The 57,671-nt window shown below is 31.7% G+C and carries 71 protein-coding genes, 1 tRNA gene and 1 other annotated feature (1 of these 73 running past the window's edge); of the genes, 2 read left to right on the plus strand and 70 right to left on the minus strand.

The window, feature by feature from the left end; all coding sequences use genetic code 11:
• From AACH12_RS12390 to rpsJ, 40 genes are all read right to left on the minus strand, one after another.
• Positions 1-1,509, minus strand: the 5' portion of a protein-coding gene (locus AACH12_RS12390; protein ID WP_338535690.1) for a glycosyl hydrolase family 18 protein. It extends 132 nt beyond the left edge of the window; the window shows 1,509 of its 1,641 coding nt (coding positions 1-1,509); the start codon lies at positions 1,507-1,509; the stop codon falls past the left edge of the window.
• Between the two features lie 31 nt (positions 1,510-1,540).
• Positions 1,541-1,876, minus strand: coding sequence for a MazG-like family protein (locus AACH12_RS12395; RefSeq protein WP_338535691.1), 336 nt, complete (start codon positions 1,874-1,876; stop codon positions 1,541-1,543).
• Positions 1,877-2,033: 157 nt separating this feature from the next.
• Positions 2,034-2,426 (minus strand): 30S ribosomal protein S9, encoded by a 393-nt coding sequence (gene rpsI, locus AACH12_RS12400; RefSeq protein WP_338535692.1) that lies wholly within the window; start codon positions 2,424-2,426, stop codon positions 2,034-2,036.
• A gap of 21 nt (positions 2,427-2,447) precedes the next feature.
• Positions 2,448-2,876, minus strand: a complete 429-nt coding sequence (rplM, locus tag AACH12_RS12405; RefSeq protein ID WP_338535693.1) for a 50S ribosomal protein L13 — start codon at positions 2,874-2,876, stop codon at positions 2,448-2,450.
• A 123-nt stretch (positions 2,877-2,999) separates the two neighbouring features.
• On the minus strand, positions 3,000-3,734 hold the full coding sequence (truA, locus tag AACH12_RS12410; RefSeq protein WP_338535694.1) for a tRNA pseudouridine(38-40) synthase TruA: 735 nt from the start codon (positions 3,732-3,734) through the stop codon (positions 3,000-3,002).
• A 1-nt stretch (position 3,735) separates the two neighbouring features.
• Positions 3,736-4,536, minus strand: a complete 801-nt coding sequence (locus AACH12_RS12415) for an energy-coupling factor transporter transmembrane component T family protein (RefSeq protein ID WP_338535695.1) — start codon at positions 4,534-4,536, stop codon at positions 3,736-3,738.
• Positions 4,529-5,392 carry an energy-coupling factor transporter ATPase gene (locus AACH12_RS12420; protein ID WP_338535696.1) on the minus strand — a complete coding sequence of 288 codons (864 nt, stop codon included), beginning with the start codon at positions 5,390-5,392 and terminating at the stop codon, positions 4,529-4,531. Before AACH12_RS12420 ends, AACH12_RS12415 begins: the two co-directional genes overlap by 8 nt.
• Positions 5,377-6,216 carry an energy-coupling factor transporter ATPase gene (locus tag AACH12_RS12425; RefSeq protein ID WP_338535697.1) on the minus strand — a complete coding sequence of 280 codons (840 nt, stop codon included), beginning with the start codon at positions 6,214-6,216 and terminating at the stop codon, positions 5,377-5,379. The genes AACH12_RS12420 and AACH12_RS12425 overlap by 16 nt, the downstream gene beginning before the upstream one ends.
• 211 nt (positions 6,217-6,427) lie before the next feature.
• Positions 6,428-6,769, minus strand: a complete 342-nt coding sequence (rplQ, locus tag AACH12_RS12430; protein ID WP_338535698.1) for a 50S ribosomal protein L17 — start codon at positions 6,767-6,769, stop codon at positions 6,428-6,430.
• 20 nt (positions 6,770-6,789) lie between these two features.
• Positions 6,790-7,740, minus strand: coding sequence for a DNA-directed RNA polymerase subunit alpha (locus AACH12_RS12435; RefSeq protein ID WP_338535699.1), 951 nt, complete (start codon positions 7,738-7,740; stop codon positions 6,790-6,792).
• Between the two features lie 56 nt (positions 7,741-7,796).
• The gene (gene rpsD / locus AACH12_RS12440) at positions 7,797-8,417 is read right to left on the minus strand and encodes a 30S ribosomal protein S4 (protein ID WP_338535700.1); all 621 of its coding nucleotides are present in this window, start codon (positions 8,415-8,417) and stop codon (positions 7,797-7,799) included.
• An 18-nt stretch (positions 8,418-8,435) separates the two neighbouring features.
• The gene (gene rpsK, locus AACH12_RS12445) at positions 8,436-8,834 is read right to left on the minus strand and encodes a 30S ribosomal protein S11 (RefSeq protein WP_338535701.1); all 399 of its coding nucleotides are present in this window, start codon (positions 8,832-8,834) and stop codon (positions 8,436-8,438) included.
• A 23-nt stretch (positions 8,835-8,857) separates the two neighbouring features.
• Entirely contained in the window at positions 8,858-9,226 is a 369-nt protein-coding gene (gene rpsM, locus AACH12_RS12450) for a 30S ribosomal protein S13 (RefSeq protein ID WP_338535702.1), read from the minus strand.
• 89 nt (positions 9,227-9,315) lie between these two features.
• Complete coding sequence (rpmJ, locus tag AACH12_RS12455) at positions 9,316-9,429, minus strand: 50S ribosomal protein L36 (protein ID WP_338535703.1); 114 nt, start codon at positions 9,427-9,429, stop codon at positions 9,316-9,318.
• Between the two features lie 14 nt (positions 9,430-9,443).
• Positions 9,444-9,662, minus strand: a complete 219-nt coding sequence (infA, locus tag AACH12_RS12460; RefSeq protein WP_338535704.1) for a translation initiation factor IF-1 — start codon at positions 9,660-9,662, stop codon at positions 9,444-9,446.
• A 15-nt stretch (positions 9,663-9,677) separates the two neighbouring features.
• Complete coding sequence (locus tag AACH12_RS12465; protein ID WP_338535705.1) at positions 9,678-9,962, minus strand: KOW domain-containing RNA-binding protein; 285 nt, start codon at positions 9,960-9,962, stop codon at positions 9,678-9,680.
• A gap of 14 nt (positions 9,963-9,976) precedes the next feature.
• Entirely contained in the window at positions 9,977-10,726 is a 750-nt protein-coding gene (gene map / locus AACH12_RS12470) for a type I methionyl aminopeptidase (protein ID WP_338535706.1), read from the minus strand.
• Positions 10,727-11,371, minus strand: coding sequence for an adenylate kinase (locus AACH12_RS12475; protein ID WP_338535707.1), 645 nt, complete (start codon positions 11,369-11,371; stop codon positions 10,727-10,729).
• Between the two features lie 20 nt (positions 11,372-11,391).
• Complete coding sequence (gene secY / locus AACH12_RS12480) at positions 11,392-12,657, minus strand: preprotein translocase subunit SecY (RefSeq protein ID WP_338535708.1); 1,266 nt, start codon at positions 12,655-12,657, stop codon at positions 11,392-11,394.
• 1 nt (position 12,658) lies between these two features.
• Complete coding sequence (gene rplO / locus AACH12_RS12485; RefSeq protein WP_338535709.1) at positions 12,659-13,099, minus strand: 50S ribosomal protein L15; 441 nt, start codon at positions 13,097-13,099, stop codon at positions 12,659-12,661.
• A gap of 18 nt (positions 13,100-13,117) precedes the next feature.
• Entirely contained in the window at positions 13,118-13,294 is a 177-nt protein-coding gene (rpmD, locus tag AACH12_RS12490) for a 50S ribosomal protein L30 (RefSeq protein ID WP_422388899.1), read from the minus strand.
• Positions 13,295-13,306: 12 nt separating this feature from the next.
• Positions 13,307-13,804 carry a 30S ribosomal protein S5 gene (rpsE, locus tag AACH12_RS12495; RefSeq protein WP_422388922.1) on the minus strand — a complete coding sequence of 166 codons (498 nt, stop codon included), beginning with the start codon at positions 13,802-13,804 and terminating at the stop codon, positions 13,307-13,309.
• A gap of 26 nt (positions 13,805-13,830) precedes the next feature.
• Positions 13,831-14,199, minus strand: a complete 369-nt coding sequence (gene rplR, locus AACH12_RS12500; protein ID WP_338535711.1) for a 50S ribosomal protein L18 — start codon at positions 14,197-14,199, stop codon at positions 13,831-13,833.
• 21 nt (positions 14,200-14,220) lie between these two features.
• Positions 14,221-14,760 carry a 50S ribosomal protein L6 gene (gene rplF / locus AACH12_RS12505; protein WP_338535712.1) on the minus strand — a complete coding sequence of 180 codons (540 nt, stop codon included), beginning with the start codon at positions 14,758-14,760 and terminating at the stop codon, positions 14,221-14,223.
• Positions 14,761-14,790: 30 nt separating this feature from the next.
• Entirely contained in the window at positions 14,791-15,189 is a 399-nt protein-coding gene (gene rpsH, locus AACH12_RS12510; RefSeq protein ID WP_338535713.1) for a 30S ribosomal protein S8, read from the minus strand.
• A 25-nt stretch (positions 15,190-15,214) separates the two neighbouring features.
• Positions 15,215-15,400: a type Z 30S ribosomal protein S14 gene (locus AACH12_RS12515; protein ID WP_338535714.1), complete on the minus strand. Its 186-nt coding sequence runs from the start codon at positions 15,398-15,400 to the stop codon at positions 15,215-15,217.
• Between the two features lie 11 nt (positions 15,401-15,411).
• Positions 15,412-15,951, minus strand: a complete 540-nt coding sequence (rplE, locus tag AACH12_RS12520) for a 50S ribosomal protein L5 (protein WP_338535715.1) — start codon at positions 15,949-15,951, stop codon at positions 15,412-15,414.
• Positions 15,952-15,978: 27 nt separating this feature from the next.
• Positions 15,979-16,290, minus strand: a complete 312-nt coding sequence (gene rplX, locus AACH12_RS12525; RefSeq protein WP_338535716.1) for a 50S ribosomal protein L24 — start codon at positions 16,288-16,290, stop codon at positions 15,979-15,981.
• Between the two features lie 18 nt (positions 16,291-16,308).
• Positions 16,309-16,677 carry a 50S ribosomal protein L14 gene (gene rplN, locus AACH12_RS12530; RefSeq protein WP_338535717.1) on the minus strand — a complete coding sequence of 123 codons (369 nt, stop codon included), beginning with the start codon at positions 16,675-16,677 and terminating at the stop codon, positions 16,309-16,311.
• 26 nt (positions 16,678-16,703) lie between these two features.
• Positions 16,704-16,958, minus strand: a complete 255-nt coding sequence (gene rpsQ, locus AACH12_RS12535; protein WP_338535718.1) for a 30S ribosomal protein S17 — start codon at positions 16,956-16,958, stop codon at positions 16,704-16,706.
• Positions 16,959-16,976: 18 nt separating this feature from the next.
• Positions 16,977-17,171, minus strand: a complete 195-nt coding sequence (gene rpmC / locus AACH12_RS12540; RefSeq protein ID WP_338535719.1) for a 50S ribosomal protein L29 — start codon at positions 17,169-17,171, stop codon at positions 16,977-16,979.
• A complete protein-coding gene (rplP, locus tag AACH12_RS12545) occupies positions 17,161-17,604 on the minus strand; it encodes a 50S ribosomal protein L16 (RefSeq protein ID WP_338535720.1) in 444 nt (147 codons plus the stop codon). The genes rpmC and rplP overlap by 11 nt, the downstream gene beginning before the upstream one ends.
• A gap of 36 nt (positions 17,605-17,640) precedes the next feature.
• Positions 17,641-18,435: a 30S ribosomal protein S3 gene (gene rpsC / locus AACH12_RS12550; protein ID WP_338535721.1), complete on the minus strand. Its 795-nt coding sequence runs from the start codon at positions 18,433-18,435 to the stop codon at positions 17,641-17,643.
• Positions 18,436-18,448: 13 nt separating this feature from the next.
• The gene (gene rplV / locus AACH12_RS12555; RefSeq protein WP_338535722.1) at positions 18,449-18,784 is read right to left on the minus strand and encodes a 50S ribosomal protein L22; all 336 of its coding nucleotides are present in this window, start codon (positions 18,782-18,784) and stop codon (positions 18,449-18,451) included.
• A 27-nt stretch (positions 18,785-18,811) separates the two neighbouring features.
• Positions 18,812-19,081, minus strand: a complete 270-nt coding sequence (rpsS, locus tag AACH12_RS12560) for a 30S ribosomal protein S19 (RefSeq protein ID WP_338535723.1) — start codon at positions 19,079-19,081, stop codon at positions 18,812-18,814.
• Positions 19,082-19,121: 40 nt separating this feature from the next.
• Positions 19,122-19,952, minus strand: a complete 831-nt coding sequence (gene rplB, locus AACH12_RS12565) for a 50S ribosomal protein L2 (RefSeq protein WP_338535724.1) — start codon at positions 19,950-19,952, stop codon at positions 19,122-19,124.
• 25 nt (positions 19,953-19,977) lie between these two features.
• Positions 19,978-20,268, minus strand: coding sequence for a 50S ribosomal protein L23 (rplW, locus tag AACH12_RS12570; protein ID WP_338535725.1), 291 nt, complete (start codon positions 20,266-20,268; stop codon positions 19,978-19,980).
• Positions 20,268-20,891, minus strand: a complete 624-nt coding sequence (gene rplD / locus AACH12_RS12575; protein WP_338535726.1) for a 50S ribosomal protein L4 — start codon at positions 20,889-20,891, stop codon at positions 20,268-20,270. The genes rplW and rplD overlap by 1 nt, the downstream gene beginning before the upstream one ends.
• A gap of 25 nt (positions 20,892-20,916) precedes the next feature.
• The gene (rplC, locus tag AACH12_RS12580; RefSeq protein ID WP_338535727.1) at positions 20,917-21,546 is read right to left on the minus strand and encodes a 50S ribosomal protein L3; all 630 of its coding nucleotides are present in this window, start codon (positions 21,544-21,546) and stop codon (positions 20,917-20,919) included.
• Between the two features lie 95 nt (positions 21,547-21,641).
• A complete protein-coding gene (gene rpsJ / locus AACH12_RS12585) occupies positions 21,642-21,953 on the minus strand; it encodes a 30S ribosomal protein S10 (protein ID WP_338535728.1) in 312 nt (103 codons plus the stop codon).
• 410 nt (positions 21,954-22,363) lie between these two features.
• Between rpsJ and AACH12_RS12590 the strand changes: the two genes are divergently transcribed.
• Positions 22,364-24,073, plus strand: coding sequence for an IS1634 family transposase (locus AACH12_RS12590; protein WP_338537331.1), 1,710 nt, complete (start codon positions 22,364-22,366; stop codon positions 24,071-24,073).
• A 655-nt stretch (positions 24,074-24,728) separates the two neighbouring features.
• On the opposite strand, the gene tuf (AACH12_RS12595) is transcribed toward AACH12_RS12590, so the two are convergent.
• From tuf (AACH12_RS12595) to gltX, 23 genes are all read right to left on the minus strand, one after another.
• The gene (tuf, locus tag AACH12_RS12595; RefSeq protein WP_338535729.1) at positions 24,729-25,919 is read right to left on the minus strand and encodes an elongation factor Tu; all 1,191 of its coding nucleotides are present in this window, start codon (positions 25,917-25,919) and stop codon (positions 24,729-24,731) included.
• A 71-nt stretch (positions 25,920-25,990) separates the two neighbouring features.
• Entirely contained in the window at positions 25,991-28,060 is a 2,070-nt protein-coding gene (gene fusA, locus AACH12_RS12600; protein WP_338535730.1) for an elongation factor G, read from the minus strand.
• Between the two features lie 48 nt (positions 28,061-28,108).
• Positions 28,109-28,579 carry a 30S ribosomal protein S7 gene (gene rpsG / locus AACH12_RS12605; RefSeq protein WP_338535731.1) on the minus strand — a complete coding sequence of 157 codons (471 nt, stop codon included), beginning with the start codon at positions 28,577-28,579 and terminating at the stop codon, positions 28,109-28,111.
• A gap of 119 nt (positions 28,580-28,698) precedes the next feature.
• Positions 28,699-29,121, minus strand: coding sequence for a 30S ribosomal protein S12 (gene rpsL / locus AACH12_RS12610; RefSeq protein WP_338535732.1), 423 nt, complete (start codon positions 29,119-29,121; stop codon positions 28,699-28,701).
• Between the two features lie 21 nt (positions 29,122-29,142).
• A complete protein-coding gene (locus AACH12_RS12615; protein ID WP_338535733.1) occupies positions 29,143-29,382 on the minus strand; it encodes a ribosomal L7Ae/L30e/S12e/Gadd45 family protein in 240 nt (79 codons plus the stop codon).
• Between the two features lie 133 nt (positions 29,383-29,515).
• A complete protein-coding gene (rpoC, locus tag AACH12_RS12620) occupies positions 29,516-33,019 on the minus strand; it encodes a DNA-directed RNA polymerase subunit beta' (protein ID WP_338535734.1) in 3,504 nt (1,167 codons plus the stop codon).
• Positions 33,020-33,064: 45 nt separating this feature from the next.
• Entirely contained in the window at positions 33,065-36,700 is a 3,636-nt protein-coding gene (rpoB, locus tag AACH12_RS12625; RefSeq protein ID WP_338535735.1) for a DNA-directed RNA polymerase subunit beta, read from the minus strand.
• A 1,025-nt stretch (positions 36,701-37,725) separates the two neighbouring features.
• Complete coding sequence (rplL, locus tag AACH12_RS12630) at positions 37,726-38,088, minus strand: 50S ribosomal protein L7/L12 (protein WP_338535736.1); 363 nt, start codon at positions 38,086-38,088, stop codon at positions 37,726-37,728.
• A gap of 49 nt (positions 38,089-38,137) precedes the next feature.
• Positions 38,138-38,650 carry a 50S ribosomal protein L10 gene (gene rplJ / locus AACH12_RS12635; RefSeq protein WP_338535737.1) on the minus strand — a complete coding sequence of 171 codons (513 nt, stop codon included), beginning with the start codon at positions 38,648-38,650 and terminating at the stop codon, positions 38,138-38,140.
• Between the two features lie 42 nt (positions 38,651-38,692).
• Positions 38,693-38,819: a sequence feature (ribosomal protein L10 leader region), on the minus strand.
• 42 nt (positions 38,820-38,861) lie between these two features.
• The gene (rplA, locus tag AACH12_RS12640) at positions 38,862-39,554 is read right to left on the minus strand and encodes a 50S ribosomal protein L1 (protein WP_338535738.1); all 693 of its coding nucleotides are present in this window, start codon (positions 39,552-39,554) and stop codon (positions 38,862-38,864) included.
• Between the two features lie 45 nt (positions 39,555-39,599).
• Entirely contained in the window at positions 39,600-40,025 is a 426-nt protein-coding gene (gene rplK / locus AACH12_RS12645) for a 50S ribosomal protein L11 (protein ID WP_338535739.1), read from the minus strand.
• A gap of 83 nt (positions 40,026-40,108) precedes the next feature.
• Entirely contained in the window at positions 40,109-40,627 is a 519-nt protein-coding gene (gene nusG, locus AACH12_RS12650; RefSeq protein ID WP_338535740.1) for a transcription termination/antitermination protein NusG, read from the minus strand.
• A 48-nt stretch (positions 40,628-40,675) separates the two neighbouring features.
• Positions 40,676-40,879, minus strand: a complete 204-nt coding sequence (secE, locus tag AACH12_RS12655; protein WP_338535741.1) for a preprotein translocase subunit SecE — start codon at positions 40,877-40,879, stop codon at positions 40,676-40,678.
• A 32-nt stretch (positions 40,880-40,911) separates the two neighbouring features.
• Positions 40,912-41,061 (minus strand): 50S ribosomal protein L33, encoded by a 150-nt coding sequence (rpmG, locus tag AACH12_RS12660; RefSeq protein ID WP_338535742.1) that lies wholly within the window; start codon positions 41,059-41,061, stop codon positions 40,912-40,914.
• 710 nt (positions 41,062-41,771) lie between these two features.
• Positions 41,772-42,962, minus strand: a complete 1,191-nt coding sequence (tuf, locus tag AACH12_RS12665; protein WP_338535743.1) for an elongation factor Tu — start codon at positions 42,960-42,962, stop codon at positions 41,772-41,774.
• A 42-nt stretch (positions 42,963-43,004) separates the two neighbouring features.
• Positions 43,005-43,081: transfer RNA gene (locus tag AACH12_RS12670), tRNA-Thr, on the minus strand.
• A gap of 3 nt (positions 43,082-43,084) precedes the next feature.
• The gene (sigH, locus tag AACH12_RS12675; RefSeq protein WP_338535744.1) at positions 43,085-43,735 is read right to left on the minus strand and encodes an RNA polymerase sporulation sigma factor SigH; all 651 of its coding nucleotides are present in this window, start codon (positions 43,733-43,735) and stop codon (positions 43,085-43,087) included.
• Between the two features lie 136 nt (positions 43,736-43,871).
• A complete protein-coding gene (gene rlmB / locus AACH12_RS12680) occupies positions 43,872-44,657 on the minus strand; it encodes a 23S rRNA (guanosine(2251)-2'-O)-methyltransferase RlmB (RefSeq protein WP_338535745.1) in 786 nt (261 codons plus the stop codon).
• A 51-nt stretch (positions 44,658-44,708) separates the two neighbouring features.
• Positions 44,709-46,025: an FAD-dependent thymidylate synthase gene (locus tag AACH12_RS12685; RefSeq protein ID WP_338535746.1), complete on the minus strand. Its 1,317-nt coding sequence runs from the start codon at positions 46,023-46,025 to the stop codon at positions 44,709-44,711.
• A gap of 36 nt (positions 46,026-46,061) precedes the next feature.
• A complete protein-coding gene (locus tag AACH12_RS12690) occupies positions 46,062-46,388 on the minus strand; it encodes a hypothetical protein (RefSeq protein ID WP_338535747.1) in 327 nt (108 codons plus the stop codon).
• Positions 46,385-46,822 (minus strand): Mini-ribonuclease 3, encoded by a 438-nt coding sequence (locus AACH12_RS12695; protein WP_338535748.1) that lies wholly within the window; start codon positions 46,820-46,822, stop codon positions 46,385-46,387. The genes AACH12_RS12690 and AACH12_RS12695 overlap by 4 nt, the downstream gene beginning before the upstream one ends.
• 19 nt (positions 46,823-46,841) lie before the next feature.
• Complete coding sequence (gene cysS / locus AACH12_RS12700; protein ID WP_338535749.1) at positions 46,842-48,236, minus strand: cysteine--tRNA ligase; 1,395 nt, start codon at positions 48,234-48,236, stop codon at positions 46,842-46,844.
• A 27-nt stretch (positions 48,237-48,263) separates the two neighbouring features.
• Complete coding sequence (gene gltX / locus AACH12_RS12705; RefSeq protein ID WP_338535750.1) at positions 48,264-49,748, minus strand: glutamate--tRNA ligase; 1,485 nt, start codon at positions 49,746-49,748, stop codon at positions 48,264-48,266.
• Between the two features lie 268 nt (positions 49,749-50,016).
• On the opposite strand from gltX, the gene AACH12_RS12710 reads away from it, so the two are divergent.
• Positions 50,017-50,742, plus strand: a complete 726-nt coding sequence (locus tag AACH12_RS12710) for a hypothetical protein (RefSeq protein WP_338535751.1) — start codon at positions 50,017-50,019, stop codon at positions 50,740-50,742.
• A gap of 165 nt (positions 50,743-50,907) precedes the next feature.
• Here the strand turns inward: AACH12_RS12710 and AACH12_RS12715 are convergent, their stop codons facing one another.
• The 7 genes from AACH12_RS12715 to AACH12_RS12745 form a co-directional block, all read right to left on the minus strand.
• Entirely contained in the window at positions 50,908-52,023 is a 1,116-nt protein-coding gene (locus AACH12_RS12715; RefSeq protein ID WP_338535752.1) for a Rossmann-fold NAD(P)-binding domain-containing protein, read from the minus strand.
• A 166-nt stretch (positions 52,024-52,189) separates the two neighbouring features.
• Positions 52,190-52,459, minus strand: a complete 270-nt coding sequence (locus tag AACH12_RS12720; RefSeq protein ID WP_338535753.1) for a cysteine-rich small domain-containing protein — start codon at positions 52,457-52,459, stop codon at positions 52,190-52,192.
• A 49-nt stretch (positions 52,460-52,508) separates the two neighbouring features.
• Positions 52,509-53,954: a proline--tRNA ligase gene (gene proS, locus AACH12_RS12725; RefSeq protein ID WP_338535754.1), complete on the minus strand. Its 1,446-nt coding sequence runs from the start codon at positions 53,952-53,954 to the stop codon at positions 52,509-52,511.
• Between the two features lie 493 nt (positions 53,955-54,447).
• On the minus strand, positions 54,448-54,945 hold the full coding sequence (ispF, locus tag AACH12_RS12730) for a 2-C-methyl-D-erythritol 2,4-cyclodiphosphate synthase (RefSeq protein WP_338535755.1): 498 nt from the start codon (positions 54,943-54,945) through the stop codon (positions 54,448-54,450).
• A 1-nt stretch (position 54,946) separates the two neighbouring features.
• Positions 54,947-55,633, minus strand: a complete 687-nt coding sequence (gene ispD, locus AACH12_RS12735) for a 2-C-methyl-D-erythritol 4-phosphate cytidylyltransferase (RefSeq protein WP_338535756.1) — start codon at positions 55,631-55,633, stop codon at positions 54,947-54,949.
• An 81-nt stretch (positions 55,634-55,714) separates the two neighbouring features.
• Positions 55,715-56,809: a PIN/TRAM domain-containing protein gene (locus tag AACH12_RS12740; protein ID WP_338535757.1), complete on the minus strand. Its 1,095-nt coding sequence runs from the start codon at positions 56,807-56,809 to the stop codon at positions 55,715-55,717.
• A 314-nt stretch (positions 56,810-57,123) separates the two neighbouring features.
• Positions 57,124-57,603, minus strand: a complete 480-nt coding sequence (locus AACH12_RS12745; RefSeq protein WP_338535758.1) for a CarD family transcriptional regulator — start codon at positions 57,601-57,603, stop codon at positions 57,124-57,126.
• Between the last annotated feature and the right edge of the window lie 68 nt (positions 57,604-57,671).

A 57,671-nucleotide genomic window follows, 5' to 3' on the forward strand; every position in this document is an offset into this window, starting at 1 on the left:
TTCAATCCACACTTTAATCAATTTACCATTTTCAATATATGAATAGTAATACTGTTTTGAATATTCGTCCCATATTAAATTAGGTTTTTTTTCCTCTATAATTGCTTTAATTCTTTTTAATGTAATTGCAACGGACTTAACATCCATTTTATTCGGAATTGTAAGTGACGGAGTTTCACGCCATTCTCTTGTGTAAAAAGGGATGCCTAAAATAAGTTTTGATGGCGGTACTTTTTCAAGCAGTTTTTCTATATTAGATTCTACCCATCCATATGAAGCAACTGACCCGCTTACAGGACTTGATGCCCAGTGCTCATCATATGTCATAACAACCATATAATCAACCACTCTACCTAATTCTTCTCTATTGTAACACTTTGACCAAAAATCTGAACCGTCTGGAACTGTTACATCTATTGAAACTTTTATCCCATTTTCTTTAAATTTCATAGTTAATTCATTTATAAAAACACTAAATACATAAGAATCTTCTTTGTACATATTTTCAAAATCAATATTTATTCCTTTAAATCCATTATCTTTATAGATCCTTAATAAATTGTTAATAAATCTTTCTCTTGCAACTGCATTATTAACAAACTCTCTTGTCATTTCTTTATTAAACTGATTTGAAACTAAAGGCCAAATTTCATACTTCCTTTCTCTAGCCCATTTTTTATATGTTTCACTCAGCTTACTATTTATTTCTCCACTACTATTTTTCAAACTAAACCATGTGGGTGAAATAACATTTAATCCAACCATTTGGCCAATATTATTAGTATTTGGATTGCTTTTATTTACATACTCCCATGTCATATTTATTGTTTTAGAGTTTATCTTTTCTTGTACTTTTTCTCCATAACTTTTACTCACATTATCGATGCTTGTAATATCTATATAACCAATATATTTATCTTCCGTTAAAACAAGAGTTCCTTCTCTTGTAGTATTTCCAATAATTAATTTTTCTTCTTTTATTATTTTCAACTTTTCTTCTAAATTATCATAATTACTCATATTTTCTTTGTGCTTTAATATACCACTATAAATAGGTAAAGAATGATTCAGTAAAACAATGTTTTTACTTTTTATCCCTATATCAATAGAGAACCTAAACTTTGATGCTAATTTAGACTCTTTAATATAATATTTATTATTATAAACATATACTATTTTATCGTTTACAAGATTATCATTTACCCTATATTTATTGTCATTTACGTAGGACCTAACTATAGTTTTATCATTTGAAATTGAAACGATATTCCTCTTAGTATCAATATCAACAAATATTCCAATCTTTTTTAATAGTAGAACATCAATCAAATCCTCATTTTGCATAAGTTCAAACTCATTTTGGTCAATTTCGTTAGTAGTTATCTTTGATTCCTCAACTATAATAAATTTATTTTGTGGATTTACCTCTTTTGTATTATGAGTTTTAATATACACTGTGCCAACAATTAGAAGAGATAATAATACAGAAATCGCGATTATTTTTTTCATACTTCCTCCGGTAAAATTAAGCTTTTTACTACTAAACTATGCTATTATCAACTTTAATATAACCTTTTCTTATCAACTTATTTACGTGTGCATTTACTTTTTCATTTATATCAATTTTATATTCATCTTCTAAAACAAACATCATTGATACCGCAACCTGAGCTACATCTAGTAGTTCACCACATATCATTTCAATAATTTCTTCAGAGTTTTTTTCAATTTTTTCACCGTTTAGACCTCTAAATTTTCCTATTACCTGAGCTAATTCGCCTGCTTCTTCCATTAATTTGAGACATGTTGATTCGAGTCCTGGTTCTAAGTTGTTTAATCTAGGTAAGCTTATTTCTTTAAATATAGTTTTATTCATTATTACCTCCAGAGTTTTATTCTTAATTTATTTCTTATTTTAATTATATACTAGTCTTTATATAAAAAAGTTAAAAAATTAAAACAATATCTTTAATATTTAAATTCATTTTTACAATAAAAAAAAGACACTGCTATATGCAATGTCTTTATATTTACTATCTTTTTGAAAATTGAGGTGCTTTTCTTGCTTTTTTAAGACCATATTTCTTTCTTTCTACCATTCTTGAGTCTCTTGTTAAAAAACCAGCAGCTTTTAAAGTAGCTCTGTATTCATCAGAATCAACTTTTAATAAAGCTCTTGAAATACCATGTCTAATAGCTCCTGATTGACCTGTGTATCCTCCACCTTCTACATTTACAAATACGTCAAATTTTCCTTCTGTTCCTGTAATATTTAAAGGTCTTCTAACTTCATTTCTTAAAGTTTCAAAGTTGAAATATACATCTAAAGTTCTTCCATTAATTGAAAAGTTTCCAGTTCCCGGTACTAATCTTACTCTAGCTACAGAATTTTTTCTTCTACCAGTTCCTTGATATTGAACAACCATTCTTATTCCTCCTCTGTAGTATTATAATTCTAAAGCTACAGGTTTTTGAGCTTGATGTTCATGCTCAGGTCCTCTGTAAACTTTTAATTTTTTTGCCATAGTATTTCCTAAAGAATTTTTAGGAAGCATTCCTTTTACTGCTGCAAATACAACTTTTTCAGGTTTAGTTTGCATCATTTCTCTAAGAGTTCTTTCTCTTAAATGTCCAAGATATCCTGTATGCCATCTGTACATTTTTTGATCTAATTTTTTACCTGTAACTTTAATTTTTTCTGCATTTATAATTATTACAAAATCACCTGTATCAACATGTGGTGTATAAGTAGGTTTATGTTTTCCTCTAAGAATTTTAGCAACCTCAGAAGCCATTCTACCTAATGTTTTTCCATCTGCATCAACAACAAACCAGTTTCTTTCCACTTCGAGTGGTTTAGCAACGAAAGATTTCATTGTTTTCCTCCTATTAATCAAATTTCACCTTTTATATAAAAACTTGGGGCTAGCAAGTCTTCATTATATTCTAATAAACAATATATATATTATTACAAATCAAACGTTAAGTCAAGTCTTTTTTTAGTAAATAACTTCTTTTAAATATAATCCATTTGCTGGAGCTGTTTTATGAGAAAATTGTCTTTTTTTATTTAATAGTATTTCATTAAATTCTTCTTTACTTAACTTTCCTAGTCCAATATTTATAAAATGCTGAACGATTATCCTTACCATGTTGTATAAAAATCCATTTCCATAAAATTCAATTTCAAAATAATCATCAAAATTATTAATATCTATACTATATATTTCTCTAACTGTACTATTCACATTGGATTTTGATGCCATAAAACTAATGAAATCGTGCTTTCCCATAAGTATTTCTTTAGCATCAATAATTCTTTGTATATCAATTTCTTTAGTAAAGCAATAATAATACCTAGATATAAATGGATTCGATTCTTTTTTCCAAATTTTATAAACATATCTTTTGCCTTTTGCTAAGTAGCGAGCATGAAATAAATCATCAACTTTCTCAATATAGTTTATATGAATTGATTTCGGAAGCCTTTGATTTAATACAAGTTTTATATTTTCAGCAGGTACACTAGTAGTAGTTTTAAATGAAAACACTTGTGCATATGCATGAACTCCTTTATCTGTACGACCGGATCCATGAATAAGTATTTTCTCCTTTAATAGAGTGGTAAGTGTCTTTTCTAACACTCCTTGTATAGTTTTTCCTTCGTTTTGTCTTTGCCATCCCAAATATTCAAATCCATCATAAGCTACTATACATTTATAATTTTTAATCATATTATAATATTCTCCCTACAATAAATATTATAGCTAAATAAATGGAAATAGATATACCACCTACTAGATCATTAGAGGAGTATTTCAAAATTTTAAGCCTAGTTCTATTTTCTCCACCTCTATAGCACCTTGCTTCCATTGCCATAGCTAGTTCGTCCGCTCTTCTAAAGGCACCAATAAACAAGGGAACTAGTAAAGGAATTAAACTCTTCGCTCTTTTTATGAGACTTCCACTTTCAAAATCTGCCCCTCTTGCCATTTGCGCTTTCATAATTTTATCTGTTTCTTCAAGTAAAGTTGGAATGAACCTAAGTGCAATTGTCATCATCATAGCAAGTTCATGTGCAGGTAATCCAATTTTTTTAAATGGATTTAGTAATATCTCTATACCATCTGTAAGCTCAATAGGAGAAGTTGTAAGTGTTAATAAAGTCGTACCCACTATAAGTAACATCAACCTTGAACTCATAAAGACAGCCTGAATTACTCCCTCATACGTTATTTTAAATATCCAAAATTTATAAATTATCCTTCCAGGTGTAAGAAATATATTTATAAAAAAAGCAAATAGTATTATTAAGACAATTGGTTTTAATCCCTTTAAAATATATGAAAAAGGAATTTTTGAAACAATAATTGTTAGTCCTAAAAATAGTATTACGAGTGGATAGATTTTTATATTTTTAACCATAAATAGAGAAAAAATAAAGATAAATGAAGCAATTATTTTAAATCTAGGATCCATTTTATGAACATATGATTTGATTGGAAAATATTGTCCAATTGTAATATCTCTAAGCATTTTTTTTACTCCTTAAAACTTTAAGTATTTCTTCCTTCGCACTCTCAAGTGTATAAATATCTTCATTAATATCTACGCCTCTTTTCCTAAGTTCTGTAATTAACCTAGAAACTTGAGGAACATCTAGACCAATTTCTGAAAGATAATCAGCATTTTTGAACACTTCATTCGGTCTTCCTTCTAATACTAACTTTCCTCTATTCATAACGTAAAGTTTGCTTACTAATCTAGCTACATCTTCCATACTATGTGATACCAAAATCACAGTAATTCCCTCGATTCTATGTAGCTCTTTTATTTGATCTAATATCTCATCGCGTCCCTTTGGATCAAGTCCTGCTGTTGGTTCGTCTAAAATTAATACTTCAGGTTTCATTGCAAGTACACCTGCAATAGCGACTCTTCTTTTTTGTCCACCACTTAATTCAAAAGGAGATTTTTCTGCTATTTCTTCATAATCAAGTCCTACAAGTCTCATAGAACTTCTTACTCTTTCATCTATTTCTTCTTTTTTTAGTCCTAGATTTGTTGGTCCAAATGCAATATCTTTAGCAACTGTTTCTTCAAACAATTGGTATTCTGGATATTGGAATACAAGTCCAACTTTTTTTCTTATATCATTCAATTTCATTTTTTTCTTAGTAATTTCAATATCATTTATATATATATTTCCCTTACTTGGCTTTAAAAGACCATTCAAATGCTGAATAAGAGTAGATTTTCCTGATCCAGTATGACCTATTAATCCAACAAAATCTCCACTTTCAATTTTCAAAGAAATTTCATCTAAAGCATATGTTTCATAAGGACTACCTTTATCATATATATAAGTCAAATTTTCTACGTTAATTGACATAATTCTTCCACCATTTCGTTAACAGTTAAAATATCATCAGAAATATTAAAACCATTCTTATTTAGCTCATATGCAAGCATTGTAACTTGCGGAACATCTAAACCCATCTTTCTTAGCTCTTCAACTTTTGAAAAAACTTCTTTGGGAGTGCCTTGAACTTTTATCTTACCACTTTCCATAACAATTACCCTATCAGCATCCACTGCTTCATCCATAAAGTGTGTTATGTGTACTATTGTAATACCTTCATTTTTATTTAGTTCTTTTACTGTTCTTATTACATCTTTTCTTCCTGAAGGATCAAGCATTGCTGTTGGTTCATCGAGTATTATACATTTTGGTTTCATTGCTAATATTCCAGCGATTGCAACTCGTTGTTTTTGCCCTCCTGAAAGTAGATGCGGAGGTTTATCTTTGTATTCGTACATTCCAACTTTTTTTAGGGATTCATCAACGCGCTTACGAATTTCAGATGATTCAATTCCAAGATTTTCTGGACCAAATGCAACATCCTCCTCTACAATTGTAGCAACAATTTGATTATCTGGATTTTGAAAAACCATACCTGCAGTTCTTCTTATTTCCCAAATGTTTTTATCGTCAAGTGTACTAAGATTATTTATTAAAATTTTTCCATCACTAGGTAAAATTATTCCATTAAATAGTTTTGCCAAAGTCGATTTACCTGAACCATTATGACCAATTATTACTACAAATTCACCGTCATCAATATGAATATCCACACCATCTACTGCAAATTTAAATTCCGTGCTAACAACATTTTCTTCGCTATAGGAGTACTTAATATTTTCTGTTTTTATCATAATTACCTCACAAATTTCCTAGGAAATATCCTTTATACCTACTCATTATATCCCTTATTAAGTACACATACAACAGTCATTCTATGTATTGTCAATCTATCATATTCAATATTTATTATTCAAATACATAATAAAAATGAAACAAAATTCCATTGCAAGATCAACTTACAAGTAACTTTGTTTCATTTTAAAATTTAATAATTTTATAAATTTATACTAATTCTAGTAGTGCCATAGGTGCAGCATCACCTTTACGAGGTCCAAGTTTATAGATTCTAGTATAACCACCGTTTCTATCTTGATACTTCGGAGCAATGTCAGTAAATAAAGATGCTACTACTGCTTCTTCAGTTACATATGCTAAAACTAAACGTCTTGAATGTAGATCTCCTCTTTTTGCAAGAGTAATCATTCTTTCAGCAGCTTTTTTAGTTTCTTTTGCTCTAGTTTCAGTTGTTTGAATTCGACCGTTCTTTAATAAGCTTGTAACCAGGTTTCTCATCATTAATTTTCTATGATCAGAAACACGACCTAATCTACGATAACCAGCCATGTTGAAATCCCTCCTTTCGCTTATTCTTCTTCAGCTCTTAAGCCGAGGCTTAGATCTTCGAGTTTTTTCTTAACTTCCTCAAGAGATTTTTTTCCAAGATTTCTTACTTTCATCATTTCATCTTCATCTTTTTTAGCAAGTTCTTCAACTGTGTTGATACCTGCACGTTTTAAGCAATTATATGAACGAACTGAAAGATCAAGTTCTTCAATTGTCATCTCAAGTACTTTTTCTTTTTTATCTTCTTCCTTTTCAACCATGATTTCAATACTATCAGCATTATCTGTCATATCAATGAAAAGATTTAAATGTTCCGACATGATTTTTGCACCTATTGATGCAGCTTCATCAGGTTTTATTGATCCATCAGTCCATATTTCAAGTTCCAATTTATCAAAATCTGAAGACTGTCCAACTCTAGTATTGCTAACTGCATAGTTAACTTTCTTAACAGGAGTAAAAATAGAATCAATAGGAATTATTCCAATTGGAAGTCCTTCTTCTTTATTCATATCTGAAGATACATAACCTCTACCTTTAGAAAGTGCAATCTCCATAATTAGAGAAGCATTTTCATCTAATGTTGCAATATGAAGGTCTGTATCAAGTATTTCTACATCCGAATCAGCAATAATATCACCAGCAGTAACTTCTCCTGCTTCAGTAGCTTCAATTCGTAAAATTTTTGTCTCATCATCAGAATAGATTTTTGCACACAAATTCTTTAGATTAATAATAATATCTATTATATCTTCTTTTACACCAGGTACAGTTGAAAATTCGTGTAACACGTTTTCAACTTTAATCCACTTTACAGCAGTTCCTGGAAGAGAATTTAATAGTATTCTTCTTAAGCTATTTCCAAGTGTATGTCCATAACCTCTTTCTAATGGTTCAACAACAAATTTTCCATATGTGTTATTTTCATTTAATTCAACACATTCTATATTAGGCTTTTCTATTTCTATCACTTAAGACCCTCCTTTTCATAATTAGTGTTAACTTACGAGGGTAAAACACAAGTTGTTTACTTAGAGTAAAGCTCGATAATTAAATGCTCCTCGATTGGTAAATCAATATCTTCTCTTAGTGGTAATGCTTCAACTTTTCCAATAAGTTTTTCAAAGTCTGAGCTTACCCACTTTGGAGTAGTTTGAGCTTTTTCAGCTATTTCTTTAAATTTAGGAGAAGACTTACTCTTATCTCTTACCTCAACTACATCCCCAACTTTTAAAGTCATTGATGGAATATCAGCTTTTTTACCATTTAAATTAAAATGTCCATGGTTAACAAGTTGTCTTGCTTCTTTTCTAGAAGTAGCAAATCCTAATCTATAAACAATATTATCAAATCTTAATTCTAAAAGTCTAAGGAAATTTTCACCTACTATACCATTTTGGTTAGAAGCTTTTTCAAAAATTTCTCTAAATTGTCCTTCAATAAGACCATAATATCTTTTAACTTTTTGTTTTTCTCTTAATTGTGTACCGTATCCTGAAAGTTTAACACGTCTACTACCATGTTGTCCAGGGGCACTTTGTCTTCTATCTAATGCGCATTTATCTGAGTAACATCTATCGCCTTTAAGATAAAGTTTTTGTCCTTCTCTTCTACAAAGTCTACAAGAAGGTCCTGTATATCTTGCCATATTCTTCTACACCTCCTATTATACTCTTCTTCTTTTTGGTGGTCTACAACCATTATGAGGAATTGGAGTAACATCTGTTATAGAGCTAATTTCTAATCCAGCAGCTTGTAATGATCTAATTGCAGATTCTCTACCAGCGCCTGGTCCTTTTACAAATACTTGTACTGACTTTAAACCGTGCTCCATACCGTTCTTAGCAGCTTGTTCTCCTGCCATTTGTGCAGCAAATGGAGTTGATTTTCTTGAACCTTTAAATCCAAGGCTTCCAGCACTTGACCAAGCAATTGAATTACCAGCCATATCAGTCAATGTTACAATTGTATTATTAAACGTAGACATGATATGAGCTTGTCCACGCTCTATGTTTTTACGTTCACGTTTCTTCTTACGTGTTTTACGTACTTTTTTTGCTACCATTGGTCACCCTCCTTTACAACTTATTACTTTTTCTTACGACCCATAGTTCTCTTAGGACCTTTTCTTGTTCTAGCATTAGTTTTAGTTTTTTGTCCACGAACTGGTAAACCTTTTCTGTGTCTAATTCCTCTATAGCAACCAATTTCTTGAAGTCTTTTAATATTAAGTGAAATTTCTCTTCTTAAATCTCCTTCAACAATATGATCAGCTTCGATAATACTTCTAAGTTTACTTGCTTCTTCTTCAGTCAGGTCTTTAATTCTTGTATCTTCATTTATTCCAGCTTTGTCTAAAATAGCTTTAGACATTGGTTTACCAATACCATAGATATAAGTAAGTCCAATAACAGCTCTTTTTTCTCTAGGCAAATCAATACCAGCGATTCTTGCCATTAACTACACCTCCTAATGAGCATTAAATATTTATCTAAATAAATGGGTAAATAATGCTTTGCATTATCAGCCGCACCCAAATTAACAAACTAACCCTGTCTTTGTTTGTGTTTAGGGTTTTCACAGATTATCATAACTCTGCCTTTTCTTTTTATAACTTTACATTTTTCACACATCGGTTTAACTGATGGTCTAACTTTCATTGTTATACCTCCTATCACTTACCACGCCAAGTAATTCTTCCTCGAGTTAAGTCGTATGGAGAAAGCTCAAGAGTAACCTTGTCGCCAGGTAATATTCTTATAAAATTCATTCTTAATTTCCCTGAAATATGAGCAAGAACTATATGATCGTTTTCCAATTTAACTTTGAACGTTGCATTTGGTAGGGCTTCCACTACTGTACCTTGAACTTCTATAGAATCGTTCTTAGCCATGTAAAAACCTCCCTCCTATATATTAGTTACACCTATTTTTTCGATTTCTTTTCGAATCATTAAGTTAGTAACTTTCTTACCTTCTTTTAACTTTTTTACTATGTCTATGCTAATAAAATCTAATTTACTAACATGCTTAACCTTTTTCTTTTTTGGCGATTCAATTTTTCTTAAATCCCCATCTACTAATAATAAATAATCAACACCTATTTTGTCAATAGTAATAAAAACTTTTTCTTTGTCTCTACCAGCTATTGCTCTTACGAATTGCCCAATTTCAATATCTTTGGCCATTTTCACACTTTCACCTCTTTTTATAAACTTGTTAATAGAACAGGTTCATCATCAGTAATTGCTAAAGTATGTTCATAATGAGCTGATAAGCTACCATCCGCAGTAACAACTGTCCAATCATTATCTAAAATTTCAACACTATATGTTCCTATATTAACCATAGGTTCAATGGCAAGTACCATTCCTTTTGCAAGTCTTGGACCTCTACCAGGTCTACCGAAGTTTGGAATTTGTGGATCTTCATGAAGTCCAGTTCCTACTCCATGTCCAACAAAATCTCTTACTACTGAATAACCTTTTGATTCAACGTATTGCTGAATTCTATGAGATACATCTGAGAGTCTATTTCCTACAGTGCAAAGTTTTAAACCTTCATAAAAACTTTGTTTTGTTGCTTCTATTAAAGCTAAAGCTTCATTTGAAACATTTCCAACAGGAAAAGTCTTAGCAGAGTCACCATAATATCCATTAATAAGCGAGCCAATATCTACACTTATAATATCTCCATCTTTTAGTATTCTACTCTTTGAAGGTATTCCATGCACTACTTCATCATTAATTGATGCGCAAATAGTTCCTGGAAAACCTCCATAACCTTTAAAAGCAGGCAAGGCATTATATTTTCTAATTGTTGCTTCAGCAATACTATCAAGCTCAAAGGTACTTATACCTGGCTTTACTTTATCTCTGACTACTTCATGAGTATATGCAACAATTTTACCAGCTTCTCTTAAAAGTTTTATTTCATTTTCAGATTTTAGAATAATCATTTACTCACCAATCTCTTTTTTAATATCATCAAATACTTTTGAAATTTCTTGCTCTCCATCAATATTTAAAATAATATTTTTCTTAGTATAATAATCAACTAAAGGCATTGTCTCGTCTTCATATACTCTAATTCTATTTTTTACGGTTTCTTCAACGTCATCAGGTCTTTGTTTAAGCGTATCACCACATACATCACATATTCCTTCAACCTTTGAAGGGTTGAATTTAATGTGGTAAGTAGCACCGCATTTCTTACAAATTCTTCTGCCTACTGCTCTTTCAACCAAAATACTAGAATCTACAACTACATTTATTACATTTGTCAATGCTATATTGTTTTTAGTTAATACGTCATCTAAAGCCTTTGCTTGTACAATAGTTCTAGGAAAACCATCTAAAAGAAAACCATTCTTTGTATCTTCCCAAGAAAGTCTGTCTTCAACTAACGCGACAACAAGACTATCAGGAACTAATTCGCCTTTATTCATATAATCCATAGCTTTTTTTCCAAGCTCAGTGCCCTCTTTAATATTTTTTCTAAAAATATCCCCTGTTGAAATATGCGGAATAGAATACTCATTAACAAGATTCGCTGCTTGAGTACCCTTTCCAGCACCAGGAGGGCCTAATAAAATTAATCTCATTTTTATCATCTCCGGCACAATTATTTTAAAAATCCTTGATAATGTCTCATAACCATTTGTGCTTCTATTTGCTTAACTGTTTCAAGAGAAACACCAACTGCAATCAGAAGTGACGTTCCACCAAATCTTATTTGCATATCACTAAAAATTAGTAACACATTTGGTAAAACAGCAATAATAGCTAAGAAAACAGCACCTGCTAAAGTAATTCTTGATAGTGTTCTTTGTAAATACTCTGATGTTGGTTTACCAGGTCTAATTCCTGGAACAAATCCACCATTTTGCTTCATATTAGTAGCAACTTCAACTGGGTTGAAAGTTACAGAAGTATAGAAGTAAGTAAAGAACAATATCAAAATAGCATAAAGTGTATTATAAAGGAAAGATCTACTACTCATATAAGTCTTTAACCAAATTGATATTCCTGCATTTGGCCAAAATTGAGCTATTGTAAGTGGAAACATTAGTATTGAAATAGCAAATATTACTGGAATAACTCCCGCTTGATTTACTTTTAGTGGAATATGACTACTCTGTCCACCATACATTTTTCTACCTACTACTCTTTTAGCATATTGTACAGGAACTTTTCTTGTACCTTGTTGGATAAATATTACTCCAGCAATAACTAAAATTGCAATTACGGCAAAGAATAAAATATTAATTACTCCTATTTCGCCAGCTTTTAATCTTGTTATTGTATTAATCGTACCACCAGGAACTCTTGAAATAATTCCGGCGAAGATAAATAGTGATATTCCATTACCAATACCATTTTCAGTAATTTTCTCACCTAGATACATTAAAAATGCAGTTCCTGCAGTTAATGTTACTACTGATACAAATACTGAAACTCCGTTGTAAGTAATGAATGCATTTCTAAACAATCCTACGCTCATTCCGAATGCTTGAATTAATGCAAGCACTACAGTTCCATATCTCGTATACTGTGTTAATTTCTTTTTACCCTCAGGTCCTTCTTTAGAAAGTGCTTCTAAAGCAGGAAAAGCTATCGTAAGAAGATTTACTATAATTGAAGAAGTAATATAAGGTGTAATACCAAGCGCAAAAATCGTAAAATTCTTAAACGCACCACCTGACATCATATTAAACATTCCTAGCAAACCATCATTACTACTTGAAAATAATTGTCCAAGTTTAACTTTATCTATTCCTGGAACTGGTATTGCAGCACCAAGTCTAAAGATTACTATCATTAACATTGTATATAATATCTTTTTTCTTAAATCTGGTATCTTCCAAGCATTTCTCAGTGTAGAAAACAAACTATATCACCTCTGCCTTTCCTCCAGCAGCTTCAATTTTCTCTAAAGCCGATTTTGTAAATTTATTAGCTTTTACAGTTAACTTTGTTGTTAGATCTCCATTTCCTAAAATTTTAACTCCGTCTTTAACATTTTTTATAAGACCTTGTTCAATTAGGAATACTGGATTAATTTCAGTACCATCTTCGAAGCTATTTAACATATCTACATTAACAATAGCCCATTCTTTTTTATTTCTACTAGTGAATCCACGTTTAGGAATTCTTCTAAATAAAGGCATTTGTCCACCTTCAAAACCAGGTCTAACTCCACCGCCTGAACGAGAATTTTGTCCATTCATACCACGGCCAGCTGTTGTTCCTGTTCCTGAACCAGTACCTCTACCAAGTCTTTTTCTATCCTTTACCGCACCCTTAGCAGGTTTTAATTCATGTAGCTTCATTTTGACACCTCCTTCGTTTTACGCTTCAACAATTTTAACTAAGTGACTAACTTGTTGAACCATACCTCTCATTTGAGGGTTATCTTGCTTTACTAATGTTTGTCCAACTTTTTTTAATCCCAAAGCTTCAATAGTTTTTCTATGCTTTGGTTTAGCCCCAATAGGACTCTTAACTAATTTCACGTTTATAGTCAAAGTCAGCACCCCCTAACCTAATATTTCTTCTACAGTTTTGCCTCTTAATTTGGCAACACTCTCAGCAGTTTTCATACTTGTTAAACCACTAAGTGTTGCATTAACCACATTTCTAGGGTTATTAGAGCCAAGAGACTTAGCTCTTACATCTTTTATTCCTGCAAGTTCAAGAACTGCACGAACTGGTCCACCCGCAATAACTCCAGTACCTTTTTGAGCAGGCATTATTAAAACAGAACCAGCTCCAAAATGTCCTTTAATTGCATGAGGTACAGTTGTGTTTACTCTTGAAACATATATTAATCTTTTCTTTGCATCTTCGATTGCTTTTCTAATAGCTTCTGGAACTTCTTGTGCTTTTCCAGTTCCAACACCTACGTGACCATTTTCGTCACCAACAACAACTAAAGCACTGAATCTAAAAGTTCTACCACCTTTTACAACCTTAGTTACACGGTTAATATTGATAACATTTTCTTTCAATTCAAGCTTACTTGCATCTATTAACAGACGGTTCATCTACTTACCTCCCTTAACTAGAATTTTAGTCCAGCTTCTCTTGCTGCATCACCTAGTTCTTTTACTCTACCGTGATATTCATATCCCGCTCTATCAAAAACAACTGTGTCAATTCCTTTTTCAATTGCTTTTTTAGCAACTAATTCACCAACAGCTTTCGCTGCAGCTTTATTGCCAGTGTTTTTAAAGTTCTCTTTAATCTCTTTATCAAGTGTAGATGCCGAAACTAATGTTACGCCATTTACATCATCTATGATTTGTGCATACATATTAGTTAAACTTCTATATACATTTAATCTAGGACGTTTAGGAGAACCAGAAACTTTTTTACGTACTCTTAGCTGACGTACTTTACGCGTGCTATTTTTACTTTTTTTACTAATCATACTGTAGTCACTCCCTTCCTATTATTTACCTGTTTTTCCTTCTTTTCTTCTTACATACTCATCAACATATCTAATTCCTTTACCTTTATAAGGCTCTGGTTTTCTCCATTGTCTGATTTTAGCAGCATAGTTACCAACATTTTGCTTATTGATACCTTTTACTGTTATTTCAGTATTAGTAGGAACTTCTACAGTTATTCCTTCTGGATCTTCCATTTGAACTGGATGTGAGAATCCTAAAGTAAGATCTAACACTTTACCTTTTTTAGCAGCTCTATAACCAACACCAATGATTTTAAGTTTCTTTTCGTATCCTTTTGTAACACCTATAACCATATTATCAATTAAAGTTCTACTTAAACCATGTAATGATCTATTTCTTTTGTTATCGTTGGGTCTTTCAACAGTAAGTGTTTCACCATCAATAACAATTTTCATATTCATATCAATTTTTTCGCTTAATTCTCCAAGCGGTCCTTTTACTGCAACAAGATTTTCATCGCTTACAGTAACTGTAACGCCCGAAGGTATAGTAATTGGTGCTCTACCAATTCTAGACATTATTACACCTCCTATTACCGTAAATAATTTTTACCAAATGTAGCAAAGAACCTCTCCACCAACACCAAGTTTTCTAGCTTCTTTATCTGTAATAATACCATTTGAAGTAGAAACTATAGCAATTCCAAGTCCACCTAGAACTTTAGGAATTTCATTTTTGTTAACGTAAACTCTTAATCCAGGTTTAGAAATTCTCTTTAACCCTGTAATTACTTTTTCTTTGTTAGAGCCATACTTTAAATCAATTTTAATTAAACCTTGCTTATCATCTTCTACGACATTAAAGCTTTTAATAAAACCTTCATCAAATAAAATTTCTGCGATTTTTTTCTTCATATTTGAAGCTGGAACTTCTACGCTTTTATGTTTAACCATATTAGCATTCCTTATACGCGTAAGCATATCTGCTATTGGATCTGTAATCATCATGATTTATTACCTCCCTTCTTTCTTTCTACCAACTTGCTTTTCTTACACCAGGTATTTGACCTTTGTAAGCTAATTCTCTAAAACAAATACGACAAATACCAAATTTTCTAAGATAAGCATGTGGTCTACCGCATATTTTACATCTATTATATTCTCTTGAAGAAAACTTTTGTTTTCTAGCCTGTTTAACTTTTAGAGATTTCTTTGCCAATGCTACCCCTCCTATTTTGCGAACGGCATTCCCATTAATTTTAACAACTCTTTTGATTCTTCATCAGTCTTAGCAGTTGTAACAAATGTAATATCCATTCCTCTAACTTTATCAACTTTATCATATTCTATTTCAGGGAATATAAGTTGTTCTTTAATACCAACAGTGTAATTTCCTCTTCCGTCAAACGCATTAGGATTTACTCCTCTAAAGTCTCTTACTCTTGGAAGCGCAATATTTACGAACCTATCTAAGAATTCATACATTTTTTCGCCTCTAAGCGTAACTTTAGCACCAACAGCCATTCCTTCTCTAACTTTAAAGTTCGCTACGGATTTTTTTGCATTTGTAACAATCGGCTGTTGTCCAGCAATTGTTGCAAGTTCTCCTACAGCAACTTGAATTATTTTAGGATTGTCTTTAGCTTCGCCAAGACCCATGTTAATTACAATTTTATCAAACTTTGGAGTTTCCATTACACTTTTATATTTAAACTTCTCGTTTAATGCTTTAACTACTTCGCTATTATACTTTTCTTTTAATCTAGCCATATCGAAGTCAACCTCCTTTCTTATGGATTAATCTAAGATTTCTCCAGATTTAACTGAAACTCTAACTTTTTTTCCATCTTCTAATATTGTGTGTTTAACTCTAGTTCCAACTTTTTCTTTTGGATCCCAAAGCATTACATTTGAAACATGAACTGCAGCTTCTTGATGGATTATTCCACCTTGTTGAACTGTAGCAGATGGTTTCTGATGCTTAGTTACCATGTTCACACCCTCAACTATAACACGCTCTTTAGCAGGGAATACTTGAAGAACTTTACCCTTTTTGCCTTTATCTTTACCAGCAATTACAATTACGGTATCATTTTTCTTAATATGCATTAATTACACCTCCTACTTTTATAACACTTCTGGAGCGAGAGAAACAATTTTCATAAAATTTCTATCTCTAAGCTCTCTAGCAACAGGTCCAAATATACGTGTTCCTACAGGAGATAAATCTTCCTTTATTACTACAGCAGCGTTTTCATCAAATTTTACATAGCTACCGTCATTTCTTCTTGCACCTGTTTTAGTTCTTACTATTACAGCTCTTACAACTTCACCTTTTTTAACAACACCGCCTGGCGTTGCATTTTTAACGGCACAAACTATAATATCTCCAATATTTCCATAACGTCTCTTTGAGCCGCCTAAAACACGAATACATAAAAGTTCTTTTGCACCCGAATTGTCAGCTACTTTCAGACGTGACTCTTGTTGAATCATTCTAAAACCTCCTTCAAAAGAAGCCCTTATTTAGCCTTCTCAATTATTTCTACAAGTCTCCATCTTTTATCCTTACTTAAAGGCTTAGTTTCCATAATTTTTACTTTATCGCCTATTCCACACTCATTCTTTTCATCATGAGCCTTAAATTTAATTGATTTTTTAACTCTTTTCCCGTATAACGGATGACGAACTCTAGTTTCAAATTTTACAACTATAGTTTTATCCATCTTGTCCGATACAACAGTACCTAATCTTACTTTTCTACTGTTTCTTTCCACGGCTTAGACCTCCTTTAACTACGACTTTATATCTCTTTCTTTCAATACTGTTTTAACTCTAGCAATATCTCTTTTAATTCCCTTAATTTTAAGTGGATTATCTAATTGACCAGTAGCTAATTGGAATCTTAAATTGAAAAGTTCGCTTTTAAGATCACCTAATTTTGTTGAAAGCTCATCCGAAGTCATATCTCTAAATTTATTAGCCTTCATTTACTTCACCACCCTTTTCAACTACTTCCTCACGCATAATGAACTTGCATTTTATTGGAAGTTTGTTAGCAGCAAGTCGCATAGATTCTCTAGCTAACTCTTCGCTAACTCCTGACAATTCAAACATTACTCTACCAGGTTTAACAACAGCAACCCAATATTCAGGTGAACCTTTACCAGCTCCCATACGAGTTTCTGCCGGTTTTTGTGTAACTGGCTTGTGTGGGAAAATTTTGATCCAAACTTTACCACCTCTTTTAATATGTCTGTTAATTGCGATTCTAGCAGCCTCTATTTGATTTGCCGTAATCCAAGCAGGTTCTTGAGCAACAAGTGCAAAATCACCATAAGTGATTGTATTTCCTTTATGCGCTTGACCTTTCATTCTACCTCTATGTTGTTTACGACGCTTAACTCTCTTAGGCATTAACATATTGTACGCCTCCTTCCGAAACTATTTAAATTCTTTTTACTTACTAACGTTTTTAGTATTTGATCTATTATTTGGTTTGTTATTTCTATTATTTGCGTTTCTATTGTTGTTTCTAGAATTTCTACTATTTTTATTATTTCTTGAATTTCTATCTCTTTGAGGTTTAGCTTGAAGTCTTTGAAGTATAACTCCATCTTTAGTAGGAAGTACTTCCCCATGGTTAATCCAAACTTTAATTCCTAATTTACCATAAGTAGTATTAGCTTCAGCAAATCCGTAATCAATGTCAGCTCTTAAAGTAGATAGTGGAACATTTCCTTCACTATATCCTTCAACTCTTGCCATTTCAGCTCCGCCAAGTCTACCAGAAGTTGAAACTTTAATTCCTTGTACTCCTGCTCTCATTGATCTAGTTATTACTTGTTTCATAGCTCTTCTAAAAGAAACTCTTCTTTCAAGTGAAAAAGCAACATTTTCAGCAACTAATTGAGCATCAGTTTCTGTATTTTTAACTTCTGAAATATCTAATTGAATACTTCTTCCAGTCATTTTTTGCAATTTTTCTCTTAAAATTTTAATACTTTCTCCACCTCTACCTACAATCATTCCAGGTTTAGCAGTAAAAATATTTATTCTAACTCTATTATTTGCAGCTCTATCAATATATATTCTAGAAATTCCAGAAGTATATAATTCTTTTTTAATAAATTTTCTTATATCGTAATCTTCTTTTAAAAGATCAGCGAAATTTTTCTTGTTTGCGTACCACTTAGAATCCCAGTCTTTAATTACTCCGACTCTTAAACCATGTGGGCTAACTTTTTGACCCATTAATAACCCTCCTTTATTTTCTCTCTGAAACAGCAACCCCGATATGGCTTGTTCTTCTAAGCATTGGATTAGCTCTACCCATTGAACCAGCAGTAAATCTCTTCATAGTTGGTCCTTGATTAGCATAAACTTCAGAAATATATAAATCTTCAACATTCATGTTGTGATTATTTTCAGCATTTGCAACAGCAGAATCTAACACTTTAAGCATAAGTCTTGCACCTTTTCTTGGTGTAAACTGAAGAATAGCTCTTGCTTCTTTAGCGCTTTTTCCTCTAACCAAGTTGGCAATAGCTTTAACTTTTCTAGGCGAAATTCTCACGTGCTTAGCTACAGCTTTAGCTTGCATTTGTTTACCTCCTTACGTAATTAACCTTTATTTCTTTTTATCTGCGGCGTGACCTCTGAACGTTCTAGTTGGAGAAAATTCTCCTAACTTATGTCCAATCATATCCTCAGTCACATAAACAGGTATATGTTTTCTTCCGTCATGAACAGCAATAGTATGTCCAACCATTTGTGGAAAAATTGTTGATGCTCTAGACCAAGTTTTAATTATTTTCTTCTGTTCGCTTTCGTTCATAGCTTCAATTTTCTTTAATAGTCCTTTGTGTACAAAAGGTCCCTTTTTAAGTGATCTTGACATTAGGTTGTCCTCCCTTCATTACTCAAATATTGATGTTTAATTATTTCTTTCTTCTAGAAACAATATATTTATTTGAATGTTTGTTTTTCTTTCTAGTTTTATATCCAAGTGTTGGTTTACCCCAAGGAGTAACAGGACTAGGACGTCCAATAGGAGCTTTACCTTCACCACCACCATGTGGGTGATCGTTAGGGTTCATTACAGATCCTCTGACAGTAGGTCTAATTCCCATATGTCTTTTCTTTCCTGCTTTACCAATCTTGATGTTTTCGTGATCTGTGTTTCCAACTTGACCAATTGTAGCTCTACATTCTTTTCTCACATATCTCATTTCGCCCGATGGAAGTCTTAATAAAACATAATCTCCCTCTTTAGCCATTAATTGAGCTGAGTTTCCTGCAGATCTAACTAATTGTCCACCTTTACCAGGTTTAAGTTCAATGTTATGAATTAGAGTACCTGTAGGCATAGCATGCATAGGCATTGCATTACCAACTTTAATATCAGAATTTACTCCTGAAATTATTGTATCTCCAACATTTAAATGATTTGGTGCTAAAATATAATTTTTTTCACCATCAGCATATGTTATAAGTGCTATATTCGCAGATCTATTTGGATCGTACTCGATAGCTTTTACAGTTGCTGGAACATCATCTTTTGATCTTTTGAAATCAATAATTCTATATTTAATTTTGTAGCCGCCACCTTTATGACGAACTGTTATTCTACCTTGATTATTTCTACCAGAATTTTTTTTCAAAGAAACACATAATGCTTTCTCAGGTGCCTTCTTAGTAATGTTATCGAAAGTAGAAACTGTCATATGTCTAACACCAGGTGAAGTGGGTTTAAATCCTCTTATTCCCATATTCATACCCTCCTTTTAGTTTCAATTACATACCTTCGAAGAATTCAATTTCTTTACTACCAGCTGCCAATTTAACAATTGCTTTTTTCCAGCTAACAGTTCTTCCAACGAATCTTCCTTGTCTTTTAAGCTTTCCACTTACATTCATTGTATTAACTTTTTCTACTTTAACGTCAAATATTTTTTCTACTGCTGCTCTAATTTCAGTTTTAGTAGCTGTTTTTAATACTCTAAAAGTATATTTCTTTTCATTCATTAATTCCATTGTATTTTCAGTTACAATAGGTTTAATTAAGATATCATAAGGTGTTTTCATTATGCGTATACCTCCTCAATCTTCTTAGCTGCTTCTTCTGTTAATATTAAAGTGTTATATTTTAATATTTCATAAACATTTAAAGAACCAACGAAAGAAGCTTTTGCTCCCTTAATGTTTGTAGTTGATTTATAAACGTTTTTATTGTTTTCTAAAGTTACTACTAAAGCTTTTTTATCCGCTTTTACATTCTGTAAAATCTTAATCATTTCTTTAGTTTTTGGAGCATCAATTTTTAATGAATCTAAAATAATAATTTCTCCAGCATTAACTTTAGAACTTAATGCAGATCTTAATGCTAATTGCTTTACCTTTTTAGGTAATTTATAGCTATAATCTCTTGGTTTTGGAGCAAATGCAACACCACCACCAACAAAATGAGGCGCTCTAGTTGTTCCTTGTCTAGCTCTACCAGTTCCTTTTTGTCTAAAAGGTTTTTTACCGCCACCTCTTACTTCAGCTCTTGTTTTAGCTGATTGAGTTCCTTGTCTTTGGTTAGCTAAATAATTTTTAACTGATTCATATAATACATGTTCATTCACTTCTATTCCATAAACGTTATCGTTTAATTCAATTTCTCTGATTTTTTCACCAGAAACATTTAGAATATCTAACTTAGGCACTGTGTAACCTCCTTTCTAAAACAATTTACTTACTTGCTTTTATTGCTTTTTGAATTCTAAGTAATCCGCCTTTTGGTCCTGGAATTGCACCTTTGATAAGTAATAAATTCTTATCAGCGTCTACTTTAACAACTTCTAAATTTTGGATAGTAACTTTCTCGTTACCCATTTTACCAGCCATATGTGTTCCCTTAATTACTCTACCAGGATATGAAGCTGCTCCAATTGATCCTTTAAGTCTGTGATGCTTCGAACCATGTGTCTCTGGTCCTCTACTTTGATTCCATCTTCTAATAGGTCCTTGAGTTCCTTTACCCTTAGAAGTTCCTGAAGCATCAACTTTCATCCCTGCTTCAAAAATATCAGCTTTGATTTCTTGTCCTAAAGTATATCCAGACACATCATCAACTCTAATTTCTGCTAAATGTCTCATAAGCTCCACACCAGCTTTTTCAAAATGACCTTTAGTAGGTTTGTTAACTTTATTTTTTTTCTTTCCAAATCCAACTTGAATAGCTGTGTAACCATCATTCTCAAGAGTTTTGATTTGTATTACTTTTAAAGGACCAGCCTCTACAACAGTAACCGGAACAACTGTACCATCTTCGTTAAAGATTTGTGTCATTCCTATTTTTCTTCCTAAAATTGTGTTCATTTTGCACCTCCCAATAATCTTACAGCGGATTACGCCGAGCATAATCATACTAAAACATTAGGTTTCTATATAAACCTTAAGCTTAGTAAACGATACTATAATTTGATTTCAATATCCACACCTGCTGGTAAGTCTAATTTCATTAGAGCATCAACAGTTTTTGGCGTTGGACTTAAAATATCAATAAGTCTCTTGTGAGTTCTCATTTCGAATTGCTCTCTAGAGTCCTTATATTTGTGTACGGCCCTAATAACTGTAATAATTTCTTTTTTAGTTGGTAGTGGTACCGGACCTGATACCTCTGCTCCTGTTCTTTTAGCAGTTTCAACAATTTTAATTGCTGATCCATCTAAAATTTTGTGATCATACGATTTTAACCTTATTCTGATTTTTTGACTACTTGCCATTTTTTCTCCTCCTTACTTTTGTACGCATTACATGAACATACATCTCTTGTACACTTCGCCGGGTGTGTCGGCATTATTTTTACAAAATATCGCACAAGTAACGATCGCCTAATTCTAGATTAGACTTTTCTCAGTAGAAATTTTCCTAAAAACGCTGACAAAACGCTTCTTTGTAACCTCCTACATCATCGCAGTTCACACACACTCAACTAGTATACATCAAACGCTTGATAATTGCAAGCATTTTTTTATATAAATAAAAAAAGATTAGACGGAAGTTTGACAGTTGCATAAACAAAATTCTACCTCAAAGCCAATTATAGGCTTATTTTTTTGTCAAATTTTCCGTTTTACTATTGCGTAGTTTGTCGTATTGTGGTATAATGTAAGGAACAGGAGGTATTATGCTTATGAGACTTTCAACTTCTAAATCAAAAAATGCTACTTCACTTTACGTTATTAAAGATATTACTATTAAAAATAAACGAACAACTAAAATTGTAGAAAAACTTGGTACTGAAGCACAATTACGTGAAAAATTAAATGGACAAGATCCTTATGAATGGGCAAAAAAATATATAAGTGAACTTAATAAAAAAGAAAAAGAAAATAAAGTTGAGATTATTGCTAAATTTTCTGAAACTAAACAAATACCAATGGATTCTAAGGTTCATTTCAATGGTGGATATCTTTTTTTACAAGATATTTATTATGATTTAGGCCTTCATAAAATTTCAAAGCAAATTTCTGATAAATATAAATTTTCTTTTGATTTAAACAGTATTCTTTCTAGACTCATTTATACTAGAATGCTTAATCCGTCTTCTAAGCTTTCTTCTTTTAAAGCCTCTAATGACTTTATTGAACAGCCTAATTTTGAATTACAGCATATTTATAGAGCTTTAGAAATAATTTCTAAAGAATCTGATTTTATTGAATCAACTGTTTATAAAAATAGTTTAAAATTATCTAAAAGAAATACAAAAGTGCTTTATTACGATTGTACAAATTATTTCTTTGAAACTGAAAAAGCCGATGGGTTAAAACAATATGGACTTTCCAAAGAACATCGCCCTAATCCAATTGTACAAATGGGATTATTTATGGATGGGGATGGCATACCACTTGCATTTTCTATATTTGATGGAAATAAAAATGAACAGCCAAGTTTAAAACCACTAGAAAAGCGCATATTATCTGATTTTGATTTATCTAAATTTGTTGTATGTACAGATGCAGGATTAGCATCTAATACCAATAGAATATTTAATAATAAAAACGATAGAGCTTTTATTGTTACACAATCATTAAAAAAGCTTAAAAAACATCTTAAAGATTGGGCTCTTGCCCCAAATGGATGGCATTTATCAAATGAGACAAAAAATATTAATTTAGAAAATATAGATCATTCTTCAAACAATAAAGCTATTTATTACAAAGAACGTTGGATAAATGAAAATGAATTACCACAAAAATTAATAGTAACATATTCACCAAAATATAGAGCTTATCAAGAGTACATTCGAAGCACTCAAATACAACGTGCAGAAAAACTTGTTAAAAAACCTTCTAGTATCAATAAAAAGAAACAGAATGATCCAAAGAGATTTATAGATTCTATTCACTGCACTAATGAAGGTGAAATCGCTGAAAAACAGGTACTTACAATAAATAGAGACACTATTTCTGATGAAGAAAAATATGATGGATTCTACGGAGTATGTACAAATCTTGATGATAATGCTGAAACAATTATTAAAGTAAATAAAAGAAGATGGGAAATAGAAGAATCATTTAGAATTCTAAAAACTGAGTTTAAAGCAAGACCAGTATATTTAAGTAGAGATGATAGAATAAAAGCTCATTTTACAACATGTTTTCTTTCTTTACTGATATATAGGCTTTTAGAAAAGAAGCTTGATGAAAAATACACTACAAAAGAATTAATAGAAACGTTAAAAAATCATAACTTTATGGAGTTAAAAGGCGAAGGATATATTCCGACATACACACGAACTGATATAACAGATGAATTACATGATAAATTTGGATTTAGAACGGATACCCAAATAATTAGTAATGCTAAAATGAAAAAAATATTAAAACAAACGAAAAAGTAAAAAAAGGTACGCACTTTTTACTACATTAAGAAACCGTGATAAACTACTGTTTGCAATAGATATCACGGTTTTTCTGCTCTACAACTGTCAAAGACGAGAGTATACATCAAACGCTTGATAATTGCAAGCATTTTTTTATATAAATAAAAAAAGATTAGACTCCCCCAAGCTTTGCTTACTTCGTCCGCTACTTAAAACATATATCTCTTTTCTTGGTTTGCACTGCTACCGACGAACTCCATTTCTTCGAAATTCCCATTCGTCTTATTTGGAACACTATCCCAATAATAAAAAAAGAGAAAGATCAGACTCCCCTAAGCTTTGCTTACTTCGTCCACATTTAACGGTATATCGATTCTCTTGGTTTGCACTGCTACCGACGAACTCCATTTCTTCGAAATTCCCATTCGTCTTATTTGGAACACTATCCCAATAATAAAAAAAGAGAAAGATCAGACTCCCCTAAGCTTTGCTTACTTCGTCCACATTTAACGGTATATCGATTCTCTTGGTTTGCACTGCTACCGACGAACTCCATTTCTTCGAAATTCCCATTCGTCTTATTTGGGATCAAGATCCCAATAATAAAAAAAGAGAGAAGAAACTTTTGTAAGCAAGCTCACAAGTCTCTTCTCTCTTTTTTTATTGCAGTGCTTTACTCAATAATTTTTATTACTGATCCAGCTCCTACTGTTCTTCCACCTTCACGTATTGAGAATTTTAAGCCTTCTTCAATTGCGATTGGTGATATTAATTCAATTGTCATTTCTATATTATCTCCAGGCATACACATTTCTACTCCCTCTGGAAGTTGTGCTGCTCCTGTTACGTCTGTTGTTCTAAAGAAAAATTGTGGTCTATATCCATTAAAGAATGGTGTATGTCTTCCGCCTTCTTCTTTCTTTAATACATATACTTGTGCTTCAAATTTTGTATGTGGATTTACTGAACCTGGTTTTGAAAGTACTTGACCTCTTTCAATTTCAGCTCTTTGAATTCCTCTTAGTAATAATCCTACGTTATCTCCTGCTCTGCCTTCTGCTAGAAGTTTTCTGAACATTTCTACGCCTGTTACTACTACTTTTCTTTTTTCTTCTGCAAGTCCTACTAACTCTACTTCTTCTGATACTTTTACAATTCCTCTTTCTATTCTTCCTGTAGCTACTGTTCCTCTTCCTGTTATTGAGAACACGTCTTCTACTGGCATTAAGAAAGGTTTATCTGTATCTCTTTCTGGCTCTGGAACATACTCATCAATTATTTCAAATAATTCAATGATTTTTTCTGCCCATTCTGGTTCGCCTTGTAATGCTTTTAGAGCTGATCCTCTTACGATTGGAGTATCATCTCCTGGAAAATCATATGCATCTAATAATTCTCTGATTTCCATTTCTACTAACTCTAATAATTCTTCATCATCTACCATATCACACTTGTTTAAGAATACTACGATATATGGTACTCCAACTTGTCTTGATAATAAGATATGCTCTCTAGTTTGAGGCATTGGTCCATCTGCTGCTGATACTACTAAAATCGATCCGTCCATTTGTGCTGCTCCTGTAATCATGTTCTTTACATAGTCAGCATGGCCTGGGCAATCCACGTGTGCGTAGTGTCTCTTTGGTGTTTCATACTCAACGTGAGCTGTTGATATTGTAATACCTCTTTCTCTCTCTTCTGGCGCTTTATCGATATTATCAAAATCTACTTTTTCACCTAATTGATACTTCTCAAATAATACTTTTGTTATTGCTGCTGTTAATGTTGTTTTACCATGGTCTACGTGTCCTATTGTTCCAATATTTACATGTGGCTTATTTCTCTCAAACGTTTGCTTTGCCATTTTTAAATTTCCTCCTTAATAAATAAATTATATTCTTATTTTAAAGTTTAATCTACGTTAAACTAATTTAATTATTGTTTTTCTCCAATAATATCTTCAGCGATATTATTTGGAACTTGTTCATAATGACTGAACTGCATTGTATAGTTACCTCTACCTTGTGATTTACTTCTTAAATCAGTAGAGTAACCAAACATTTCAGAAAGCGGAACATGCGCTCTGATAACTTGATTACCATGAACAACTTCCATACCTTCAAGTTGACCACGTCTAGAACTAATATCACCCATTACGTCACCAAGATACTCTTCTGGAACGACTACTTCAACACTCATATAAGGTTCAAGTAAAACAGCTCCACCTTTTCTCATAGCTTCTCTAAGTGCCATAGAACCAGCAAGTTTAAATGCCATCTCAGATGAATCGACATCATGATATGATCCATCATATAGTTCAACATGTAAATCAACAATTTCATAACCAGCTAAGAAACCACTTTTAAGTGCTCCTTGTATACCTTGGTTTGCAGGTTCAATATATTCTCTTGGAACCGTTCCACCTGTAACACTATTAACAAAGGTATAACCTTCGCCTGGCTTACCTGGAGTAACTTTGATTTTAACATGTCCATATTGACCTTTACCACCTGATTGCTTAGAATGTTTGTACTCAACTTGAACAGCTTTTTTAATTGTTTCTTTATAAGCTACTTGAGGAGCACCAACATTAGCTTCTACTTTAAATTCTCTAAGTAATCTATCTACTATAATCTCTAAGTGCAATTCACCCATACCAGAGATGATTACCTGACCTGTTTCTTTGTCAGTAAAAGTTTTAAATGTAGGATCTTCTTCAGCAAGTTTAGATAAAGCAATACCCATTTTTTCTTGAGATGCTTTTGTCTTTGGTTCAATTGCAACACTAATAACTGGATCAGGGAACTCCATTGATTCTAAGATAATTGGATTATCTTGATCACATAAGGTATCACCTGTAGTTGTATATTTAAGACCAATTGCAGCAGCAATATCTCCAGAATATACTTTTGAAATTTCTTCTCTTTTATTAGCATGCATTTGAAGTATTCTACCAACTCTCTCTTTTTTCTCTTTTGTCGAGTTAAATACATAAGAACCAGAATCTAATGTTCCCGAATATACTCTAAAGAATGAAAGTCTTCCAACAAATGGGTCAGTCATTATTTTGAATGCAAGTGCTGAAAATGGTGCAGAATCGTCAGATGGTCTTTCATCTTCTTCACCATCTATAGTTGTTCCTTTAATTGCAGGAACATCAATAGGCGCTGGAAGATAATCAATTACAGCATCTAAAAGCATTTTAACACCTTTGTTTTTATAAGCAGATCCACAGAAAACCGGAACCATAACATTATCAATTGTTGCCTTTCTAACCGCAACTTTAATTTCATCAGCAGTTATTTCTTCACCTTCAAGGTATTTTTCCATAAGAGCTTCATCTGTTTCTGAAACAGATTCAACAAGCTTTTCTCTGTACTCTTCAGCTAATTCTCTCATATCCTCAGGTATTTCAACTATTTCTATTTCTTCACCTAAATCATCTCTATACATTACAGCTTTCATATCAAGAAGTGTAATAATACCTACGAAATCATTTTCAGCTCCGATTGGAAGTTGTAGTGGTACTGCATTTGCTTTAAGTCTATCTTTCATCATACCAACAACTCTTAAGAAGTCAGCACCTGTGATATCCATTTTGTTAACAAACGCCATTCTAGGTACTCCGTAAGTAACAGCTTGTCTCCAAACAGTTTCAGATTGTGGCTCAACGCCACCTTTTGCACAAAAAACTGCTACAGATCCATCTAAGACTCTTAATGATCTTTCAACTTCAACTGTAAAGTCAACGTGGCCAGGAGTATCTATAATATTTATTCTATGATCTTGCCATTGGCATGTAGTCGCAGCAGAAGTAATTGTAATACCTCTTTCCTGCTCTTGCTCCATCCAGTCCATCTGAGATGCACCATCATGCGTTTCACCTATTTTATGAGTTATACCAGAATAATATAAAACTCTTTCTGTAGTTGTTGTTTTACCCGCATCGATGTGAGCCATGATACCAATGTTTCTCGTTCTCTCTAAAGGAAAAGCTCTTGACACTTTTTTTCCCCCTTTCCGCGAAATACTATTAGTATATCTATATTAGTTTTACCATCTATAATGTGCAAACGCCTTATTAGCTTCTGCCATTTTGTGTGTATCTTCTCTCTTCTTAACTGACGCTCCAGTATTGTTTGCAGCATCCATGATTTCTTTTGACAATCTATCAATCATAGTTCTTTCGCCTCTTTTACGAGTGTAAGTAACCAACCATCTTAACCCTAAAGTATTTCTTCTTGCAGGTCTAACTTCTACTGGCACTTGATAGTTTGAACCACCAACTCTTCTTGCTTTTACTTCTAAAACTGGCATAATGTTGTTTAACGCTTCTTCGAATACTTCCAAAGCATTTTTTCCAGTTTTTTCTGCTATAATTTCAAAAGCTCCGTACACAATTCTTTGTGCAGTTCCTTTTTTTCCATCAAGCATAATTTGGTTTATTAACTTAGTTACCTTTTTAGATCCATATATAGGATCTGCTAAAACTTCTCTTTTTGGTACATTTCCTTTTCTCGGCACTTTTCTTCCCTCCCTAAAAATATTTAATCATCGGTACTCGATATTACTATCGTTGTGCTAGCTGTATTACTATATAAAACCTCTTCCAAAGGAAGAGGTTAATATATTCTTATCAAATTCTAACTTTTCTTCTTCTTAGGTACTTTAGCTCCATATTTAGATCTAGATTGCATTCTATCTGCAACACCTGAAGTATCAAGTACACCTCTAACAATATGGTATCTAACACCAGGTAAGTCTTTAATTCTTCCACCTCTGATTAGAACAACACTATGTTCTTGTAAATTGTGTCCAATTCCAGGGATGTAAGCAGTAACCTCTAATCCATTTGTAAGTCTAACTCTAGCTACTTTTCTAAGCGCAGAGTTCGGCTTTTTAGGAGTGATTGTTTTTACAGATGTACAAACACCTCTTTTTTGAGGAGAATTTTGTTTAACCGGTTCTCTCTTTAATGAATTAAATGTTCTTTGTAAAGCTGGAGAAGTTGATTTTTCAACCATTTTCTTTCTACTTTTACGAACTAATTGATTTATAGTAGGCATCAAGGCACCTCCTTTCTTTTTTTATTTTATAATAACTGCTGTAGCAGCACCAACGTCAATTTTACATGCATTTCCAAGTTCTTTCATTGTATTAATAAATACAATTTCAACTGAACTTCTATTTGCAAGTTCTATTACTCTTCTAGTTACATATTGCTCTGCATCTTTTGCAATATATACCTTCACTACTTTATCATCTAAAATAGCTTTTAACGATTGCTTAACACCAACTCGTACCTTTTCTTCTTCAAACTCAAGCATGTACACTAAGCCTCCTTTGTAGCAATTACAATAAAGCTAGCGTGAACACTATAACAGTCTAACACCATTAAAGTGCACTGTCAACAAAATTATTAACTTTTATGCAAAAGTTTTATTAACTTTGCATAAAAAATTATTCATTAACAATAGGATACTCTTCCTTAGTTTGTATAGCTATATCTCTATACTTTCGCATACCAGTTCCAGCAGGAATCAGTTTTCCTATAATAACATTTTCTTTAAGTCCTACAAGTCTATCTTCCTTGCCATTAATTGCAGCTTCTGTAAGAACTCTAGTAGTTTCCTGGAATGAAGCTGATGATAGGAACGAATCTGTTGCTAAAGATGCTTTAGTAATTCCAAGTAAATTCCTAGTCCCAATCGCAACATTACCCTTGTTTTCTCGAACAACTTTATTTTTCTCCAAAAACTCTCTATAACTAACTACAGTTCCTGGAAGCATATCAGTATCACCAGGTTCATCAACTTTAATTTTAAAGAGCATTCTTTTAATTATAACTTCAATATGCTTATCATTAATGTCAACACCTTGAAGTCTATAAACACGTTGAACTTCCTTAACAATATATTCTTGAACTCCACGTACACCTACAACTCTTAGTAGATCATGTGGATTAATCGAACCTTCTGTTATTAATTCCCCTTGCTTAACAAAATCTCCATCTTTTACATTAAGTTTAGAACCAAATATAACTTGTGTTGCATATTGCTCACCTGAATCAGCAGTAATTATAACTTCATTTTTCTTTTTTGTTTCTTTAAATGATATTTTACCATCCATCTCTGCTATAACAGCAAGTCCTTTCGGTTTTCTTGCTTCAAATAATTCTTCAACCCTTGGAAGTCCTTGAGTGATATCACCACCAGCAACTCCACCTGTATGGAAAGTTCTCATTGTAAGTTGAGTACCAGGCTCACCAATCGATTGTGCAGCAATTATTCCTACAGCTTCTCCGACATTGACTGGTTTCCCATTCGCAAGGTTAATACCATAACATTTACTACATACACCAGTCGGTGTTTCACATTCTAAAACAGAACGTACAATTGCCGAAGTTATACCAGCAGCAACAATATTATTGGAAATTGTTTTTGTAATCATAGTATCTTTATCTACTAATAATTCACCTGTATTAGGGTCATGCATATCTTCAGTTAAAAATCTACCTAAAATTCTTTCACCAAATGGTTCTATAATTTCGTTATTTTCAACTATATCTGAAACTTCAATACCTTCAACTGTTCCACAATCAAGTTCTCTTACGATAACATCCTGTGATACATCTACAAGTCTTCTAGTTAAATAACCCGAGTCAGCTGTTCTAAGCGCTGTATCTGCAAGTCCTTTTCTAGCACCTGTTGTTGAAATAAAGTATTCAAGTACTGAAAGTCCCTCTCTAAAGTTAGATATAATAGGAATCTCAACTGTTTTACCAAGTGCATTAGCCATAAGTCCACGCATACCAGCTAACTGTCTAATTTGATTTTTACTACCCCTTGCACCTGAATCCGCCATGATTTTTATATTATTTAATCTATCAAGATTTTCCATAAGTGCATCTGTTACATCATCAGTAGCTATAGTCCACGTCTGTATTATCTTTTGATATCTATCTTCATCAGATAACAATCCTCTTCTATAAGCACTTTGAAATTTATCTACTTTTTTTCTAGCTTCTTCAATAATAACTTTCTTTTTAGGTGGAATTATCATATCAGAAAGCGAAACAGTAATTGCCGCTCTTGTTGAATATTTAAATCCCATTTCCTTAAGTGTATCAAGCATAATTGCAGTAATAGTATTTTCATGTTTGGCAAAACACTTTGCAATTATCTCTTCAAGATCTTTTTTCGTACATAAAAAATCAATCTCAAGACCAAATTTATCTTTCTCTCTATCAACAAAGCCCATATCTTGTGGCATTCTCTCATTAAAAATAAATCGACCAACTGTACTCTCAACAATTGACATTTCATTTGAATTATACGCTTTTCTTCTCATTTTTACTCTTGAATGAAGTCCAACTTTTTTAGTTTCATAAGCTAAGAACATTTCATCAAAATCTTTAAATACCATTCCAACACCTGGTTCATCTTCTTTTTCAAGCGTTAAATAATATGCACCAAGTACCATATCCTGAGAAGGAGTCGTAATAGGCAGACCATCTTTTGGAGCTAGTATATTATTAACAGAAAGCATTAAAAATCTTGCTTCCGCTTGTGCTTCAACAGATAAAGGTAAATGAACTGCCATTTGATCACCGTCAAAGTCAGCATTATATGCTGTACATACAAGAGGGTGAAGTCTTATAGCTTTACCATCAATTAAAACAGGTTCAAAAGCTTGTATTCCAAGTCTATGAAGAGTCGGAGCACGATTAAGCATCACTGGGTGATCTTTAATAACTTCTTCAACAATTGGCCACACTTCTGGTTTAGCTTTCTCTACCATTCTTTTTGCACTCTTAATATTATGAACATAACCATCTTTAACTAATTTTTTCATAATATAAGGTTTAAATAATTCAAGAGCCATTTTTTTAGGTAAACCACATTGATAAAATTTAAGTTCTGGACCAACAACGATTACCGATCTACCCGAATAATCAACACGTTTTCCAAGTAAGTTTTGACGGAATCTTCCCTGCTTTCCTTTTAACATATCCGATAGTGATTTTAAAGGCCTATTTCCAGGACCCGTAACTGGTCTACCACGTCTACCATTATCAATAAGTGCATCAACAGCTTCTTGAAGCATTCTTTTTTCATTTCTTACAATAATATCAGGAGCTCCAAGTTCTAAAAGTCTTTTTAAACGATTATTTCTATTAATAACCCTTCTATAAAGATCATTTAAGTCACTTGTTGCAAATCTACCACCATCAAGTTGAACCATAGGTCTAATATCTGGTGGAATTACAGGAACAACATCTAAAATCATCCAAGACGGATTGTTTCCTGATTTTCTAAAAGCTTCAACTACTTCTAATCTTCTAGTAAGTTTAAGTTTTTTCTGTCCAGTACTTCCATCTAATGACTTTCTAAGTTCATCTGATAAAGTATCTAGATTAATTTTATTAAGAACTTCTTTTACCGATTCAGCACCCATACCTGCTTTAAAAGCATGACCATATTTTTCTCTATAATCAAAATACTCTCTTTCAGTTAATAGTTGTTTTTCTGATAAAGAAGTATCTCCAGCAGAAATTACTATATATGAAGCAAAATATAATACTTTTTCAAGCGAACGAGGTGACATATCAAGAAGAATACCCATTTTAGAAGGAATTCCTTTGAAATACCAAATATGTGATACTGGAGCAGCTAATTCTATATGACCCATTCTTTCACGTCTTACTTTTGATTTTGTTACTTCAACTCCACATCTATCACAAATTACACCTTTATATCTAACTCTTTTATATTTTCCACAATGACATTCCCAGTCTTTTGTAGGTCCAAAAATCTTTTCACAGAACAAACCTTCTTTTTCAGGTTTTAACGTTCTATAATTTATAGTTTCTGGTTTTTTTACTTCTCCTCTAGACCAAGATCTTATCTTGTCTGGCGAAGCTAATCCGATTTTAATTGAATCAAAATTGTTAAACTGTAACAAGGGCTACCTCTCCCTTCAAATAATCTATTTTCTAATAACTAACGTTTATTTTTCGTCGTTATTATCTGCACCATCAGTTGCTATAAATCCACTTTTAACTTCGTCTTCTGCTGCAGCTTTACTAATCGCTGAATTATCATCCATTAATTTGGCAGCATTTGAATAACCATCATCCGATATATCAGTTTTAAGTTCTATTTCTCCAATATCATCTTTAAGCAACTTAATATCAAGTGCTAATGACTGAAGCTCTTTGATTAAAACTTTAAAAGATTCAGGTATTCCAGGTTCAGGAATATTTTCGCCTTTTACAATTGCCTCATATGCCTTTACACGCCCTACAACATCATCAGATTTAACAGTAAGTATTTCTTGAAGGGTATAAGCCGCGCCATAAGCTTCAAGCGCCCACACTTCCATTTCTCCAAATCTCTGTCCACCGAATTGAGCTTTACCACCAAGCGGTTGCTGAGTAACCAATGAATACGGTCCTGTGCTTCTTGCATGAATTTTATCATCAACTAAATGGTGAAGTTTTAGCATATACATATATCCAACTGTAACCGGATTATCAAAGAACTCACCCGTTCTACCATCTCTAATGTTCAGCTTTCCATTTCTTGGATATCCAGCTTTTTCTAACAAATCTAATATTTGTGATTCTTTCGCTCCGTCAAACACAGGAGTTGCAACATGCCATCCAAATTTCTTTGCAGCTAAACCAAGATGGACTTCCAGTACCTGCCCAATATTCATACGCGAAGGTACGCCTAGTGGATTTAATACTATTTGAAGTGGTGTTCCATCATCCAAAAACGGCATATCTTCTCTTGGAAGAATTCTAGAAATAACACCTTTATTTCCGTGACGTCCAGCCATTTTATCTCCGACGTTAATCTTTCTTTTTCTTGCAATGTACGTTCTAACTAAAACATTAACTCCTGGTGATAGTTCATCACCATTTTCCCTAGTAAATACTTTAACATCTACTATAATACCTGTTTCGCCATGAGGTACTCTTAAAGAAGTTTCTCTTACTTCTCTAGCCTTCTCACCAAATATCGCTCTTAACAATCTTTCTTCAGCAGTAAGTTCTGTTTCTCCTTTTGGAGTAACTTTACCAACTAAGATGTCTCCAGCAAAAACTTCAGCACCTATTCTAATAATACCTCTATCATCAAGATTTTTTAGAGCATCATCACTAACATTCGGAATATCTCTTGTAATTTCTTCTGGTCCAAGTTTAGTATCTCTCGCTTCAGACTCATATTCTTCAACATGAATAGAAGAAAGAACATCATATTTTACTAATTCTTCACTTAATAAAATTGCATCTTCATAGTTATAGCCTTCCCAAGTCATAAAACCAATTAGAAGGTTAGTTCCTAGAGCAATTTCACCCATCTCAGTAGATGGACCATCCGCAATTATCATACCCGGCTTAACTCTTTCTCCTTTTACAACAATAGGATCTTGGTTAACACAAGTACCTTGATTTGATCTTTTAAATTTCAGTAATTTATATTTTCGTCTTTCACCGTTATCTTTTTTAATAATTATTTCATCTGCAGATACGTATTGAACAATACCGTCATCTTTTGACACAACAACCGCACCCGAATCTCTTGCTGCAGGATGTTCCATTCCAGTTCCAATAATAGGAGCCTGCGCTCTTACAAGCGGAACAGCCTGACGTTGCATGTTTGATCCCATTAGCGCTCTATTGGCATCATCATTTTCTAGGAACGGTATCATTGCTGTTGCAACAGAAACCATTTGCTGTGCTGATACTTCAACTAAATCAACTTCTTCTCTCGGAAATTCTTTAATATCAGATTTTCTTCTTGCTACAACTCTTTTAGCAATAATTTTATTCTCTGAATCAAGCTTTTCATTAGCTGGAACAACTACATACTTTTCTTCAATATCCGCAGTAATATATTTATATTCTTTAGATACAACACCCGTTTCTTTATTTACCGTTCTATAAGGAGATTCAATAAAACCATACTCATTTATCTGAGCATAAGTACTTAAAGAACCTATAAGTCCAATATTTGGACCCTCAGGAGTTTCAATTGGACACATTCTTCCATAATGAGAATGATGTACGTCACGGACTTCGAATCCAGCTCTTTCTCTTGATAAACCACCCGGTCCAAGCGCAGATAATCTTCTCTTGTGAGTCAATTCTGCAAGTGGATTTGTTTGATCCATAAATTGTGAAAGCTGAGAACTACCAAAGAATTCTTTAATCGCAGCAGCTACTGGTCTTATATTTATTAGAGCTTGAGGAGTTATTGATTCCATATCTTGAATTGTCATTCTTTCTCTAACAACTCTTTCCATTCTTGATAAACCAATTCTAAATTGATTTTGAAGAAGTTCTCCAACCGATCTAATTCTTCTATTTCCTAAGTGATCAATATCGTCTACATCACCAACACCATTAGTCAAGTTGAATATATAACTAATCGACGCAATAATATCAGCTTCTATTATATGTTTAGGAATTAAATCTTTAATTCTTAACTTAATTTCTTTTTTTATATCTTCTTCCGTAGAATAAGTATCTAATATCTCTTTTAAAACTGGATAGTATACTTTCTCTTTAATATTGAGTCCATCAGCATTAAAATACCCTTTAATGTCAACAAAATTACTACCAATTACTCTTGAATACTTGTCTTCACCAACTTCAACATCAACCGACTTAACTCCAGCATTTTCGATTTTCATAGCTAAATCATAAGTAATCACTTGACCTTTTTCACATAAAACTTCACCTGTATTAGGGTCAATTACATCACTAAAAACAGTTCGTCTATCTAATCTATTAGCTAAACCTAGTTTTTTATTGAACTTGTATCTACCTACTTTTGCCAAATCATATCTCTTATCATCAAAGAATAATGAATTAATTAAGCTTGTTGCACTTTCAACAGTTGGAGGCTCACCTGGTCTAAGTTTTTTATAAATTTCAACTAGCCCTTCATCTTGAGAAGTCGTATTATCTTTTTCAAGAGTAACTAAAAGTTTCTCGTCTTCTCCAAAAACATTAATAATTTCTTGATCAGTTGTTATACCAAGAGCTCTCATTAATACAGTAATAGGTAATTTTCTCGTTCTGTCAATTCTTACAGAAATAACATCACTAGAGTCTAATTCATACTCTAACCACGCACCCCTATTAGGTATAATTGTAGAAGAATAAAGCTTGTTACCAACTTTATCTAATTTCATATCATAGTAAGGTCCTGGTGATCTAACCAGCTGACTTACTATTACCCTTTCTGCACCGTTAATAACAAAAGTTCCTGTTTCGGTCATAAGAGGAAAATCTCCCATAAAAACTTTTTGTTCTTTAACTTCGCCAGTTTCTTTGTTGATGAACCTAACCTGCACCTTAAGGGGTACAGCGTAAGTAACATCTCTTTCTTTACATTCTTCAACATCATACTTCGCTTCATCTTCTAGTTTGTAATCAATAAATTCTAGAATCAAATTACCAGTATAATCTTGAATTGGTGAAATGTCATTGAAAGCTTCCATTAAACCATCTTTTAAAAACCATGCATATGATTTTTTTTGAATTTCAATAAAATTAGGAGTATCCAAAATTTTAGAAATTCTTGAGAAATCCATCCTTGTACGTTTACCGAGCTGTATAGGCTGTGGCATTCATTATTCACCCCTCATAATTGAAGTAAAAAGGCTTGTCTATGAAAAACCTTTATATATTTTAGGACATATGTCCATAATAAACTATAAAAACATCATTTTTTGCCTATGAAAAAAACAAAAAATAACAAAAAAGACCATACTAATCCATGTTACATAGTCTCCGCATTTTACAATGCTATCACATATGAAAAACAATGTCAAGACTCACGAAGAAAAAAAGCAGTGCGATTAAGAATAATAAAATAATATTTAAAACACGCCTTTATGTTTTAAATATTATTTTATTATTCTTAATCATAGGGCTAACAGCCCGTGGCAAAGAAAAACGAAGTTTTTCTGGGACGCACTGCTTATATACCTTTTAAAATATAAGCAAAAACCTTTATCTTTTAATCACCATTTTATTATTCTTAATCATAGGGCTAACAGCCGCGCTATAAAAAACGAAGTTTTTCTGGGACGCACTGCTTATATACCTTTTAAAATATAAGCAAAACCCTTTATGTTTTAATCACCATTTTATTATTCTTAATCATAGGGCTAACAGCCGCGCTATAAAAAACGAAGTTTTTCTGGGACGCACTGCTTATATACCTTTTAAATATAAGCAATATCCTTTATCTTTTAATCACCATTTTATTATTCTTAATCATAGGGCTAACAGCCGCGCTATAAAAAACGAAGTTTTTCTGGGACGCACTGCTTATATACCTTTTAAATATAAGCAACACACTTTAACTTTTAATCACCATTTTATTATTCTTAATCATAGGGCTAACAGCCGCGCTATAAAAAACGAAGTTTTTCTGGGACGCACTGCTTATACTTCTTTTTAAATATAATAAATTTCATCTAACTTTTACAAGCGTATACAAATAAAAACTAAATAATTTAAAACTATAAAATAAATATGATTATTTTATACTATTAAAACACTTAGTTTTTATTACTTTATATTTTCCTAATTAGATGAACATTTAAGTAATAAAAAAGGGCTTCTAAACAGAAGCCCTCTAATTGCATTACTTAATTTCTACTGCTGCTCCAGCTGCTTCTAATTTAGCTTTAACTTCTTCAGCTTCTTCTTTAGAAACGCCTTCTTTAACTGCAGTTGGTGCTCCATCAACTACTGCTTTTGCTTCTTTAAGTCCTAAAGCAGTAATTTCTCTTACAGCTTTAATAACTCCAATTTTCTTAGCTCCAGCGTTTGATAAAATAACATCAAATTCAGTTTTTTCTTCAACAGCAGCTCCGCCAGCAGCTCCAGCCATCATTACAGGAGCAGATGCAGAAACACCAAATTCTTCTTCACATGCACTAACTAATTCATTTAATTCTAAAACAGTCATACCTTTTATAGCTTCAATAATTTGTTCTTTAGTCATTTTGTTACACCTCCGTATTTTATATAAAACTCAACTTTTTTACAATCTATTACTCTGCGCTTGCAGCTTCTGAACCATTATCTTTATCGATAATATTTTGAAGTAAGTATGCAAAATTCGATATTGGCGCTTTAAAGCTACCAAGTAATTTAGCAAGAAGAACTTCTCTTGAAGGAATATCTGCAATTACTTTGATCTTATCAATGTCGTAATACTCGCCTTCAATAATACCCGCTTTTAATTCTAAAGCTTTATGATCTTTTGCAAAATCTTTTATAATTTTTGCTGGAACCACTGGATCATTATAACCAAAAGCAATAGCATTCGGTCCAGTCAATTCAACAGTTAAAGATTCAAATTTTGTATCTTTAATTGCTAACTTAGTAAAATTATTTTTGTAAACTTTATACTCAACACCAGCTTCTCTAAATTGTTTTCTTAACTCGTTAGCATCTTCAACTGACAAGCCTCTGTAATCAACAAGAATTGCTGATTGAGCATTTTCAAATTTACCTTTAATCTCTTCAACTTTTTGTTTTTTGAGTTCTAGGTTAGTTGACATCTATTGTCCACCTCCTCATATTTTGTTTTTGCTTCAAGTAGTTTTCCAAAATAAAAATCTCCCTTGTAAACAAGAGAGATTTATATGTTCGCCTCGATCATATATATTCAATCTCGGTAGGAAATTAAGCACCTGCACCTACTGTCTACGATTAGCATTCAATTTAATCTTGATAATTATAACATTGACTTATAAATAAGTCAACTATTAACTAAAATTTTGTTGAAATTAATTTAAGTCCAGGACCCATTGTACTTGTAAGAGTAACATTTCTTAAATAAGTACCCTTTGCAGCAACTGGTCTAGCTTTAACAATTGCATCCATAACAATTTTAATATTGTCTGATAATTTTTCTTCATCAAATGAAGCTTTACCTACCGAACAATGAATAATATTAGTTTTATCAAGCCTGTATTCAACTTTACCAGCTTTAATTTCGTTAACTGCTTTTTCAACATCAAAAGTTACAGTTCCCGATTTTGGATTTGGCATTAAACCTTTTGGTCCAAGTACACGGCCAAGTCTTCCTACTAATCCCATCATATCTGGTGTAGCAACAATTACATCAAATTCGAACCAGTTTTCAGTTTGAATTTTTTTAATCATATCATCAGCACCAACAAAATCAGCGCCTGCCTTTTCAGCTTCTAAAGCTTTTTCTCCTTTAGCAACTACTAAAACTCTTTTAGTTTTACCAGTTCCATGAGGAAGTACTACCGCGCCTCTAACTTGTTGATCTGCATGTCTACCATCAACTCCAAGTTTAACATGAAGTTCAATAGTTTCATCAAATTTAGCGCTTGCTGTTTTTTTAATTACAGAAACAGCTTCTTCAAGATCATAAGATTTATTCTTATCAACTAGTTTTAATGCTGCTTCATATCTCTTACCTAATTTAGCCATTTTTTCCTCCTTGTGGTATTAACGGAATTCCTCCCACTATTAGAATTAGTCTTCTACGACTACTCCCATACTTCTAGCTGTTCCTGCTATCATACTCATAGCAGCTTCTAAACTACCTGCTGATAAATCAGGCATTTTAAGCTCAGCAATTTCTTTAATTTGTTCTTTCGAAATAGTTGCAACTTTGTTTCTGTTTGGTTCTCCAGAACCTTTTTCTAAACCAATTGATTTTTTAATTAAAACTGCAGCTGGTGGAGTTTTAGTAATAAATGAATATGATCTATCTTGATATACCGTAATAACAACAGGAATAATCAATCCGTTTTGATCTGAAGTTTTTGCATTGAATTCTTTACAGAACTGCATAATATTAACACCGTGTTGTCCTAATGCTGGACCAACTGGCGGCGCTGGAGTTGCCTTGCCTGCAGGAATTTGCAATTTAATCATACCAGTAACTTTCTTTGCCATCTTTCGCACCTCCTTAATACATCTTTTTTATCAAATAAAATACATTAGTATCTTATATGCGCGTCATTAAACATACTCTTTTGTTAAATTTTTTCAACTTGTGAAAACTCAAGTTCAACAGGTGTTTCCCTGCCAAACATAGAAATTAAAACTTTTAAACTTTGTCTTTCCATATTGATATCTTCAACATGTCCAACAAACGTTTCAAACGGACCGGAAATAACCCTAATGCTATCATTAATTTCAATATCTATGACTAAAATTTTCTTTTCAATACCCATTTTACGAACTTCTTCATTTGTAAGTGGTATTGGCTTAGAACCTGGTCCTACAAAACCAGTTACTCCACGTGTATTTCTTACGATATACCAAGATTCATCCGTCATAAACATTTTAACAATAACATAACCAGGAAATATCTTTTTTTGCCTTGTTTTCTTTTTCCCATTCTTAACTTCAGTTACTTCTTCAGTCGGAACAGAGACTTCGAGTATAACGTCTTCCATACCACGATTTTCAACGATTTTTTCTATATTTGCTTTTACTTTATTTTCATGACCCGAATAGGTATGAACAACGTACCAATTAGCATTTTCAGACATAAGCTCCTGATCATCTAGGGATGACCTTCGACCCCCCTTTTTACCTTTTTACATAAACATTTTTAAAATTGTTTTAAACGCTAAGTCTAAAACACCTATCGCAACCGATGTTAAAACACATACTGTTAAAACAACCACAGTATTATTTATCACTTCTTTACGATTAGGCCAATTAACTTTTTTTAACTCCGATTTAATACCTTTAAAGAATTTTCCGCCTTCTTTTTTCACTGCATTAGATTGAGTAGCCATATTTTTTCACATCCTCACTTAGTAATTTTGTATTACTTAGTTTCCTTATGAACCGTATGCGTTTTACAGAATTTACAGTACTTTTTTAATTCGATTCTATCTGGGTTATTTCTCTTATTCTTAGTAGTGTCGTAATTTCTTTGTTTACATTCAGTACACGCTAATGTAATTTTAACTCTCATCGTTAACACCTCCCACTACACTAATTGAAAAACTAAAAGAGTCTAAGCACATTTTACTCCAGTTTAACATCACTAACTTAACCTATCATATTTACTTATTTGTGTCAACGTTTTTTATAAAAATGCGCACAAATAAAAAATGACGAATTTTTATTCGCCAAAAATTTTTTAAATTATCTATTATAATAAATGTCTTTTACAAAACAAAATTATACTCTGATTTCTTTTAAATAACAAGTGCTTTTAGAAGATTATTTATTTAATTAGGCAAATCGTGCATATAATTTTCTATTTATTACAAAATTTCCATTTTCCTCGTTTGGGAGTCTATCCCAATAATAAAAAAAGAGAAAGATCAGACTCCCCTAAGCTTTGCTTACTTCATCCCTACTTAAAATATATATCGCTTTTCTTGGTTTGCACTGCTACCGACGAACTCCATTTCTTCGAAATTCCCATTCGTCTCATTTGGGACACTATCCCAATAATAAAAAAAGAGAGAAGAAACTTTTGTAAGCTTTGCTTACTTCGTCCGCATTTAACGGTATATCGTTTCTCTTGGTTTGCACTGCTACCGACGAACTCCATTTCTTCGAAATTCCCATTCGTCTTATTTGGAACACTATCCCAATAATAAAAAAAGAGAAAGATCAGACTCTTATAAGCTTTGCTTACTTCGTCCGATCTTTCTCTTTTTTTATTGCAGTGCTTTATTCAACAATTTTTATTACTGATCCAGCTCCTACTGTTCTTCCACCTTCACGTATTGAGAATTTTAAGCCTTCTTCAATTGCGATTGGTGAAATTAATTCGATTGTCATTTCTATATTATCTCCAGGCATACACATTTCTACTCCCTCTGGAAGTTGTGCTGCTCCTGTTACGTCTGTTGTTCTAAAGAAAAATTGTGGTCTATATCCATTAAAGAATGGTGTATGTCTTCCGCCTTCTTCTTTCTTTAATACATATACTTGTGCTTCAAATTTTGTATGTGGATTTACTGAACCTGGTTTTGAAAGTACTTGACCTCTTTCAATTTCAGCTCTTTGAATTCCTCTTAGTAATAATCCTACGTTATCTCCTGCTCTTCCTTCTGCTAGAAGTTTTCTGAACATTTCTACGCCTGTTACTACTACTTTTCTTTTTTCTTCTGCAAGTCCTACTAACTCTACTTCTTCTGATACTTTTATAATTCCTCTTTCTATTCTTCCTGTAGCTACTGTTCCTCTTCCTGTTATTGAGAACACGTCTTCTACTGGCATTAAGAAAGGTTTATCTGTATCTCTTTCTGGCTCTGGAACATACTCATCAATTATTTCAAATAATTCAATAATTTTTTCCGCCCATTCTGGTTCGCCTTGTAATGCTTTTAGAGCTGATCCTCTTACGATTGGAGTATCGTCTCCTGGAAAATCATATGCATCTAATAATTCTCTGATTTCCATTTCTACTAACTCTAATAATTCTTCATCATCTACCATATCACACTTGTTTAAGAATACTACGATATATGGTACTCCAACTTGTCTTGATAATAAGATATGCTCTCTAGTTTGAGGCATTGGTCCATCTGCTGCTGATACTACTAAAATCGATCCATCCATTTGTGCTGCTCCTGTAATCATGTTCTTTACATAGTCAGCATGGCCTGGGCAATCCACGTGTGCGTAGTGTCTCTTTGGTGTTTCATACTCAACGTGAGCTGTTGATATTGTAATACCTCTTTCTCTCTCTTCTGGTGCTTTATCGATATTATCAAAATCTACTTTTTCACCTAATTGATACTTATCAAATAATACTTTTGTTATTGCTGCTGTTAATGTTGTTTTACCGTGATCTACGTGTCCTATTGTTCCAATATTTACATGCGGCTTATTTCTTTCAAACGTTTGCTTTGCCATTTTTAAATTTCCTCCTTTATAATGTAAAAATTATTAAAAATCTGGAGCCTACGAGCGGATTTGAACCGCCGGCCTCCGCCTTACCAAGGCGACGCTCTGCCTATCTGAGCTACATGGGCATATTAGTTTCTAACTTTAAAAAATTTATCGAGTTTTTTCTTAACTCTTTGAAGCGCATTATCAACCGATTTCACCGGTTTGCTTAATTCAACAGAAATTTCTTGATATGATTTACCTTCTAAATAACAAGATAAAACTTCTTGCTCAAACGAACTTAAAACTTCACCCATCTTCGATTCAATAAAGCCTACCTCTTCTTTTGAAATGACAAGTCTTTCTGGATTTGTAATATTTTTGCCTGAAATAACATCTAAAAGAGTTCTATCTGATTCTTCCTCAAAAATCGGCCTATTTAGCGAAATATATGAATTTAATGGTATGTGTTTTTGTCTAGTAGCTGTTTTTATAGCCGTAATAATTTGTCTTGTTATACAGAGTTCAGCAAAAGACTTAAAAGAAGCCAATCTGTCTGTTCTGTAATCACGTATCGCTTTAAAGAGCCCTATCATTCCTTCTTGAATAATATCTTCTTTATCAGCGCCAATCAAAAAATAAGATCTCGATTTCGCCTTAACAAACTTTTTATATTTTCTTATAAGGAATTCTTGAGCATGTCCATCTCCGTTTTTTGCCATTTCTACAATTTCTTCCTCTTTGTAGTCGCTGTAAATATAATCTACATTTCGATTGTCACGCTCTCCAACAACTTCCATAAAAATTCCCCCTAGAATAAATCCACTTGAATTCATGATATAATTATACATTAATAGTTATTTCGTAGTCAAGATATTGTAATATTATTGACTTAACCAAAAACACACTTTCCTCAATTAATTTATCAACAGATATCTATTTTTTGGAACTTTTTTGTCTTACGACTTCATACATTAATAACGATGCTGCAACAGAAGCATTAAGTGAAGATACTTCTCCAAACATTGGTATACTAACAACAAAATCACATTTTTCTTTAACAAGTCTACTAATTCCTTTTCCTTCATTTCCAACTACTATAGCTATTTTACCAGTTAAATTAGATTTAAAGTATTCTTCTCTTCCATCCATATCCGCACCAATCAACCAAACACCTTTTTCTTTCAACAAATCAATTGTTCTAGATAAGTTGGTAACTTTACAAACAGGAACATATTCTATTGCCCCTGCCGATGTTTTAGCCACAATTGATGTAATCATAGCAGAACGTCTTTTCGGTATAATAACACCATTTGCACCAGCAGCATTGGCAGTTCTAATGATAGAGCCTAAATTATGAGGATCATTAACTTCATCACAAATCACAAAAAAAGGATCTTCATTCTTAATTTCAAGCTCATCTAATAGTTCTAATAGTTCCTTATATTTATATGGTGAAATATACGCAATTACACCCTGATGATTATCCGACGTAGATAAACCTTTAATTTTGTTTTTATCTACATATTGAACCACTATACCTTTGTCTTTTGCCATAGATATTATTTTTTTTGCAGACCCTTCAACATGCCCCTTTGAAATTAATATCTTGTTTATTTCTCTTCCTGATTTAAGTGCTTCAATAACGGGATTTCTTCCTTCAATTATATCTTCAAATTTTTCTTCTTCATTTTTTTCCATTATAATTATTCCTTCTTTCATATATCAGCATACTAGCATTATCTATTTTCATGTATGTTACTAACTATTTTTTTACAAAAACATATCTTTTACACTATTTGACTTACCGCAACTAAGTTTACCTTCCCTGCATTTTCCATATACACATGAAGGTAGTCCGTACCTGTATATAGTGCTAGAAAGTTCATTTAATAAAAAATATTTCTTAGTATATAAATTTCTAATTTCCCACTGTGAATTCAAACAAAGCCTTTCTGACATAATTTTATTATCATTTCTAGCATTTGATGCAGTAATAAGCTTTAATTTATCGCAATTAAGAAGAAAATAAAGAGACTCTTGCTCTCCGTATTTATCATATACATATTTTCTAAATTTTTTAACAATTTTTGCAAGCTCTAAAAATTCCACAAGGAATTCAGATTTCTCTATGCTTGGTGGAATTTTAATTTTTCTATCATAATCTATAATTAAATTAGAAAGATTTTCTCTATAGTTTTCAGATAATCTATGCCTAATTTGTTGATGATAAGTAACTAAACTACAAAACATTCCAAAAGTTGTTCTTGATTGTTCACTTATACTATCATGTCCATAACTTAAAACTCTTTCTACAACGCCTTTAGACTTATCTACAGCCTTATCTCCCCACCTTGCAAGAACCTCTGATGGTGGTTTGTTCTTTGTACTTGTTAATGCTCCAATTCCTACATTTATATCTGCATTTTTAAAAGAACCTAAAAGTACCATTTCATTTTTGTTGTCTATTTTCGATAAATTTTCTAAGTAATAATCCGAAATAACTTTATCACAATCTTCACGAACACTTTCTTCGATTACTTTAACAATACTTATTGGTATAAACTTATATAACTCATTTTTAACATTATCAAATATCTTATTATACTTAGAATTATTTAAAAGTTTAATAAAATTTATAATTTTATCTCCACTCATGGAAATAGAAATGTTGGTGTTAACAGCTAAGGGTAGAATATACCTAGCATCTTCAATTGGTATTCCATATTTATAATCTTCATTTTTAGGTCTACCTTTTGGGGTTTCATTTTCTTTTAAAATCGACACTTTGAAATAAAAGTCAAAAAGTTTTTTAACAATTTTTTTTGATTCATCTAAATCATTATTATCTAAAAAAGGTAGATCATAAAAATCATTATTCATATTTACATATCTTTGACTTTGTTGAACATAGGAGTCCTTTAATTCACAAATGAGAGTACTCTGAATACGATTAATTTTTTCTAGAACAAAAGATATATTACTAGTTTTTAAAATTTCTCCTAATTCAAATATAGAAACCTTCTCATTCTCAGCAATATACTCGCCAACTTTACTAAGTCCAGTATCTTCAAAATTTGTTATTTTCATGAATACTCCTCATCGTTTAAAATAATATAACTATTTTTACTTAGTATTAAATCTATATTCAATAATTAAATCTCTATACGGAATAACTGTAAAAAGATATTTTCTCACTTTAGATTTATATAATTTAACACCATCTTCTTCTTTTATTATTTTAATAGCAACAACCCTAAAGGAAAGAATATTATTGTCATATACAAAGCCGTCATACTTTTCATCAACAGTCTGGTATATTCCTTTTATTACATTAGCTTCTTCAAAATTCGTTGCCTTATACTCATCAAATAAGTACGATTTCATAACCAAGACAACAAATAGTATGGGAATTACTATTAAATATAATTTTTCTCTTTTTCCAATTTTCATATTAGCTCTTCGCTTTCTTCAATTATTTTTATAGATAATTCAATTATTTGGTTCAATCTAGAAATGTCATCCTTTAGGTATAGCCAACCTATAAGAGCTTCAAATCCTGTTGCTAATTTATAATCTACTAAAGAAGCGTTTTTAGCAGGAGTCGTAGTCTTTTGATTTCTACCTCTTTTAATTATTCTTATTTCTTCTTCACTCAAAAATTCAGTTATTCTTTTTACAATTAGAGCCTGAGATGGTGCTTTAACAAATTTTACAACCATTTTATTTATTTTATTTACATTCGCTTTAGATTTTGAAACCATGTAACTTTTAATAAACAAATCAAATATTGAATCCCCTATATATGCTAACACAAGAGGATTCATCATTTTTAAATCATTTTCGCTAACATTTAATATGTTGATTTTTTTTATAAACTCTTCCATTAATGCACATCCAAAACTATTATTTTTTTGACCATTTTACCCCATCCTTAGTATCTTCAAGAACAATACCTTTTTCAAGGAGCATATCTCTTATTTCATCAGCTAATTTAAAGTTTTTATCACTTCTAGCCTTCTGTCTTTCTTCAATCATTTTTTCAATATCGAGTTCTAAATTTTCTTTTTCTTTCACTAAAATTCCAATTACACCTGATAATTCAATTAGTAAAGATAAAGCTCTTTCAAGTAAATCTTTTGAGGAATTACTATCAACTACAGTATTTATATCTTTAACTAATTCAAATATAACTGATATACCATCAGCCGTGTTAAAGTCATCATCCATCACTTCAATAAATCTATCTTTATGTTTATTAAAATCCAAAAGTTTTAAATTTTCAGCTTCAGTCATTTTTAAGTTTCTAGCATTTTCCAATAGATATTCCAAATTTTCTTTTGCATTATAAAGCCTATTAAGACCATTTTCAGATTGAATAATCAATTCTTTGGAAAAATTAACTGGATTTCTATATTGAGCAGATAATAGAAAAAATCTAACTACTTCAGGATTATATTCCTTTAAAATATCTCTAACAGTAAAAAAATTACCCTTAGATTTAGACATTTTTTTATTATCAATATTTATATATCCATTGTGCATCCAGTAATTAACGTACTTCTTATCAGAAAACGATTCACTCTGTGCTATTTCATTTTCATGATGGGGAAATATTAAATCGTGTCCACCAGCATGAATATCTACCGTTTCACCTAAATACTTAGTACACATCACAGAACATTCAATATGCCACCCTGGTCTACCTTCACCCCAAGGACTAGTCCAAGAAGGTTCCCCTTCTTTCTTTTTCTTCCATAGCACAAAATCTATTGGATTTTTCTTAATAGAATTTAATTCAACTCTAGAACCAACTTCAAGTTCTTCTATACTCTGACCCGAAAGCTTACCATAACTTGCAAATGTTTTAATGTCAAAGAAAACATCCCCATCAACTACATAAGCGTGACCTTTTTCTATAAGAACTTCTATAAATTTAACTATATCGCTTATCGTTTCAGTAACTTTAGGATGTACATCTGCTCTTTTAATACCTAAAGAATCCGCATCTTTAAAATACTCTTCTATATATTTTTCACTAATTTCTTTGCTAGTCACATGTTCTTCATTAGCCTTTTTTATGATTTTATCATCTACATCTGTAAAATTTTGAACATATGTCACTTTATATCCACGATACACTAAGTATCTTCTAAAAGTATCAAAAATCATAAAAGGTCTAGCATTACCTATATGAAAATAATTGTATACCGTTGGACCACATACATACATTTTTACTTCACCCGGAATAAGTGGAACAAATTCCTCTTTTTTTCTTGTCATGCTGTTATATAGCTTCATGTTTCACCTTCCTTTATATCAATACTTCTATTTTTTACAATAATTTTCTAAAGTATAATCAATTCTTTTTATAACTAATTCTTTACCCATTACAATAAGTGATTTTACTAAATCCGGACCATGACTTTGACCAGAAAGAGCTACTCTAGTAGGCATAAATAAATTTTTACCCTTTATACCTGTTTCCTTTTGCACCATTTTCATAACTTTTTTTGCAAATTCTTCATTAATTTCATCTGTTTCGTTTACTTTAGTTTTAAATACTTGAAGCATATCATAAACATGTTCAAGTTCTATCATTTCTCTCGCATCATCATTTTCAATTTGAACAGCTTCTCCACTAAATCTTTTAGAAAACTCAGGGATTTCGCTTAACATATTTATATATTCTCTAGATAAATCTACCACTAGCTTTATCCATTCTTTTTTATCGTTAACATCTTTTTCTTTAATAATTCCTTGTTCTATAAAAAACGGAGTTGATAATTCGCTTAGTTCATCCAAATCTTTTTCTTTTATATAATGTGAATTTACCCAATTAAGTTTATTAACATCAAAAACTGATCCACTTTTAGAAACTCTTTCAAATGAAAAAGATTCCGCCATTTCATCAACCGTCATAATTTCTTTATTATCTTCCGGACTCCATCCAAGTAAAGCAATGTAATTTATAAGTGCTTCTGGCAAATAACCCTTCTTTTCAAAATCACGTACTGCAACATCACCTTGTCTTTTAGAAAGTTTCTTCTTATCAGAATTGAGAATATTTGGAAGATGAACATATGTTGGCACGTCCCATCCAAAAGCTTCATATAAATAAACATGTTTCGGTGTAGACGAAAGCCATTCCTCACCCCTAATTACATGAGTAATTCCCATAAAATGGTCATCAACAATAACAGCTAAATGATAAGTTGGAAATCCATCCGTTTTTATTAAAACTTGGTCATCAACATCATTTGTATTAAAAGTAACTTTTCCTCTAACCGCATCTTCAAAAGATATATCTGTGTTTTCAGGTAATTTTAATCTAACAACATATTCTTCGCCATTTTCAATTCTCTTAAGTGCATCTTCTTTAGATAAGTCTCGACAATGACCATCATATTTTGGTGTCAAGCCCTTTTGTTTTTGATCCGCACGTACTTCATCTAATCTTTCTTTTGAACAGAAACAATAATATGCTTTATTTTCATCAATAAGCTTATTTACATATTCATTGTACATATCTAATCTTTCAGATTGTATATAAGGACCATATCCACCTTTTTGAACAATTTTACCATTTTCTATAAATGGTCCTTCAGTGTGCATAACACCTGCCCACTTCATAGCTTCAATCATGTTTTCAATTGCACCTTCAACATATCTAGTTCTATCAGTATCTTCAATTCTTAATAAATATGTACCTTCATTTTTTTTTGCAAATAAATAATTATATAAGGCCGTTCTTAAACCACCTATATGAACCCATCCTGTTGGACTAGGCGCAAATCTTACTCTTACTGACATATATACCTCCTGAAATATTAATATATAAATTCATTCCATCATATTTATTAGTAACTATCAGTGTTAATATTATCATATTTAAGAGTACTTTAAAAGAAAGCGAAAGTAAATTTATCATTACTTTCTATTAATTTTTTTGCAATTTTATAAATTACACACTTTTTACACATTTATAATTTATTTATCACATATATTGAGATTAAACTATGAATATAGAAACAGCAAATGAGTTGTTTTAAAAAAATATTTATTCTAAGGAGGAATTAAAATGTTAAACAAATTTTCGAAGGTATTATTAATAGGTTCACTTTCCCTTATGATTGCAACACCTTTTACTTCATTTGCAGATGACAATGAAGTGCCTACACAAGATCGAACAAATATTGAGCAGCACTCTCAAAGAGAAATGGTTAACCCATTTAGAAATCCAAAAGGTGGACAAAACCCTAAATTATCTAGGGAAGACAGAGAAGCAAAACGACTTGAAACAATTTCAAATTTATATCCAGAAATTCTTGATGATGTAACGGCACTTGATAATGAGCATAAGGCGATACACGAAGACTTAAAAGCACAAAACGAGGAAATGAAAACTTATAGAAAAGATACTCTTGCATCAAAAAAAGATGAAAGAAAAACTTTTATTGCAGATTTAAGAGAAAAAATTAAAAATGGCGAAATAACAAATGAAGAAGCAGCTACAGAATTTGATAGCTACATCGCTAAAATAAAAGAAGAAAGAGAAACTCTAAATTCTTTCAAAGAAGAATACAAAACTCAATTCAATTCTTTAAAAGAACAATCAAAACTTAATAGAGAAAATAGAAAAGCATTAAGAGAAGAACTAAATGTAACTATAAAAAATAATGATTCCGAAGGCTTTAAAGTAATATTTGATAAAATGATTCCACTTTTTGAAGAACACATTAATCTTGATAATCAAAGATATGAATTAAAAGCAAAAATGTTTGAAGAGTTAAAAAACTTATTTTAAATAATAAAATATTAGCTTCAACAGATTTTTTGCAACAGTTGAAGCCACCAAAACACATATAATCTTCCCAAGAAGTTGCCACTATATTAAAGTGCAACTTCTTTTTTCTAGCAACTAATAAATTTATTTGTGAGAAAGAAGAATAACTATTTTCTTATAAGTATATTAATTAACAATGCTATTTTCAAAACATTCATAAGACGATTTATATAATATACGTTCATAATAATCTTTCGAATTTTCATCAATATTATCATGACCTTTTTGAATTAATACTTTTAAAATAGGCAAAAGCTGAAGTGCATATAGCTTCTTTGACACAATAGGATCTACTCCCGGCCATGCGTTGCAACTAACAACAACTCTTCTAAACTTAGTACTTGCTATTTCACTAATTTTTTCATACGCTTTATCATCAATTTCAAATACAGTTTGATCTAAATCACCTGTGGGTATTCCCTCAATAGCTTTTACTTGAAAAGATTCTATGTCAAAATCATAAGGGTCTGCAGTTATATCTAAAATTACGGCATATTCTGACAATTCATTAATCATAACATTAGAGATAATGCTCTTAGAAGTATCGTCCCTTGATGAAGCATCAACTAATATATCAGTACTTCTTAATTCGTTTTTTAAAATATTTTCGTTTGAAGTAATGCTTCTAGTAAACATGGTTATTTTTAAACCATTATAATTCGAAATACTTTTCATTCTTTCATTAGATAAATTTTTAAAAGCTTTTGCAACGGCTAAACCAATATCTCCAACGCCAATTACTGAAACATTAATAGGTTTATCATTATTCACTTTCATTTGAACATTTTTTTTCTCTAATTCATTAAGAGCAATGTTAGCGCCATTAAAAGCCGTTCCATAACTATTAACAACAACTCTTTTACCATGATCATCTACCATAGAATCCATAGAAAATGCAGAAATTCCCAGTTTTTTTATAAACTTATTTCGTCTTTCTCTAGTATGGTAGTGAAGCATAGAAATTAACACAGAACCTTTTTTCATATTATTAAGCTCATATTCTTCTGGAGTTCTTAGTACAATTACAACATCTTTTGAGAATATATCTTTTCTAGAAGAAAATTTAATTTCATTATTTTTTTCTAAATAATCTTCTTCAGTAAATCCTAATTTACTTCCATAACCACTTTCTAGCCAAATATTAACATCACATTCTTTGAGTTCTTCAAAAAAGTCTGGCAAAAAAGCCCTCTTTTCATTTATTTCCTTATTCATTTTAAGAAATCCGAAATTCTTCGTCATTAAATTCCCCCTTGATTGAAATCCTATGTTTGCTTCAATCATCCTTTTTATTTTATTGTATCACACATTTTCATTTTTTACGTTTTATTAATATATCAACAATATTTTAAAAAAAAGTTTAAACTTTAATATATAAAGTTTAAACTTTTTACTTTGACATTTTTAATTATTCTTCATTAATAAAACTACTACCTTTCTCAATAACCATATCCATTTTTTTCATAATAAACTCATAGCCATGTGGTCCATGAGGAATTGTACACTCCGAACAATCTTTAATTCCATGAGTTATTTTATAATTTCCACCACATTTATCTCCTAACATATATAGCGGACAATAACAAAATAAACAATTGAATTTCTCCGAATTTTCCGTTTTATGACATGGGAAAAATTCGCATTTTGTATTTTGAACAAACTTGTAATTTGTACTCAATTAAAACACTCCCTACTATATTATTTTGATTTTTATCTTATGCTAATTTTTAATACGATTTAGCTAAATATACCATATATTTTGCAGGTTTCCCGCAGAACTGACAAACACTACCTAAATTTTCTTCTTCAAATGGAATACATCTTATTGAAACACCAGTTTCGTCTTTAATTTTTTCTTCACATTCTCTTTCTCCGCACCACATACCTTTTGCAAAACCTGGAGTTTCTTCCATCTTAACTTTAAAGTCTTCATAGTCTGTAAAGGTAAATGTTTTTTCATCTCTCATTCGAGTCGCTTTTGTAAGCATGTCATTATGAACTGTTTGAAGAAGTTCTTTAACAGTATTACCAAACCCTTCTAAAGATATAGGTTCTTTTTCAAAATTATCACGTCTCGCTACCATCGCTACATTATTACTAATATCTCTTGGTCCTATTTCAATTCTAAGAGGCACACCTTTCATTTCATATTGATTAAATTTCCAACCGGCAGAATAATTTGCATTATCATCTAATTTAACCCTAATTCCAAGCACTTCTAACTCTTTCTTTATCTCATTAGCTTTTTCAAGAACGCCTTCTTTTTTCTGTGCGATTGGTATAATCACAACTTGAATTGGTGCGACAAATGGCGGAAGAACCAATCCTCTATTATCACCATGAACCATTATTACTCCACCAATCAATCTAGTTGAAACTCCCCACGAAGTATGGAAAGGGTATTCAATTTCTCCTGTCCTACCTTGAAAATTAATATCAAAAGCTTTAGCAAAATGCTGAGCTAAATTATGCGATGTTCCAGATTGAAGCGCTTTACCATCATGCATTAAAGCTTCTATAGTATAAGTAGCTTCAGCTCCAGCAAATTTTTCTTTTTCTGATTTTTTACCAACTATCATTGGAATTGCTAATAAATTTTCAGCCATATCTTTGTATACATTAAGCATTTGAAGCGTCTCTTTTTCAGCTTCTTCTTTTGTTTCATGTAGCGTATGACCTTCTTGCCATAAAAACTCAGATGTTCTAAGGAATGGTCTAGTTGCTTTTTCCCATCTAACTACTGAACACCATTGATTATAAAGATAAGGAAGTTCTCTGTAAGACGTAAGCCATTTTGAATACATTTCACAAATAATAGTTTCTGAAGTTGGCCTAATACATAAACGTTCAGCTAATTTATTTTCTCCACCATGAGTAACCCAAGCCACTTCTGGAGCAAATCCTTCTACATGCTCTTTCTCTTTATTAAGAAGACTTTCAGGAATAAGAAGTGGAAAATAGCAGTTTTCGTGACCAGTTTCTTTAAATCTTTTATCTAAAAACGACTGAATATTTTCCCAAATTGCATAACCATATGGTTTTATTACCATAAATCCTTTTACAGGCGAATAGTCAACCATATCTGTTTTTTTTATTACATCCGTATACCACTGTGGAAAATCATCTTCCATTTTAGTAATATCTTTTACAAAATCATTATTTTTCTTAGCCATTTTTACCTCCTACATAAACAATCGGACAAATCTAAAAATAAAAAAACTTTCAACCTTATACTTATTTGTATAGAGGCGAAAGTTCGCGGTACCACTCTAATTAATGTATTTAACATCATCTTTAGTAGCTATAACGGGCTTAACCGTACGCTTTTAACGTATACTCAAAGGTAGGTTCACTATAGTTTCATCAAGAAGTTTTTCAGCCCATGAACTTCATTCTCTTATGAATTCCCTATAATTACTATTCTTATCAATATATTATCTAAAATATGAGTCAATTATAACAATCCCTAGCATTTTGTCAAGAGTAATATATTGACAATTTATTAGCCTTATAAAAACTACAGCTAATTTATCCGATGCCTTAGAGTTCTAATACCCCCACTTCTTAAAAAAGAGGGGGATAAAGAACTCTAAAAAGACCCTGGATTATGTTTTCTAAGATTCAGTGGGAGTAAAAACTCCCTCTGAATCCAAGAAATTCATTTATCTAGCTCTTATAACAAAGAGAAACCGCGCTAGAACCAATACCTTCGCCCTTACCTTCGAACCCTAATTTTTCTGTTGTAGTTGCCTTAATGTTTATTAATGAAACATCAATATCTAATTCTCCTGCTATATTCTTGCGCATATCATCAATAAATTCTTTTAATTTTGGCTTTTGAGCAATTACCACTGAATCAATATTGATAATCGTAAAACCTTGGTTTCTAATTAATTTACCTACTTCATTTAATAGTTTTAAACTTGAAATACCTTTATATTTTAGATCAGTATCAGGAAAATATACACCAATATCTTTAAGACCAGAAGCTCCAAGTAGCGAATCCATTATAGCATGAACAAGCACATCTGCATCAGAATGGCCAAGAAGTTTATAATCATATGGAATTTTTACTCCACCTAAAATAAGACCATCGCCTTTTACTAATTTATGCACATCATATCCGTTACCAACTCTTAAGCCTAGAATCGCTGCGTTTTCCATATTACACCTCCATTTCTATTATAGCTTTTGCAAAAAATCGATCTTCCTCTGTAGTAACTTTAATATTACTGTAATATCCCTCTACAACGTTAACATTATAGCCATAATGTTCCATTAGAGATGCATCATCTGTAGCACTTACATCTTCTCTAATCGACTTCTCATACACTTCTTTTATTGTATCAAATTTAAAAATCTGCGGAGTCTGCGCCATCCAAAGTTCAGATCTATCTAATGTTGAAATTACTTCACTTTCTCTAACTATTTTTATTGTATCTTTAGACCTAACTGCAACAATTGCAAAATCATTTTCAATTGCCTTCTCCATTGTTTCTATAATTATATTTTTTTTAATAAATGGCCTTGCACCGTCATGAACTATAACAAAATCAATATTTTTGTCGACTTTTTTTAATGCATTATATATAGAATCTTGTCTTTCCTTTCCTCCGAGCACATATTTTATATTCACTTTATTAATATAGGATAAAGCTCTCTTAATAAATTCTTTATCTTCTTCTCTTACTAAAACAATTATTTCCTTTATTTCATCAATATCAAGGAAAGATTCAATCGTTCTTTGAATAATCATTTTATCGTTAATTTCAATAAATACTTTGTTTTTACCAGCATTCATTCTCTTACCACTTCCAGCAGCTGCAATAATTAATGAAAATCTTTCTTTCATAACAACCTCCATATATACCAAAATTCTAAGGTCTCTAAAAAAATTAAAGAGCTTTTTCAATAAAGAAAAAGCTCTCATTTACTATTTTGGTTTAGCAAAAATCATTCTACCAGCAGCTGTTTGTAAAACACTTGTTACAACTACATCCATAGTAACATTGATTTTTTTCTTCGCACCTTCAACAACAATCATTGTACCATCATCTAAAAATGCAATACCTTGATTAGATTCCTTTCCTTCTTTAATAATTGTAACAACCATTTCCTCTCCAGGAAGAAGTACTGGTTTTACAGCATTAGCAAGCTCATTAATATTTAAAACTGTAACTCCTTGAAGTGATGCAACTTTATTTAAATTGTAATCATTGGTTACAACTACACCATTCATTTCCTGTGCTAATTTCAATAATTTTATATCTACTTCATGAACATCATCAAAATCATTATCAACGATCCTTACTTCAATATCCATTTCTTGCTGAATGGTTTTTAATATATCAAGTCCACGTCTGCCTTTGCTTCTTTTTAAGCTATCTGAACTATCAGCAATATGCCTTAATTCTTTCAAAACAAATTCTGGAATTATAAGTGCTCCTTCTATGAAATTTGTTTTACATATATCTGAAATTCTTCCATCAATAATTACGCTAGTGTCAAGTATTTTAGGTTTGGCTCCACTACTCTTACCATGTGTATTTTTATGCGAAGTATTCTTTTTAAAAACATCCGGTAGTTTATTTAAATCACTAATGCTTTTTGTTGATATGGCTATACCTAAATATCCTAAAAAACCATAAACTGCAACAGTAAGAATTGTTCCAAGTATCTTTATAGGAATTAATCTAAAAACCGGACTTATTAGATAAGCAATAATTAACCCAATTATTAACCCAACAGAACCTATCACAACTTGACCAACAGGAACTTTACCAAGTTCTACTTCAACTTTATTAGTAATTTCAATCGAAACATTAGTAATTTTTGGTGATAAAAAATAAAATATAAGTCCAAATAAAATTGCAAACACACTACCAACAATCAATCCCAGCACTTCATCATTAGAATTATAATTTAAAGCTAAACCAATAGCATTAACTTTAAAGAGCATTGAACTAATAGCATATCCAAAAAATAAACCAAAAATTACAAGTGTTACTTTAGTAATCCTTTTTATCATATTTTCACCTCCTTCTATTCCTCTGTAATATTTATAAATAAATTTCTTGGATTCAGAGGGAGTTTTTACTCCCACTGAGTCTTAGAAAACATAATTCAGGGCCTTTTTAGAGTTCTTTATCCCCCACTTTTTTAAGAAATGGTGGTATTAGAACTCTAAGGCATCGGATAAAATTAATATACCATATTACTAAATATTAGTGAAACTAATTCAGCGTTTTGTAATTATAATTTAATTGTTTAGTCATTATGAAAGTAAACTCAAAAATCAGCCAGAAAACGAAATTGTTTTCTAGCTGATTTTTTATAATAAAGTTATCTTTTTAAATATGATTTTATGATTTTTTCAAGTTCTTTCTCGTCGTAATCAGATGCTAGTACCAATTCACTAATCAATATTTGTTTAGAATTTGTCATCATTTTTCTTTCGCCAGTAGAAAGACCTTTTTCATTATCCATAATTAATAAATCTCTTACAACTTCAACTACATCAAAAATATTTCCGCTTTTAACTCTTTCCATATTAGCTCTATATCTTCTGTTCCAATTTTGAGGCATATCAGATATTTCTTTTAATAGCAAGTCTAATACACTTTGTACTTCAGATTCACCAATAATAGGTCTTAAACCAATATTTTCAATATTATCAACAGGAAGCATAACCTTCATATTTTTAAGTGGTAATCTCAATATAAAATACTCTTTAATCTCACCTAGTATCTCTTTTTTTTCTATACTTTCAATAATACCCGCTCCGTGCATAGGATATACGACTTTATCACCAATTTTAAACATAATTATACCTCCTAATTTACAATACAATCTTAGTATAAATCATATTCCAAGTATTGTCAAGTGTGTAA

This window comes from Helicovermis profundi, assembly GCF_033097505.1.
GTDB classification, from domain to species: Bacteria; Bacillota; Clostridia; order Peptostreptococcales; family Acidaminobacteraceae; genus Helicovermis; species Helicovermis profundi.

Excerpts from the sequence above, each read along its gene's own strand:
- rplR (WP_338535711.1), bottom strand. The coding sequence starts at position 14,199 with ATGATTAGTAAAAAAAGTAAAAATAGCACGCGTAAAGTACGTCAGCTA.
- AACH12_RS12475 (WP_338535707.1), bottom strand. The coding sequence starts at position 11,371 with ATGAGATTAATTTTATTAGGCCCTCCTGGTGCTGGAAAGGGTACTCAA.
- tuf (WP_338535729.1), bottom strand. The coding sequence starts at position 25,919 with ATGGCAAAGCAAACGTTTGAGAGAAATAAGCCACATGTAAATATTGGA.
- rpmG (WP_338535742.1), bottom strand. The coding sequence starts at position 41,061 with ATGAGAGTTAAAATTACATTAGCGTGTACTGAATGTAAACAAAGAAAT.
- AACH12_RS12395 (WP_338535691.1), bottom strand. The coding sequence starts at position 1,876 with ATGAATAAAACTATATTTAAAGAAATAAGCTTACCTAGATTAAACAAC.
- rlmB (WP_338535745.1), bottom strand. The coding sequence starts at position 44,657 with ATGAAAGAAGGAATAATTATAATGGAAAAAAATGAAGAAGAAAAATTT.
- secE (WP_338535741.1), bottom strand. The coding sequence starts at position 40,879 with ATGGCTACTCAATCTAATGCAGTGAAAAAAGAAGGCGGAAAATTCTTT.
- rplQ (WP_338535698.1), bottom strand. The coding sequence starts at position 6,769 with ATGGCTGGTTATCGTAGATTAGGTCGTGTTTCTGATCATAGAAAATTA.
- rplK (WP_338535739.1), bottom strand. The coding sequence starts at position 40,025 with ATGGCAAAGAAAGTTACTGGTATGATTAAATTGCAAATTCCTGCAGGC.
- proS (WP_338535754.1), bottom strand. The coding sequence starts at position 53,954 with ATGGCTAAGAAAAATAATGATTTTGTAAAAGATATTACTAAAATGGAA.
- rpsI (WP_338535692.1), bottom strand. The coding sequence starts at position 2,426 with ATGGTTGTTCAATATCAAGGAACTGGTAGAAGAAAAAATTCTGTAGCT.
- rpsD (WP_338535700.1), bottom strand. The coding sequence starts at position 8,417 with ATGGCAAGATATACAGGACCTTCTTGTAGACTTTGTAGAAGAGAAGGA.
- truA (WP_338535694.1), bottom strand. The coding sequence starts at position 3,734 with ATGATTAAAAATTATAAATGTATAGTAGCTTATGATGGATTTGAATAT.
- AACH12_RS12710 (WP_338535751.1), top strand. The coding sequence starts at position 50,017 with ATGTTAAACAAATTTTCGAAGGTATTATTAATAGGTTCACTTTCCCTT.
- rpsK (WP_338535701.1), bottom strand. The coding sequence starts at position 8,834 with ATGGTAGCAAAAAAAGTACGTAAAACACGTAAGAAGAAACGTGAACGT.
- rplL (WP_338535736.1), bottom strand. The coding sequence starts at position 38,088 with ATGACTAAAGAACAAATTATTGAAGCTATAAAAGGTATGACTGTTTTA.
- AACH12_RS12425 (WP_338535697.1), bottom strand. The coding sequence starts at position 6,216 with ATGATAAAAACAGAAAATATTAAGTACTCCTATAGCGAAGAAAATGTT.
- rpsM (WP_338535702.1), bottom strand. The coding sequence starts at position 9,226 with ATGGCAAGAATCGCTGGTATTGATTTGCCTAGAGAAAAAAGAGCTGTT.
- rpsL (WP_338535732.1), bottom strand. The coding sequence starts at position 29,121 with ATGCCTACTATAAATCAATTAGTTCGTAAAAGTAGAAAGAAAATGGTT.
- rpoB (WP_338535735.1), bottom strand. The coding sequence starts at position 36,700 with ATGCCACAGCCTATACAGCTCGGTAAACGTACAAGGATGGATTTCTCA.
- tuf (WP_338535743.1), bottom strand. The coding sequence starts at position 42,962 with ATGGCAAAGCAAACGTTTGAAAGAAATAAGCCGCATGTAAATATTGGA.
- AACH12_RS12420 (WP_338535696.1), bottom strand. The coding sequence starts at position 5,392 with ATGTCAATTAACGTAGAAAATTTGACTTATATATATGATAAAGGTAGT.
- rplF (WP_338535712.1), bottom strand. The coding sequence starts at position 14,760 with ATGTCTAGAATTGGTAGAGCACCAATTACTATACCTTCGGGCGTTACA.
- infA (WP_338535704.1), bottom strand. The coding sequence starts at position 9,662 with ATGGCTAAGAACGATTCTATAGAAGTTCAAGGTACAGTAGTGGAAGCC.
- AACH12_RS12695 (WP_338535748.1), bottom strand. The coding sequence starts at position 46,822 with ATGGAAGAGTTTATAAAAAAAATCAACATATTAAATGTTAGCGAAAAT.
- AACH12_RS12690 (WP_338535747.1), bottom strand. The coding sequence starts at position 46,388 with ATGAAAATTGGAAAAAGAGAAAAATTATATTTAATAGTAATTCCCATA.
- cysS (WP_338535749.1), bottom strand. The coding sequence starts at position 48,236 with ATGAAGCTATATAACAGCATGACAAGAAAAAAAGAGGAATTTGTTCCA.
- sigH (WP_338535744.1), bottom strand. The coding sequence starts at position 43,735 with ATGGAAGTTGTTGGAGAGCGTGACAATCGAAATGTAGATTATATTTAC.
- rpsJ (WP_338535728.1), bottom strand. The coding sequence starts at position 21,953 with ATGGCAAGTAGTCAAAAAATCAGAATAAGGTTAAAATCGTATGATCAC.
- AACH12_RS12590 (WP_338537331.1), top strand. The coding sequence starts at position 22,364 with ATGAGACTTTCAACTTCTAAATCAAAAAATGCTACTTCACTTTACGTT.
- rplC (WP_338535727.1), bottom strand. The coding sequence starts at position 21,546 with ATGAACACAATTTTAGGAAGAAAAATAGGAATGACACAAATCTTTAAC.
- rplW (WP_338535725.1), bottom strand. The coding sequence starts at position 20,268 with ATGAAAACACCTTATGATATCTTAATTAAACCTATTGTAACTGAAAAT.
- rplV (WP_338535722.1), bottom strand. The coding sequence starts at position 18,784 with ATGCAAGCTAAAGCTGTAGCTAAGCACGTGAGAATTTCGCCTAGAAAA.
- rplN (WP_338535717.1), bottom strand. The coding sequence starts at position 16,677 with ATGATTCAACAAGAGTCACGTCTGAAAGTAGCTGACAATTCGGGTGCA.
- rpsH (WP_338535713.1), bottom strand. The coding sequence starts at position 15,189 with ATGATGATTACAGATCCAATAGCAGATATGCTTACGCGTATAAGGAAT.
- gltX (WP_338535750.1), bottom strand. The coding sequence starts at position 49,748 with ATGTCAGTAAGAGTAAGATTTGCGCCTAGTCCAACAGGATGGGTTCAT.
- rpmC (WP_338535719.1), bottom strand. The coding sequence starts at position 17,171 with ATGAAGGCTAATAAATTTAGAGATATGACTTCGGATGAGCTTTCAACA.
- rplE (WP_338535715.1), bottom strand. The coding sequence starts at position 15,951 with ATGGCTAGATTAAAAGAAAAGTATAATAGCGAAGTAGTTAAAGCATTA.
- rplA (WP_338535738.1), bottom strand. The coding sequence starts at position 39,554 with ATGGCTAAATTAGGTAAGAGATATGAAGCAGCATTAAAACTAGTTGAT.
- map (WP_338535706.1), bottom strand. The coding sequence starts at position 10,726 with ATGATTATTCTAAAATCTGAAAATGAAATAAAACTTTTAAGAGAAGCT.
- rplJ (WP_338535737.1), bottom strand. The coding sequence starts at position 38,650 with ATGTCAACTAACCTAGAACTCAAAAAACAAAAAGTTGAAGAGATTAAA.
- rpsC (WP_338535721.1), bottom strand. The coding sequence starts at position 18,435 with ATGGGTCAAAAAGTTAGCCCACATGGTTTAAGAGTCGGAGTAATTAAA.
- ispF (WP_338535755.1), bottom strand. The coding sequence starts at position 54,945 with ATGGAAAACGCAGCGATTCTAGGCTTAAGAGTTGGTAACGGATATGAT.
- AACH12_RS12685 (WP_338535746.1), bottom strand. The coding sequence starts at position 46,025 with ATGAAAATAACAAATTTTGAAGATACTGGACTTAGTAAAGTTGGCGAG.
- rplP (WP_338535720.1), bottom strand. The coding sequence starts at position 17,604 with ATGTTAATGCCTAAGAGAGTTAAGCGTCGTAAACAACATAGAGGTAGA.
- rplX (WP_338535716.1), bottom strand. The coding sequence starts at position 16,290 with ATGCATATTAAGAAAAATGATACCGTAATTGTAATTGCTGGTAAAGAT.
- rplB (WP_338535724.1), bottom strand. The coding sequence starts at position 19,952 with ATGGGAATAAGAGGATTTAAACCCACTTCACCTGGTGTTAGACATATG.
- AACH12_RS12615 (WP_338535733.1), bottom strand. The coding sequence starts at position 29,382 with ATGCTTGAGTTTGAAGAAGAAAAGGTACGAGTTGGTGTTAAGCAATCG.
- nusG (WP_338535740.1), bottom strand. The coding sequence starts at position 40,627 with ATGTCTGAAAATGCTAATTGGTACGTTGTTCATACCTATTCGGGTCAT.
- AACH12_RS12715 (WP_338535752.1), bottom strand. The coding sequence starts at position 52,023 with ATGACGAAGAATTTCGGATTTCTTAAAATGAATAAGGAAATAAATGAA.
- AACH12_RS12740 (WP_338535757.1), bottom strand. The coding sequence starts at position 56,809 with ATGATAAAAAGGATTACTAAAGTAACACTTGTAATTTTTGGTTTATTT.
- rplM (WP_338535693.1), bottom strand. The coding sequence starts at position 2,876 with ATGAAATCTTTCGTTGCTAAACCACTCGAAGTGGAAAGAAACTGGTTT.
- rplO (WP_338535709.1), bottom strand. The coding sequence starts at position 13,099 with ATGAAGCTACATGAATTAAAACCTGCTAAGGGTGCGGTAAAGGATAGA.
- rpmJ (WP_338535703.1), bottom strand. The coding sequence starts at position 9,429 with ATGAAAGTTAGACCATCAGTTAAACCGATGTGTGAAAAATGTAAAGTT.
- ispD (WP_338535756.1), bottom strand. The coding sequence starts at position 55,633 with ATGAAAGAAAGATTTTCATTAATTATTGCAGCTGCTGGAAGTGGTAAG.
- AACH12_RS12415 (WP_338535695.1), bottom strand. The coding sequence starts at position 4,536 with ATGCTTAGAGATATTACAATTGGACAATATTTTCCAATCAAATCATAT.
- rpsS (WP_338535723.1), bottom strand. The coding sequence starts at position 19,081 with ATGTCAAGATCACTTAAAAAGGGACCTTTTGTACACAAAGGACTATTA.
- AACH12_RS12745 (WP_338535758.1), bottom strand. The coding sequence starts at position 57,603 with ATGTTTAAAATTGGTGATAAAGTCGTATATCCTATGCACGGAGCGGGT.